48 protein-coding genes (1 of these 48 running past the window's edge) are annotated in these 57,671 nt (G+C 72.2%); 21 read left to right on the top strand and 27 right to left on the bottom strand.

The genetic code is table 11. The features are described 5' to 3' along the window. The 5 genes from B0I31_RS34595 to B0I31_RS34575 form a co-directional block, all read right to left on the bottom strand. Positions 1 to 366, bottom strand: the 5' portion of a protein-coding gene (locus B0I31_RS34595) for a response regulator (RefSeq protein ID WP_106619613.1). The gene continues 288 nt to the left of window position 1, outside the view; the window shows 366 of its 654 coding nt (coding positions 1-366); the start codon lies at positions 364 to 366; the stop codon falls past the left edge of the window. 20 nt (positions 367 to 386) lie between these two features. Then, the gene (locus B0I31_RS34590) at positions 387 to 1,895 is read right to left on the bottom strand and encodes a sensor histidine kinase (protein ID WP_146174058.1); all 1,509 of its coding nucleotides are present in this window, start codon (positions 1,893 to 1,895) and stop codon (positions 387 to 389) included. 11 nt (positions 1,896 to 1,906) lie between these two features. Then, positions 1,907 to 2,494 carry a phosphatase PAP2 family protein gene (locus tag B0I31_RS34585; RefSeq protein ID WP_245950649.1) on the bottom strand — a complete coding sequence of 196 codons (588 nt, stop codon included), beginning with the start codon at positions 2,492 to 2,494 and terminating at the stop codon, positions 1,907 to 1,909. 150 nt (positions 2,495 to 2,644) lie between these two features. Continuing rightward, on the bottom strand, positions 2,645 to 4,951 hold the full coding sequence (locus B0I31_RS34580) for an ATP-binding protein (RefSeq protein WP_106619610.1): 2,307 nt from the start codon (positions 4,949 to 4,951) through the stop codon (positions 2,645 to 2,647). 78 nt (positions 4,952 to 5,029) lie between these two features. Beyond that, positions 5,030 to 5,548 (bottom strand): FCD domain-containing protein, encoded by a 519-nt coding sequence (locus B0I31_RS34575; RefSeq protein WP_245950648.1) that lies wholly within the window; start codon positions 5,546 to 5,548, stop codon positions 5,030 to 5,032. 135 nt (positions 5,549 to 5,683) lie between these two features. Between B0I31_RS34575 and B0I31_RS34570 the strand changes: the two genes are divergently transcribed. From B0I31_RS34570 to B0I31_RS34560, 3 genes are all read left to right on the top strand, one after another. Then, entirely contained in the window at positions 5,684 to 6,133 is a 450-nt protein-coding gene (locus B0I31_RS34570; protein ID WP_106619608.1) for a Fur family transcriptional regulator, read from the top strand. After that, positions 6,134 to 8,410, top strand: coding sequence for a catalase/peroxidase HPI (gene katG / locus B0I31_RS34565; protein ID WP_106619607.1), 2,277 nt, complete (start codon positions 6,134 to 6,136; stop codon positions 8,408 to 8,410). 256 nt (positions 8,411 to 8,666) lie between these two features. After that, positions 8,667 to 11,849, top strand: coding sequence for a LamG-like jellyroll fold domain-containing protein (locus tag B0I31_RS34560; protein WP_106619606.1), 3,183 nt, complete (start codon positions 8,667 to 8,669; stop codon positions 11,847 to 11,849). Between the two features lie 54 nt (positions 11,850 to 11,903). Here B0I31_RS34560 and map read toward each other — a convergent pair whose 3' ends face one another. Next, positions 11,904 to 12,689 carry a type I methionyl aminopeptidase gene (gene map, locus B0I31_RS34555; RefSeq protein ID WP_106619605.1) on the bottom strand — a complete coding sequence of 262 codons (786 nt, stop codon included), beginning with the start codon at positions 12,687 to 12,689 and terminating at the stop codon, positions 11,904 to 11,906. 88 nt (positions 12,690 to 12,777) lie between these two features. Here map and B0I31_RS34550 point away from each other — a divergent pair, with 88 nt between their 5' ends. The 5 genes from B0I31_RS34550 (at position 12,778) to B0I31_RS34530 (ending at position 16,181) form a co-directional block, all read left to right on the top strand. Beyond that, positions 12,778 to 13,047 (top strand): helix-turn-helix domain-containing protein, encoded by a 270-nt coding sequence (locus B0I31_RS34550; protein ID WP_106619604.1) that lies wholly within the window; start codon positions 12,778 to 12,780, stop codon positions 13,045 to 13,047. Positions 13,048 to 13,264: 217 nt separating this feature from the next. After that, on the top strand, positions 13,265 to 13,972 hold the full coding sequence (locus tag B0I31_RS34545) for a TVP38/TMEM64 family protein (protein WP_106619603.1): 708 nt from the start codon (positions 13,265 to 13,267) through the stop codon (positions 13,970 to 13,972). Beyond that, positions 13,969 to 15,276, top strand: coding sequence for a GNAT family N-acetyltransferase (locus B0I31_RS34540; RefSeq protein ID WP_106619602.1), 1,308 nt, complete (start codon positions 13,969 to 13,971; stop codon positions 15,274 to 15,276). Before B0I31_RS34545 ends, B0I31_RS34540 begins: the two co-directional genes overlap by 4 nt. A 101-nt stretch (positions 15,277 to 15,377) precedes the next feature. Further along, positions 15,378 to 15,629, top strand: a complete 252-nt coding sequence (locus tag B0I31_RS34535) for a heavy-metal-associated domain-containing protein (RefSeq protein WP_106619601.1) — start codon at positions 15,378 to 15,380, stop codon at positions 15,627 to 15,629. Positions 15,630 to 15,659: 30 nt separating this feature from the next. Beyond that, positions 15,660 to 16,181 (top strand): DUF4396 domain-containing protein, encoded by a 522-nt coding sequence (locus B0I31_RS34530; RefSeq protein WP_425444454.1) that lies wholly within the window; start codon positions 15,660 to 15,662, stop codon positions 16,179 to 16,181. Between the two features lie 53 nt (positions 16,182 to 16,234). On the opposite strand, the gene B0I31_RS34525 is transcribed toward B0I31_RS34530, so the two are convergent. The 5 genes from B0I31_RS34525 to B0I31_RS34505 all read right to left on the bottom strand — a co-directional run bounded on the left by B0I31_RS34525 (position 16,235) and on the right by B0I31_RS34505 (position 27,112). Beyond that, entirely contained in the window at positions 16,235 to 17,176 is a 942-nt protein-coding gene (locus tag B0I31_RS34525; protein ID WP_106619599.1) for a S1 family peptidase, read from the bottom strand. Next, complete coding sequence (locus tag B0I31_RS34520) at positions 17,173 to 18,492, bottom strand: hypothetical protein (RefSeq protein ID WP_106619598.1); 1,320 nt, start codon at positions 18,490 to 18,492, stop codon at positions 17,173 to 17,175. The genes B0I31_RS34525 and B0I31_RS34520 overlap by 4 nt, the downstream gene beginning before the upstream one ends. Continuing rightward, positions 18,489 to 23,801, bottom strand: coding sequence for a peptidoglycan-binding protein (locus tag B0I31_RS42800; RefSeq protein ID WP_106619597.1), 5,313 nt, complete (start codon positions 23,799 to 23,801; stop codon positions 18,489 to 18,491). Before B0I31_RS42800 ends, B0I31_RS34520 begins: the two co-directional genes overlap by 4 nt. After that, a complete protein-coding gene (locus B0I31_RS34510) occupies positions 23,798 to 25,762 on the bottom strand; it encodes a CHAT domain-containing protein (RefSeq protein WP_106619596.1) in 1,965 nt (654 codons plus the stop codon). Before B0I31_RS34510 ends, B0I31_RS42800 begins: the two co-directional genes overlap by 4 nt. A 192-nt stretch (positions 25,763 to 25,954) precedes the next feature. After that, on the bottom strand, positions 25,955 to 27,112 hold the full coding sequence (locus tag B0I31_RS34505) for an oxygenase MpaB family protein (RefSeq protein ID WP_245950646.1): 1,158 nt from the start codon (positions 27,110 to 27,112) through the stop codon (positions 25,955 to 25,957). 229 nt (positions 27,113 to 27,341) lie between these two features. Between B0I31_RS34505 and B0I31_RS34500 the strand changes: the two genes are divergently transcribed. The 3 genes from B0I31_RS34500 (at position 27,342) to B0I31_RS34490 (ending at position 30,571) form a co-directional block, all read left to right on the top strand. Then, positions 27,342 to 28,283, top strand: coding sequence for a Leg1-related protein (locus B0I31_RS34500; protein WP_106619595.1), 942 nt, complete (start codon positions 27,342 to 27,344; stop codon positions 28,281 to 28,283). A 91-nt stretch (positions 28,284 to 28,374) separates the two neighbouring features. After that, a complete protein-coding gene (locus B0I31_RS34495; protein ID WP_245950645.1) occupies positions 28,375 to 28,890 on the top strand; it encodes a GNAT family N-acetyltransferase in 516 nt (171 codons plus the stop codon). Positions 28,891 to 29,128: 238 nt separating this feature from the next. Beyond that, positions 29,129 to 30,571, top strand: a complete 1,443-nt coding sequence (locus B0I31_RS34490) for a flavin monoamine oxidase family protein (RefSeq protein ID WP_106619594.1) — start codon at positions 29,129 to 29,131, stop codon at positions 30,569 to 30,571. 6 nt (positions 30,572 to 30,577) lie between these two features. Here the strand turns inward: B0I31_RS34490 and B0I31_RS34485 are convergent, their stop codons facing one another. Then, positions 30,578 to 31,201 (bottom strand): CG0192-related protein, encoded by a 624-nt coding sequence (locus tag B0I31_RS34485; protein WP_106619593.1) that lies wholly within the window; start codon positions 31,199 to 31,201, stop codon positions 30,578 to 30,580. Further along, on the bottom strand, positions 31,192 to 32,130 hold the full coding sequence (locus B0I31_RS34480) for a GbsR/MarR family transcriptional regulator (protein WP_245950644.1): 939 nt from the start codon (positions 32,128 to 32,130) through the stop codon (positions 31,192 to 31,194). Before B0I31_RS34480 ends, B0I31_RS34485 begins: the two co-directional genes overlap by 10 nt. Positions 32,131 to 32,309: 179 nt before the next feature. On the opposite strand from B0I31_RS34480, the gene B0I31_RS34475 reads away from it, so the two are divergent. Both B0I31_RS34475 and B0I31_RS34470 read left to right on the top strand, forming a co-directional pair. Further along, complete coding sequence (locus B0I31_RS34475; protein ID WP_106619591.1) at positions 32,310 to 33,206, top strand: ABC transporter ATP-binding protein; 897 nt, start codon at positions 32,310 to 32,312, stop codon at positions 33,204 to 33,206. Then, positions 33,203 to 34,054 (top strand): ABC transporter permease, encoded by an 852-nt coding sequence (locus B0I31_RS34470; RefSeq protein WP_106619590.1) that lies wholly within the window; start codon positions 33,203 to 33,205, stop codon positions 34,052 to 34,054. Before B0I31_RS34475 ends, B0I31_RS34470 begins: the two co-directional genes overlap by 4 nt. A 248-nt stretch (positions 34,055 to 34,302) precedes the next feature. On the opposite strand, the gene B0I31_RS34465 is transcribed toward B0I31_RS34470, so the two are convergent. The 5 genes from B0I31_RS34465 to B0I31_RS34440 form a co-directional block, all read right to left on the bottom strand. After that, the gene (locus B0I31_RS34465; RefSeq protein WP_245950643.1) at positions 34,303 to 35,055 is read right to left on the bottom strand and encodes a CPBP family intramembrane glutamic endopeptidase; all 753 of its coding nucleotides are present in this window, start codon (positions 35,053 to 35,055) and stop codon (positions 34,303 to 34,305) included. Positions 35,056 to 35,169: 114 nt separating this feature from the next. Further along, positions 35,170 to 35,742, bottom strand: a complete 573-nt coding sequence (locus tag B0I31_RS34460) for a GNAT family N-acetyltransferase (protein WP_219910944.1) — start codon at positions 35,740 to 35,742, stop codon at positions 35,170 to 35,172. A 729-nt stretch (positions 35,743 to 36,471) separates the two neighbouring features. Next, positions 36,472 to 37,320 (bottom strand): maleylpyruvate isomerase N-terminal domain-containing protein, encoded by an 849-nt coding sequence (locus B0I31_RS34450; protein ID WP_106619588.1) that lies wholly within the window; start codon positions 37,318 to 37,320, stop codon positions 36,472 to 36,474. A gap of 89 nt (positions 37,321 to 37,409) precedes the next feature. Then, on the bottom strand, positions 37,410 to 38,282 hold the full coding sequence (locus tag B0I31_RS34445; protein WP_106619587.1) for an AAA family ATPase: 873 nt from the start codon (positions 38,280 to 38,282) through the stop codon (positions 37,410 to 37,412). Between the two features lie 185 nt (positions 38,283 to 38,467). Then, a complete protein-coding gene (locus B0I31_RS34440; RefSeq protein ID WP_106619586.1) occupies positions 38,468 to 39,166 on the bottom strand; it encodes a GAF and ANTAR domain-containing protein in 699 nt (232 codons plus the stop codon). 257 nt (positions 39,167 to 39,423) lie between these two features. Between B0I31_RS34440 and B0I31_RS34435 the strand changes: the two genes are divergently transcribed. Together B0I31_RS34435 and B0I31_RS34430 are read left to right on the top strand one after the other, a co-directional pair. Then, entirely contained in the window at positions 39,424 to 40,428 is a 1,005-nt protein-coding gene (locus B0I31_RS34435; protein WP_245950642.1) for a sigma-70 family RNA polymerase sigma factor, read from the top strand. A gap of 189 nt (positions 40,429 to 40,617) precedes the next feature. Beyond that, a complete protein-coding gene (locus tag B0I31_RS34430) occupies positions 40,618 to 40,983 on the top strand; it encodes an STAS domain-containing protein (RefSeq protein WP_106619585.1) in 366 nt (121 codons plus the stop codon). Here the strand turns inward: B0I31_RS34430 and B0I31_RS34425 are convergent. The 4 genes from B0I31_RS34425 to B0I31_RS34410 form a co-directional block, all read right to left on the bottom strand. Beyond that, the gene (locus tag B0I31_RS34425) at positions 40,904 to 42,274 is read right to left on the bottom strand and encodes a DJ-1/PfpI family protein (protein WP_106619677.1); all 1,371 of its coding nucleotides are present in this window, start codon (positions 42,272 to 42,274) and stop codon (positions 40,904 to 40,906) included. The two genes, B0I31_RS34430 and B0I31_RS34425, sit on opposite strands and share 80 nt — an antisense overlap. Before the next feature lie 2 nt (positions 42,275 to 42,276). Then, the gene (locus B0I31_RS34420) at positions 42,277 to 42,678 is read right to left on the bottom strand and encodes a hypothetical protein (protein WP_106619584.1); all 402 of its coding nucleotides are present in this window, start codon (positions 42,676 to 42,678) and stop codon (positions 42,277 to 42,279) included. A gap of 99 nt (positions 42,679 to 42,777) precedes the next feature. Further along, the gene (locus tag B0I31_RS34415) at positions 42,778 to 43,437 is read right to left on the bottom strand and encodes a response regulator (RefSeq protein ID WP_106619583.1); all 660 of its coding nucleotides are present in this window, start codon (positions 43,435 to 43,437) and stop codon (positions 42,778 to 42,780) included. Further along, positions 43,434 to 44,561: a sensor histidine kinase gene (locus B0I31_RS34410; protein WP_106619582.1), complete on the bottom strand. Its 1,128-nt coding sequence runs from the start codon at positions 44,559 to 44,561 to the stop codon at positions 43,434 to 43,436. Before B0I31_RS34410 ends, B0I31_RS34415 begins: the two co-directional genes overlap by 4 nt. Before the next feature lie 118 nt (positions 44,562 to 44,679). On the opposite strand from B0I31_RS34410, the gene B0I31_RS34405 reads away from it, so the two are divergent. The 5 genes from B0I31_RS34405 to B0I31_RS34385 all read left to right on the top strand — a co-directional run bounded on the left by B0I31_RS34405 (position 44,680) and on the right by B0I31_RS34385 (position 50,142). Further along, a complete protein-coding gene (locus B0I31_RS34405) occupies positions 44,680 to 45,105 on the top strand; it encodes a DUF6292 family protein (RefSeq protein ID WP_106619581.1) in 426 nt (141 codons plus the stop codon). Between the two features lie 48 nt (positions 45,106 to 45,153). After that, positions 45,154 to 45,447 (top strand): hypothetical protein, encoded by a 294-nt coding sequence (locus B0I31_RS34400; protein WP_106619580.1) that lies wholly within the window; start codon positions 45,154 to 45,156, stop codon positions 45,445 to 45,447. 94 nt (positions 45,448 to 45,541) lie between these two features. Continuing rightward, positions 45,542 to 47,146, top strand: coding sequence for an SLC13 family permease (locus B0I31_RS34395; protein WP_106619676.1), 1,605 nt, complete (start codon positions 45,542 to 45,544; stop codon positions 47,144 to 47,146). Next, entirely contained in the window at positions 47,139 to 47,702 is a 564-nt protein-coding gene (locus B0I31_RS34390; protein WP_245950641.1) for a GNAT family N-acetyltransferase, read from the top strand. The genes B0I31_RS34395 and B0I31_RS34390 overlap by 8 nt, the downstream gene beginning before the upstream one ends. Positions 47,703 to 47,820: 118 nt before the next feature. After that, positions 47,821 to 50,142, top strand: coding sequence for an Orn/Lys/Arg family decarboxylase (locus B0I31_RS34385; protein ID WP_106619674.1), 2,322 nt, complete (start codon positions 47,821 to 47,823; stop codon positions 50,140 to 50,142). A gap of 59 nt (positions 50,143 to 50,201) precedes the next feature. On the opposite strand, the gene B0I31_RS34380 is transcribed toward B0I31_RS34385, so the two are convergent. The 5 genes from B0I31_RS34380 to B0I31_RS34360 all read right to left on the bottom strand — a co-directional run bounded on the left by B0I31_RS34380 (position 50,202) and on the right by B0I31_RS34360 (position 56,293). Next, entirely contained in the window at positions 50,202 to 51,164 is a 963-nt protein-coding gene (locus B0I31_RS34380) for a methanogen output domain 1-containing protein (protein ID WP_106619579.1), read from the bottom strand. A 33-nt stretch (positions 51,165 to 51,197) separates the two neighbouring features. Beyond that, positions 51,198 to 52,175, bottom strand: coding sequence for a sensor histidine kinase (locus B0I31_RS34375; RefSeq protein ID WP_106619578.1), 978 nt, complete (start codon positions 52,173 to 52,175; stop codon positions 51,198 to 51,200). After that, positions 52,172 to 53,020, bottom strand: a complete 849-nt coding sequence (locus B0I31_RS34370) for an MEDS domain-containing protein (RefSeq protein ID WP_106619577.1) — start codon at positions 53,018 to 53,020, stop codon at positions 52,172 to 52,174. Before B0I31_RS34370 ends, B0I31_RS34375 begins: the two co-directional genes overlap by 4 nt. A 371-nt stretch (positions 53,021 to 53,391) precedes the next feature. Continuing rightward, on the bottom strand, positions 53,392 to 54,651 hold the full coding sequence (locus tag B0I31_RS34365; RefSeq protein ID WP_106619673.1) for an NAD(P)/FAD-dependent oxidoreductase: 1,260 nt from the start codon (positions 54,649 to 54,651) through the stop codon (positions 53,392 to 53,394). A gap of 115 nt (positions 54,652 to 54,766) precedes the next feature. Further along, positions 54,767 to 56,293 carry a PucR family transcriptional regulator gene (locus B0I31_RS34360; RefSeq protein ID WP_106619672.1) on the bottom strand — a complete coding sequence of 509 codons (1,527 nt, stop codon included), beginning with the start codon at positions 56,291 to 56,293 and terminating at the stop codon, positions 54,767 to 54,769. Between the two features lie 672 nt (positions 56,294 to 56,965). On the opposite strand from B0I31_RS34360, the gene B0I31_RS34355 reads away from it, so the two are divergent. Next, positions 56,966 to 57,671, top strand: a 706-nt coding sequence (locus B0I31_RS34355; RefSeq protein WP_146174057.1) for an RICIN domain-containing protein, incomplete at its 3' end; no start/stop codon positions are given.

The following is a 57,671-nucleotide window of genomic DNA, read 5'->3' as shown; positions in this document are numbered from 1 at the left end:
GGCACCGGAGGCGGCGGCGCGCACCCCGGCGATGATCTCGTGCGGATCACCGGTCTTCAGCACGAAACCGCTCGTGCCCTCGCCGAGCGCGCGGGAGATGTAGGCGTCGTCGGCGAACGTGGTGAGGACCAGGACCGCGGTGCCCGTGCCCAGTCGCCGGATCTCCGCGGCGGCGTCCAGCCCGTCCAGCTCCGGCATGCGGATGTCCAGCACGGCCACGTCCGGGCGGTGCGCCAGCACCAGGTCGACCGCCGCACGCCCGGTGCCCGCCTCGGCCACGACCTCCACGTCGTCCGTCGCCGCCAACACCGCCCGCACCCCCACCCGCACGACCGCCTCGTCGTCCGCGAGCACCACCCTGATCACGTCGGCATCATCCCCTCCGGTCACGGATCGCGCTCGACCAGGGCCTTGTCCACCAGCCGCCCGTCCCGGAAGCACAGCCGGAACAGGTCCAGCCGCCGTTCGTCGAACGGGTTCGCGTGCGTGCTGTAGTACCGGCAGCTCGCACCCTCCGGCACGGGAGGGGCGGCGTCCGGCCGGTCCACCCGCGTCCGCGCCGGCAGCACGGCGGCCACCTCGGACTCCGGCCGGCCGAGCTGGAGGCGCTGGTAGTCGGCCGGGTCCAGCACGGAGGTCGCCGCGTCGAACACGAGGTAGCCGAGGACCGCGACCACGATGCCGCCGGCCACCGCGCACGCGAGCAGCACGGTGCGGCGGGCGCTGCGCCGGACCCGTTGTTCCGCGCGATGGCGGTGCGTGCCGGTCGCCGCGGACCCGGTGGCGGGCTTCCCGGGCAGGTGGGCGGTCACCTCGAACCCGCCGTCGTCCAGCGGGTGCGCGGCGAACCGCCCGCCGACGAGGGCGACGCGTTCGGCGAGCCCCAGCAGGCCCTGCCCGCTGCCGGGCGCGTCGGCCGGTGCGCGTCGAGCCGCACCGTTGACCACGCGGAGTTCGACGCCGTCCCCGGTGCCCGCGAGGTGGACCGTGACCGGTGCGCCAGGGGCGTGCTTGATCGCGTTGGTGATCGCCTCCGTGAGCACCCGGTGCACCGTGCGCGCGATCACCGGGTCCGCCGGCTCGGCGCCGTCGCCGGTCACGTCCACGGACAGGCCGGAACGCCGTGCGCGTGCCACGATCTCGTCCACCGACCGCACGGGCTCGCGCTCGCCGGAACGCAGCACGAGCACGACGTCGGCCAACCGTTCCGCGGCGGCGGTGACCGCGGTGCGCGCCGCACGTGCCGCCTCCCGGTGCTCCTCGGCGAGGGCGGGAGCGACTTCGAGCGCACCGACGAGCAGCGCCGCCCGCGCCAGCTCGTGCCCGACCATGTCGTGCATCTCCGCCGCGAGCCGCGCCCGTTCGCGCAGCCCGGCCTGCTCCACCGCGCGGTCGGCCTCCCGTTCCAGCTGTTCCGCGCGTTCCCACCCCGCCCGCACCATCCCGAGGTACTGCCGGCGGTAACGACCGACCGCCCACGGAACGGCCGCCAGCGCCGCGATGCCGGAGACCGCCGCCAACGCCGTGTCCACGCCGCCGAGGACGACGAGCGCCGACGTCACCGCTGCCGCACCGGCGCCGATCAGCGCCACCACACCCCGCTCGCCCGCGGTCGCGTGCCGACCGGCCAGGAAGCCCACCGTCACCAGGCCCGTCGAGAGCACGCCGACGCCCACCGTGCTGTCCGCCGGCACCTTGGAGAGGAAGGCGACCAGCCACGCCGCGCCGGTCACCAGCAGCGCGGTGACCGGTCGACGACGGACCAGCACCACCGCCACCCCGAGCACGACCAGGTACGTCGCGGCTTCCCAGGGCGCCAACCGGCCGGGCAGGGAGGTGATCGCGGCCCACACCACCGGCAGGGCCGCGACCACCCACAAGATCACCGTGCGCATGAGGGGCATCATCACCCACCCAGGAGCGCCGCGCCCGCGGCGTGTTCGCGCACCCGGGCGATGGCGGGCGTCAGCACACGTGCCGCGGGCGGCAGCACCGTCGCGATCACCGCGCCGAGCAGGAGGCCCGCCACCACGTCGTGCGGGTAGTGCACACCGACGAACACCCGTGAGGCGGCGGCGAGCAGCGCCAAGCCCGCGACGACGATCCCGGTCCGTCGACCCGACCAGGCGATGGCGACGGCCGCGGCACCGGCGATCGTGGCATGGTTGCTGGGGAACGACCAGTCACCGAACTCCGGGCACCCGGCGATCGTGGCGACCTCGCCGAGCACCCGGCACGGACGGTCCTGCTGCCACAGTCCTTTCACGACCTCGCTCACCGCGTACGCGAGCACGGTCACCACCGGCCCGAGCACCGCCCGTGCCATCGTCGCCGCCGGACCGCGGCGCGCACGCCACCACAGCACGCCGAACACGACCGCGAACACCCCGACCACGGCTTCGGTGGCGATCACGCCGAACACCCGCACTGCTTCCGGGCTCGACGCGCCCCAGCCCGCGATGTCGAGGTACCACTCGGCACTGACATCGGGCACGTCGTCAACCGAAACTTCGTCGTTCGCAAGGGAATCAGGCATGGACCCGACGCTACGGAGATCAACTTCTCCTGACCTCGGCCGGAAGCGACGACCCGTCCCTGTCTTTCGACAGGGCACCGGGCCTGCCTTCCGGTCGACGCGCGGTGATCAGCTGCCCAGGGCGTCGAGCAGCGCCCGTGCTCGGGCCGCGTCCTGGGGCCGCTGTTGCCCGTCGAGCAGCTCCACCGCGCGCAGCAGGCAGTCGCGAGCCCGTTCGCGCTCGTCCTGGGCGACGAGTGCGGCGCCGAGGTTGGACAGCGTCATCGCCTCGCCGTACCGGTCGCGCAACGCCCGGAACAGCTCCGCGGCCCTGTCGTAGTGCGCGACGGCCAGGTCCGGTCGGCCGTGGCTCTGGTAGGCGTTGCCGAGGCTGTTGCTCGTCTGCGCCTCGCCGTGGCGGTTGCCGACCTCGCGTGCCGCCTCGATCGACGCGGTGTAGGAGGTGATGGCCTGGTCGAGCCGACGCAGGTGGTAGTGGCAGTCGCCGATGTTGTTGAGCGCCACCCGCTCGCCCTCCCGCGAGCCGATCTGCCGACAACCCGCGAGCAACTCCTCGCTCGCGGCGCGCGCCTCGTCGAACCTGCCTTGGACGAAGAGCTTCATCGCGGTGTTGCTCGTGGTCTCCATGGCCGCGACGGCGGCCAGCACATCCGTTCCCGGGGAGGGCTCGGGCGCGTTCTCCGGCACGTCGGGTTCGTCGTCGGCCGGCTCGGTGAACGGGGTGAAGAAGTGCGCCGAGAGCCTGCTGCCCTCCAGTTCCCGGGAGGCCGCCAGGACCGCCGCCCGGTCACCGGTTCGACCGAGCACGTCGAGTGCCTGCCGCAGCACGGCGTCGGCGCGCTCGAAGTCGCGCGTGGTCCGGTAGGCGGTGCCGAGGCCGAGCAACGCCCTGCCCTCCGCCGCCGGGTCGACGACCTGCCGTGCCGCCTCGACCGCCAAGCGGTGGACGGTGAGCGCTTCGTCCCAGTCGCCCCACCTCTGCAACGAGTAGCCGAGGACGATGGCCGCGAGGCACACGCCGGCGTGGTGCCCGGACCGGAACGCCCGGTTGACCACCGCCACCAGGTTCGGCCGCTCCGCGTCGAACCACGCCAACGCGTCGGCGCGCGATTCGAAGGTCCCGGTCAACGCGAGCTGCTTCCCCTCGACCAGCCGGGTCGGCAACTCGTGGACCCACACCGCGGCCATCAGCCGGTGGAAGTGGGCGAGCAGCCGGCGGAGGGCCGCGTCGCGCGGCTCGTCCGGCTCTTCGCGGCGCAGGCGGTCCTCGGCGTAGAGCCTGATCAGGTCGTGGAACCGGAACCGCCCCCGCGGCCCGGCGGGTTCGATCAGGTGCGCCCGCCGCAGCAGGTCGAGCGAGCGGCGCGCGGAACGCTCGTCGAGATCGGCCAGCGCGGCGGCGGTGGCCGCGGTCGTCGTCGGTCCCGGGTTGGCCGCGAGCAGGCGGAACACCCGGGCGTCCGGCGGGTCCAGTCGTTCGTAGGACAGGTCGACCGCGGCCCGGAACGACCGCTCACGGGTCGCCAGCTCGGTCAACCGCTCGGTCCGATCGGCCAGCACGTCGACCAGTTCGGCGACCGGTTGATCGCGGTCGCCGACCAGCAACCCGCCGGCGATCGCCACCGCGTGCGGCAGGAAGCCGCACAGCTCGGCGAGTCGGAGGGCGGCATCACCGGCCCGGGCGATCCGGTCGTCGCCAGGGTGCGCGGAGGTCAGCAGCAGGGAGAGCAGTTCGACCGCCTCCTCGCCCGTGAGCACGCCCAGGGTGTGGTGCCGGGCGGAGCTCAGGTCGAGGGTGTTCCTGCTCGTGACCAGGACGCGGTGCCGCCGGTCGCCGGGCAGCAGCGGTGCCACCTGACCGGCCTGCTCGGCGTTGTCCAGCACCACCAACACCCGGTCCGCGCGCTCCGCCAGCAGTGACCGGTACAGGGCCGAGCGGCCGTCCAGGTCGGGCGGGATGTGCTCGCCGCCCACGCCGAGCTTGCGCAGCTGGGTGGCGAGGGCGGCTTCGGGTTCGACCCGGCCCTGCCGGGCGAAACCGCGCAAGTCCTGGTACAGCACGCCGCCGGGGAACCACCCGGCGTCCACCGCGTCGTGTGCCGCCTGCAGCGCCAAGGTCGTCTTGCCGATCCCGGGCGGACCGGCGATCGTCGCCACGGTCGGCTGGTCGTCGGCCCCCGGGCGCAGGACGTCGGCCAGCACCGCGAGGTCGGTCGAGCGGCCGGTGAACGCGGCCTCGGCCGGTGGCAGCCCGGCGAGCGCCTTCGGCTGCGGCCGGGTGATCCCGTAGTTGACCTCGACCTTGGCGTCACGTCCGGCCTGCACCACGGTCGACGCCCCGGACGCGATACCGACCTGGTCGACGGTCGCCGCACCACCGTGGTCCGCGGCCGGTGGCGGGTACTGATCACCCATGACCCCATCCTGCCCGCCGCCACGGACCCGTACGGCCCGGACCGCGGCCGTGACACCCGAATGGACCGCGGGCCAGGGTCAGGTCGCGGGGGAGTCGTCGGCCGACCGGGGTGCGCGGAGCAGGTCGCTGATCCCGCCGCGGGCGTCCGCCACGCCGATGGCCTCGGCGCCTTCCGCGTCGCCCGCGCGCAGGGCGCGGACCAGCGCCCGGTGGATGGAGTAGCGGTCGAGGGCGGAGGTGGGGTCGTGCGCGATCATCTCCAGCCGGCGGGCCCGGCGTTCGGCCCGGGAGAACACCCGCGCCTGCTCCAGCAGCCGGGACAGCACCGGGTCGCCCGCGCAGGCCTCCAGCGCGTCGTCGAACCGCTGCACGGTGTCCAGCAACCGGTCGAGGTGCCGTTGCGGGACCTGCCCGGCCCGCTTGCGCTGGACGACGAGGATCAACAGGTCGTCGGCCTCGTCCAGGATCGCGTCGAGGCCGTCGAGCTGCTCCGGCCAGCACCACGTTCCGCTCGCGTCCCTGCCGGTCGGCGCGGATCGCGGTGATCGCCGACTCCTCGTCGCCGAGCGTCCGGACCGGACAGTGGTTTTGATCACAGTCGCGGAGACTGGGGGCAGGCGCGGCGCAGTGCGTGGCCAGGCCTGTTAGGACGTCGTCCCTGGACACGAACGGGTGAGGGTGTGACGGAGCTAAATTTGATTGGCTCCAGATATGTCCTTTAAGGTCGACCCGTGACATCGGACTTCGAGGCGCAGTTGCGCGCGGTGTCGTTGCGGGTGACCCGCCCTCGCCTGGCGGTGCTCGCGGCGCTGCGCGACCACCGGCACGTCGACACCGAGACGGTCATCACTCTGGTGCGGGAGGAACTCCCTTCGGTGTCCCACCAAGCCGTGTACGACGTGCTGCGGGCGTTGACCGACGCCGGCCTGGTGCGGCGCATCCAGCCCGCCGGCGCGACCGCCCGCTACGAGTCCAGGGTGGGCGACAACCACCACCACGTCGTGTGCCGCTCGTGCGGCGCCATCGCCGACGTGGACTGCACAGTCGGTCACAGCCCCTGTCTCACCGCCTCGGACGACGCCGGTTTCCGGGTCGACGAGGCGGAGGTCGTCTTTTGGGGCACCTGTCCCGACTGCTCGGCCGAGAACTCCGCCAATGAACCGCCAGTTGGAAGGAAGTAGATGAGCGACCCCAAGGCAACGCCCCCGTCGAGCTCCCAGGGCGTGGACCAGAAGGCCGCAGTCGGCTGCCCGGTCGCGCACGATTCCGTGACCGCGCACGGCAGCGAGAGCGAGAACCCGGCGATCGACTCGCCGACCGCCAAGACCGGCGGCCGTCCCCGCAGCAACCGCGACTGGTGGCCCAACCAGCTCGACCTCTCGGTGCTGCACGCCCACTCGTCGAAGGGCAACCCGCTGGGTCCGGACTTCGACTACGCCAGGGAATTCGCCAAGCTCGACGTCGAGGCCCTCAAGCGCGACATCGTCGAGGTGCTGACCACCTCGCAGAGCTGGTGGCCCGCGGACTTCGGCCACTACGGCGGTCTGATGATCCGGCTGAGCTGGCACGCCGCCGGCACCTACCGCATCCACGACGGCCGCGGTGGCGCGGGCGACGGCGGTCAGCGGTTCGCGCCGCTCAACAGCTGGCCCGACAACGCCAACCTGGACAAGGCCCGCCGGCTGCTGTGGCCGGTCAAGCAGAAGTACGGCCAGAAGGTCTCCTGGGCCGACCTGCTCGTGCTCGCCGGCAACGTCGCCCTGGAGTCGATGGGCTTCAAGACCTTCGGCTTCGGCTTCGGCCGCGTGGACGTCTGGGAGCCGGAGGAGATCTTCTGGGGCCCCGAGGACGCCTGGCTGGGCGACGAGCGCTACGTCAACGAGTCGGAGATGGCGCCCGAGGTCGGCGCCACCGAGATGGGCCTGATCTACGTCAACCCCGAGGGGCCGCGCGGCAACGCGGACCCGTTGGCGGCGGCGCACTTCATCCGGGAGACCTTCGGCCGGATGGCGATGAACGACGAGGAGACCGTCGCCCTCATCGCGGGTGGTCACACGTTCGGCAAGACGCACGGCGCCGGTGTCGCGGACGCCCACGTGGGCCCGGAGCCCGAGGGCGCCCCGCTGGAGGCGCAGGGCCTCGGCTGGCTGAGCACCCACGGCAGCGGCAAGGGCGCGGACACGATCACCAGCGGTCTCGAGGTGACGTGGACCGACAAGCCGACGCAGTGGAGCAACCGCTTCTTCGAGATCCTTTTCGGCCACGAGTGGGAGCTGACCACCAGCCCCGGCGGCGCCAAGCAGTGGGTCGCCAAGGACGCCGAGGCGATCATCCCGGACGCGCACGACCCGGCCAAGAAGCACAAGCCGACGATGCTCACGACCGACCTGTCGCTGCGCGTCGACCCGGCGTACGAGAAGATCTCCCGCCGCTTCCTGGAGAACCCGGACGAGTTCGCCCTGGCGTTCGCGAAGGCCTGGTACAAGCTGCTGCACCGCGACATGGGCCCGGTCCGCCGGTTCCTGGGTCCGTGGGTGGCCGAGCCGCAGCTGTGGCAGGACCCGGTGCCCGCGGTCGACCACGACCTCGTGGGCGAGGCCGACATCGCCGCCCTCAAGGCGAAGGTGCTCGACTCCGGCCTCACGACCGCCGAGCTGGTCACCACCGCCTGGGCCTCGGCGGCGAGCTTCCGCTCCACCGACAAGCGCGGCGGCGCCAACGGCGCGCGGATCCGCCTGGAGCCGCAGCGCGACTGGGAGGTCAACCAGCCCGAGCAGCTGGCGAAGGTGCTGGAGATCCTGGAGGGCGTCCAGCGGGAGTTCAACGAGGCGGGCGGCGCGAAGATCTCGCTCGCCGACCTCATCGTGCTGGCCGGTTCGGCGGCCGTCGAGCAGGCGGCGCGCGAAGCGGGCGTCGAGGTGACCGTGCCGTTCCGGCCGGGTCGCACCGACGCCGCGCAGGAGCAGACCGACGTCGAGTCGTTCAAGGTCCTGGAGCCGCGCGCCGACGGGTTCCGCAACTACGTGCGCGCCGGTGAGAAGCTCCAGCCCGAGGTGCTGCTGGTCGACCGCGCGTACATGCTGGACCTGACCGCGCCCGAGATGACCGTCCTCGTCGGCGGCCTGCGTTCCCTGGGCGCCAACCACGGCGGCACCCGGCACGGTGTGCTGACCGACCGGCCGGGCGTGCTCACCAACGACTTCTTCGCCAACCTGCTCTCGCCGGGCACCCGGTGGAAGGCGTCGGAGTCCCAGGAGAACGTGTACGAGATCCGTGACGTCGACACGGACGAGCTGAAGTGGACGGCCACCGCGGTCGACCTCGTCTTCGGCTCGAACTCGCAGCTGCGCGCCCTCTCCGAGGTCTACGCGAGCGACGACGCCCGCGAGAAGTTCGTGGTGGACTTCGTCGCGGCCTGGACGAAGGTCATGGAACTCGACCGGTTCGACCTCGCCTGATCCCACCGCACCACACCGACGAGCCCGGCCGATCCGCCCGTGATCGGCCGGGCTCGCCCGTTCCCGCCTCCTGGGGTCTGCCGCCGCTGTGCCGTCACCCAGGGCTACCCGATGGTCCGAACCTTTGTGCGAGGTTGAGCGGTAGAGGCGTGAGAGCGCTCCCAGGTGTGAAGTTTGTTGTTGTGTTCTGCTGGACTCTGTGGGTAGATGAACGGCGTTTGTGATGGGTCTCATAGTCGAGCCCGAGGAGAGCTTCATGCGCCCTGCCGCCAGACGGCTGTCCACCCTGTTCCTGGCACTCCTGCTCACCCCCGTCCTCGCGGTGCCCGCGACCGCCGCCGCGCCACCCGCGCACGGCCTCAAGGGCGAGTACTTCCGGATGTCCGCACCCGGTGCCCGCGACTTCGCCCACCCGGGCGGCACCACCCTCGACCCGAACGTCGACTTCGCCGACCTGACCGGCACGTTCCAGCAGCTCACCGGCCGCACCGAGCACACGACGGCCCGCTGGACCGGCAGCCTCACCGCACCCGCCACCGGCGACTACACCTTCCACGCCGTCGGCGACAACGGCTTCCGCCTGTTCCTCGACAGCGTGCCGGTCATCGACCACTGGGTCGGCGACTGGGACGTCGAGCAGCACAGCGCGCCGGTCCACCTCGTCGCGGGCGAGCGGCACGACTTCCGGATGGAGGTGTTCCAGGACGTCGGCGGCGCGAACCTGCGACTGCGCTGGTCCACGCCGACGCTGGCCAAGCAGCCGGTGCCGGAGACGGCGTTCCTGCCGCCCGCCGACTTCCCGGTCTACCCGGTCGGCCTGACCGTGACGCCGGACGGCCGGACGCTGGCAGCCGCGTTCGACCAGCGGGTGGACGCGCTCGGTGACCTGAAGTCGCACCTCAAGGTCGAGGTCGACACCGTGCCGTTCCCGGTCGAGTCCGCCGCCGTCGACCCGCGCGACCCCACCGGGGTGGTCGTGAAGCTCGGCGCCACCATCCAGAAGCCCCAGCGCGTCCGGGTCACCTACGACGGCGACGGTGGACTGGTCGTCGGTGCCGAGACCGTGCCGCAGGTCATCCGCACCGCGACCAACACCTCCACGCAACGCCTCAAGACCGCGTGGGGCGACGAGCTCGACCGGGACAACCCGCTGCCGGAGTACCCGCGCCCGCAGCTGGTGCGCGACGAGTGGCTGAACCTCAACGGCCAGTGGGAGTTCGCCGCGGCCACCGAAGGGCAGCAGCCCGCGTTCGGCCGCGGCCTGCCCGAGCGGATCACCGTGCCGTTCCCGGTGGAGTCCCAGCTGTCCGGGCTGGAGCGCCACGAGGACCACATGTTCTACCGCCGCCAGTTCGACGTGCCACGCGACTGGCGAGTGGGTCGCGGCCAGCGGCTCAAGCTCAACTTCGGCGCGGTCGACCACCACGCCCGGGTGTGGGTGGACGGCACGCTCGTCGCCGAGCACGCCGGCGGCTACACCGCGTTCACCGCCGACATCACCGATGCCCTCCGCGGCGGCGGCAGGCACGAGCTGATCGTCGCGGTCACCGACACCACCGGCGACAACCAGCCGATCGGCAAGCAGTCCCGCAACCCCGGCGGCATCGTCTACACGCCGTCCTCGGGCATCTGGCAGACCGTGTGGCTGGAGCCGGTGCCGGACAGGGCGATCGACGACGTGAAGACCACACCGGACATCACGAAGGAAACGCTCACCGTCCGCGTGTCGTCCTCGACGGCTTCGGTGAACGCCAAGGTCACCGTCACCGCCCGCGACCAGCGCGGCAGGAAGGTCGGCACGGTCACCGGCGCACCGAACACCGACCTCACCCTGCCGGTGCCCGACCCGCACTTGTGGAGCCCCGACGACCCGTACCTGTACGACCTGGACGTGTCCCTCCAGGACGGTCGTGCCAAGGACGAGGTCGGGAGCTACTTCGGCATGCGCTCCATCGGCGTGCGGAACGTGGCCGGTTTCCCGAAGCTCGTCCTCAACGGCGAGCCGGTGTTCTCGCTGGCCATGCTGGACCAGGGCTTCTGGCCGGACGGCCTGCACACCGCGCCCAGCGACGAGGCGTTGGCGTGGGACATCAAGGCCCAGAAGGACCTCGGGTTCAACGCGCTGCGCAAGCACATCAAGGTCGAGCCCGCCCGCTGGTACTACCACGCGGACAAGCTCGGGATGCTGGTGTGGCAGGACTTCGTGAACGTCAACGTGACGAACGAGACCGGGCAGCAGGCGTTCCTCACCGAGGGCCGGCGCACGATGGAGCAGCTGCACGACTCGCCCGCGATCATCGGCTGGATCGTGTTCAACGAGGGCTGGGGCGAGTGGAACCGGGAGGAGACCGGCCGCATCACCGAGTCGGTCAAGGCCGCGGACCCGTCCCGGGTCGTCAACGCGCACAGCGGCGTCAACTGCTGCGCGTCGAAGGGCGATTCGGGCGAGGGTGACGTCATCGACCACCACGACTACAACAACACCGACCCCGCGTGGCCGGACGCCACCCGCGTCGCGATGGACGGCGAGCACGGCGGGTTCACCCTGCGCACGCCCGGACACCAGTGGCCGGGCGCACCGGCCGTGATCTACAGCGGCGTGGCCGACAAGGCGGCGCTGACCGCCAAGTACGTGTCGAACACCGAGACGTTCTACCTCGACGCGGCGGGCGCGGAGCTGTCCGGTTCGGTCTACACGCAGATCACCGACGTGGAGACCGAGCTGAACGGGCTGTGGACCTACGACCGGCGCGAGATCAAGGTCGACCCCGGTCCCGTGCGCGAGGTCAACGCCAGGGTCATCGCGGCCGGTGCCGCGGCGGCGGAGCGCACGTACGACGGCAAGGGCTCGTGGTCACTCGACGGCAACGGCGACGACGCGAGCGGCGCGGCGAACCCGGTGTCGCTCAACGGTGACGCGGCGTGGACGACCGGCGTGCGCGGGCAGGCGCTGGGGTTCGACGGCAACGGCGACTACGCCCAGACCACCGGACCGGTGCTCGACACGACCGGCTCGTACTCGGTGTCGGCGTGGGTGACGATGGACTCGCTGCCCGGCAACTACGCCACCGCCGTCAGCCAGGACGGTCGGCGCGTGGAGAACCCGTTCTACCTGCAGTACGGGCAGGGCAGGTGGGCGTTCAGCGTCCCCGGCGGCAGGCGGGCCACGCTGGCGGCCACCCCGGAGCTCGGCCGCTGGTACCACCTGGTCGGGGTGCGCGACGAGGTGGCGGGCGAGACGCGCCTGTACGTCGACGGTGTGCGTGCCGCGGCGATCCCGATCGGGCCGGACGAGGTGAGCACCGGGCCGTTGGCCATCGGTCGCGCCAAGTACGCCGGTGTGCGCGGCGACTTCTGGCACGGCGCGGTCGACGAGGTGCGTGCCGTGGACCGCGCGCTGACCGACGCGGAGGTCGCCCAGGTGCACGCCGACCGCTGACCGGGTGGACGTAGGGCCGCGAGGAAACCCCCGCGGCCCTTCGTCCGTGGTCGATCAGCTCGCGGGCTGTTCCGCGTCACGCCGGGTGAGCACCAAGGGTTCGTCCTCCGTGACGGCGATCGTGTGCTCGGAGTGGGCGGTGCGCGAGCCGTCTGCGGAGCGGATGGTCCAGCCGTCGTCGTCGTAGACGATCCGGTCGGTCGTGCGGGCGAACCAGGGTTCGAGCGCGAGGGTCAGTCCCGGCCGCAGCTTCAGGCCGCGGCCCGCCCGGCCCTTGTTGGACACGTGGAGGTCCTCGTGCATGGTGCGGCCGATGCCGTGGCCGCCGAACTCGGTGTTGACCGGGTAGCCGTAGTCGCGGGCCACCGCCCAGATCGCCGCCGAGATGTCACCCAGGCGGTTGCCCGGACGGGCCACCTCGATCGCCGCCTCCAGCGCTTCCTCGGTGGCGCGGATGATCCGCAGGTCCTCCTCGGCCGGTGTGCCGACGATGATCGTGCGCGCCGAGTCGGCCACCCAACCGTCGATGCCGACCGCGAGGTCCGCGCTGAGCACGTCACCGTCGCGCAACGTGTAGTCGTGGGGGAGCCCGTGCAGGACGGCGTCGTTGACCGACAGGCAGATCACGTTGCGGAACGGGCCCTCGCCGAACGACGGGGCGTAGTCCCAGTAGCACGACTCGGCACCGCGCCGCTCGATCATGCCGCGCACGTGGTGCTCCAGGTCCAGCAGGTTGACGCCCACGTCGGCGAGCCGGCCGACCTCGGTGAGCACCTCGGCGACGAAACGCCCGGTCACGTGCATGCGTTCGATCTCCGCAGGCGTCTTCAGCTCGATCACTACTACCTCGCGTCACCCGGTGTTGGTATAGTAATACCGAAACCCTAGCACTTGCCGGTATTCTAATACCAGTCGTATTCTGGGCCCCATGGTCCGCCAACCGCTCACGCCCGAGCAGATCGAAGCAGGCAGGCGTCTCGGCGCCCTGCTGCGCCGCGCGCGGGCGGGACGTGACCTGGCGGAAGTCGCGCGGGCGGCCGGTATCTCGCCGGAAACGCTGCGCAAGATCGAGACCGGGCGGCTGCCGTCGCCCGGCTTCGGCACGATCGTCTGCCTGGGCGAGGCCCTCGGCCTGCCGGTGCAGGAGCTGGCCGCCACCTGGCGCGGCGCCGACCTGCCGCTGGAAGCCGTTTCGTAGGCGCGGTCGCAACGCCCGCACCAGCCGAATCCGGCGGGCATCGGCCGACTCGCCTCTCCCGTCCGCTCCACGCCGAACGCGACGCCGCCCCACGGCGGGGCGCGGTCGTGATCGGACGGGCCGGGGTACCGGACGCGGCCTGGACCCGACTGGAGCGGGGCGACGGTAAGTTGGGAGCGGGCTTGGTGGTGCAGGACGAGGTGAGGCGGGACTGGGCGTGGCCGACCACGTGCGGGCGGGTGTGGTCCGGCTCGGGGTGCTGGTGCTGGTCGTGGTGGCGCTGGCGGTGGGTGTGCTCACCGGTGTGACGCCGGACGTCGCCGAGCTGCGTGCCTGGGTGGAGGGCACGGGTGCGGCGGCGCCGTTCGTGTTCGTGGTGGTGGCTGCCGCCGGATCGGTCGCCCTGGTGCCCAAGCCGTTGTTGAGCGTCGCGGGTGGGGTGGTGTTCGGGCCGGTGGTCGGCACCGTCGTGGTGGTGGCCGGTGTGACGATCGGGGCGGTGGCGAGCTTCGCCGTCGCACGTCGGCTGGGGCGCGAGGTCGTCCGACCGCGGTCCGCGCGGGGCCGGGTCGCGCGGGTCGACCGGATGCTCGAACGCCGGGGCCTGCCGGCGGTCATCGCGCTGCGGCTGCTGCCCGTCGTCCCGTTCGGGCTGGTCAACTACGTCGCCGGGCTCAGCGGTCTGCGCGTCGGCGCGTTCGTGCTCGGCACCGCCGTTGGCGTGGTCCCGGCGACGCTGGTCTACACGGTGACGGGTGCCTCGCTGACCACGATGACGGTCTGGCAGTGGCTGCTGGCCGGTGCGGCGGTCGGTGTTCCGGCTCTGGTCGGCTTCGTGCTGGCCCGGCGTGGCCGCTTCGCCGTCGACGCGCCGGAGCCGACCGCGGACCGGCGGCCGGGCATCCCCGCGGGAGACAGGGCATGACCACCGAGGACGACCGTTACGCGATCCGTCCGGGCCGGTCCTCCGACGCGAGCGAACTCGCCCGCCTGCACGCGTCGGTCCAGCTCCAGGAGGTGACCGGTGGGCGACCGCACCCCGGCATCGCCGCCTGGGTCGAAGACCTGCTGGACGGCCATCCCGCAGTCGTCCCCGACGACTTCCTGGTCGCCGAGGACTCGGCCACCGGACGACCGGTGGCCAGCCTGGTGGGGTTGCGGCAGGACTGGGGCCTGGGCGGGATCCGGCTGCCGGTGGCGCAGGTCGAACTGGTCGGCACGGCGCCGGAGCACCGCGGGAACCGGCTCACCGAGCGGCTGTTCGCCGCGCTGCACCGGCGGTACGCGGCGGACGACGTGCCGGTCCAGGTCATCGAGGGGATCCCGTACTTCTACCGGCGGCTCGGCTACGACTACGCCTTGTCGAACGACGGTGCCCCCACCGTGCCCGCCACGGCGCTGCCGAACAGCTCCGCCCCGACGATGCGCCCGGCCACCGTCGCCGACGCGGACGACCTCGCCGCCATCGACCGGCAACTCGTCCACGGGGACGCCCTGGTCTGCCCGAGGGACGCCGAGGTGTGGCGGTACGAGATGGCCGGGCGCCGTCCGGACGACCAGGCCGGGCGCACCGTCGTCGTGCCGGCGCTGGACGGGGCCGTCCGGGCATACCTGGTCTACGCACCGCGGATGTCCGCCGCCGGAGAGCTGACCGTGGTCGCGGCGGCGTGCGCTCGACCGGCCGACTGGCCCTGGGTCGCCGACGCCGTGCACGCACACCTCGGTCACGTCGGCAGGCAGCACGCGGCAGCGCTGGGGCAGCCGTTCACCGGGGTCCGCTTCCTCCTCGACCCCGACCACCCGCTGGTCCGCCTCGGTCCGCCCGGCGTGCCGAGGCGGCGCCGGGGCTGGTACGCCCGCACCGGCGACCCGGCCGGCCTGCTCGCCCGGCTGCTGCCGCTGCTGCGCGACCGCTGGCGGGCGGCCGACCTGCGCTGGCCCGAGCCGACGCTGACGATCGACACGTACGGCCGTGCTGCCCGGCTGGACTTCACGGACGGTGAACCCACGGCGGTGACGGCCGTTCGTGGCGCCGTCAGCCCGTCCACCGATCTCCGGACCCACGCCGCCATCCCGCCCGGCGTCCTGCTCCGGCTGGCGTTCGGCCACCGCACCCTGTCCGAGGTGCTCGACGACTGGCCGGACTGCCTCGTGCGCGACCGCGTCACCGAACGCTTCCTGACCGCGGCGTTCCCGCGCGTGCCGGTCCGGGTCTGGCCGCGCAACTGACCCGACGAGCCGGTGTCCGGGCTGGGATCGCGATACCCCCGGGGGTATGCTACGGTCCCCGTTATACCCCTACTGGGTATACGAACGGAGGGATGTCCCGTATGTGCAACACCTGTGAGACGCCTGCTGCCCAGACCGGTCCGGAGTCGACCGGCGGGCTGGACTTCCTGGTCCAGGGCATGACTTGTGGCGGCTGTGCGTCCAAGGTGGCCGGTGCCGTCCGGGGCGTGTCCGGCGTGGCCGAGGTCGAGGTCGACCTCGGCGCCGGCAGGCTCAGCGTCACGGGCTCGGCCGACGAGTCGGCGATCGCCGACGCCGTGCGGAACGCGGGCTACGCGGTCACCCGCGCCTGATCCGGAGGTGCCGCTCTGATGGGAGTCGACATGCGACACGAGCACGCTGACCACGGGGCCCACCAGGGCCACCAGGGCCATTCCGACCACGAGGGGCATCACGGCCACGCCGGAGGTGTCACCTGGGGGATGGCCTCGTCGGCGACCCTGCACTGCCTGACCGGCTGCGCCATCGGCGAGGTGCTGGGCATGGTGATCGGCACGGCCCTCGGCTGGGGCAACCTCGCCACCATCGCGCTGGCCGTCGCCCTGGCCTTCGTCTTCGGCTACGCGTTGACCATGCGCGGCGTGCTCAAGGCCGGTGTCGGCTTCCGGCAGGCGGTGAAGGTGGCGCTGGCGGCGGACACCGTGTCCATCATCGTCATGGAGGTCGTCGACAACGGCGTGATGCTGGTGGTGCCCGGCGCGATGGAAGCGGGCCTGGCGAGCTGGTTGTTCTGGGGCGCGCTGGCGTTCGCCTTCGCGGTGGCCTTCGTGGTGACGGTGCCGGTGAACAAGTGGCTCATCGGCCGCGGTCGCGGTCACGCGGTCGTGCACGCCTACCACCACTGAACGACGGACCCGGCGGGACCACAGGTTCCGCCGGGTCCGTCGTGCCGTGCCGGTCAACGACCCGCGACCGACCGGATCCACCGCTCGTGGGAGGTGACGCGGGTGTAGATGCCGCCGTCACCGCACTTGCGCCGCCTGCTCTTGGTGGCCCGCGACGTGGCCCCGGCCAGCAGCCACCGGTCGCCGATCCGCACGTAGGCGGGGCCACCGCTGTCACCTCGGCAGCTGTCGCGGTTGCGGGAGGGTGTGGCGGCGACGAACTCGGTGTCCAGGTCCGCCCCGTAGTCCACGTCCCGGCCGGCGAGCGGCACGTCCACCTGGCGTCGCCGGCCGTACCCGACCCGCCCGGCGAAGTCGGTGCGGCCGAAGCCGACCACCCGGACGAACGTCCGGTCCTCCAACGCGTCGGCCGGCGCGAGAGCACGCGGCGCGACGTCGGCCGACCGGGCGAGGCGGAGGACGGCGAGGTCGTCGGGCGATCCCGGACCCCGGTACCCGGGGTGGATGACGGCCTTGCGCACCTTGACGATCGTGTCGGTGTCGGCGTACCGGACGTCGTCCCCGATGTGGACCCGCTGCCCGCAGCCCTCGGGGTCGACGCAGTGCGCGGCCGTGAGGACGACGTCCGGTGCGATGAGCGTCCCCGAACAGCACCAGCCGTCCGCACTGCCGACAGCGACGCAGTCGGGGAAGTCCGAAGTGGGCGCGCCGCCGACGACGCGCCGGTGGTCCTCGGCCATCGCGCGGGCGTTGGCCAAGAACGTGCTGTCCGCGTACAGGCCATCCACCGGGGACGACGACGAGGCCGACCGGGTGTCCGAGTCACCGTTCAAGGCCTCGGTCGCCACCTCCACCAGGTCGTCCGCCTCGGCGAACCCGACCACCTGGTCCACCACGGCCTGGAACACCAGCGCGAAGCGGAGGTCGTCGTCGCCGGCCACGGCGCGGGCGAGCCGGGCGGCGGGCTCTCTGAACGGGTCGATCACTTCGGTCACCGTGCTGCTCCTCGTGCTTCATTGATCAGGTCGAACAACGCGGCGCCCGCCTCGCGGTCACCCGGTCCGCCGTCACGGCGGTCGGTCGCCGCACGGGTGCCGTCGTCGATGGCGTCGACGGCGCGCTGGAGCACCACGTCCTGGACTGCGGTGAACTCCCGCGGCGCGTGGTCGAACGCGAGCCGTGCCGCGGCGACGAGCGTGCGGACGTCGGACGGACGCGGGCGGCGCCGGTCGAGCACCGCCGTCATGGCGGCCACGGCGTCGTCCTGGTGCCGTGCGGAGAACGTGACGACCTCCTTCAGCGCACGGCCGCCGAGCCAGGGGTGCGGCTCGCCCAGCAGAGCGGCCGCGACGGACGGGGCGTCGAGCGCGTGCGGGCTGTCCTCCGAGGACGGACCGAGGTCGCGGCGCAACGCGTCGGCGTGCGTGGTGAGCCCGGCGACGTCGAGCGCCGCGAGGGTCAGGCTCAGCCGGACGTCCGGCGGCGGGTGCGCGGACGGGCCTTCGGCCGGCGGACCCGGCGCGGACAGGAAGTCCGCCAGCGCCGAGACGTAGGCGGGGCCGGCGGCGAGGGTGGCGAAGCAGTCCGCGAACGCCTCGCTGCCCCAGCGGTCCCAGTCGGCCCGCCGCGCGGCCGGGAGGTCCCGCACGGCGAGGTAGAGGTGGTCCTCGATGTCGTCGGCCAGTTCGAAGTCGTGGTCGACGCAGTGCCCCGCCTCGTGCGCCAGCAGCGGGAAGTCGGGCAGGTGGCGGACCTGGTGCCAGGGCATCCCGACCACCGGGACCGGGAGCGACAGCACCACGCGCTGGAACGCGTCGCTGTTGAGCGCGCCGGCGGGCTCCTCGACGGTGAACCGGTCGCCGCGCAGGTGCGCGTACGGGCTGAACGCGCCGCTGAGGTGCACCAGCGGCGGCTCCTTGCCGACCAGGTCCGGTCGCGCGGACCGCGCGGCGCGCAGCACCGGCCGGTAGCACGCCCACGCGTACTCGTCCGCCACGGCCAACGGTCGCCGGTACCCGTCCTGGTAGCGCAACGCGAACTTCGACCGGAAGAACTCCCAGACCCGGTACGCCTCCAGCAGGTTCTCCTGGGCCTCGTAAGCGGTGTCCACCGAGTCCGGTCCGATCAGCTCGACCTGCTCGGCAACCCGACCCAGCAGCCCGCGCAACGTCTCGACCACGCGCCCGAGCTGTGACCGGTGCTTGCGCAGCGGAAGGCCCCTGCCGGTGTCGCCGAACCACAGCGCGAGCTCGTGCTCGATCGCGGCCAGCTTCACGTCCAGCTCGACGCGCCTGCGGTCGACCCGGCTCACGCTCCGCGCTCCCGGCGGCGCGGCAGGCGCAACCACGGCAGGTTGGTGAACAGCGCGATGCCGACGAATGACAGCACCCGCTCCAGGCCGAGGTCTTCGCGCGGTCCGGGTGCGGAGCCGAGCTGGCGGACGTTCGTGATCACCTCGCTCAGCGTGCTGCCGTCTGCCAGCGAGCCGACCAGGTGCTCGTACAGCTCCGTGCCCTCGCGGCCGACGAGCCCGGTGCCCAGGACCGCGGCGCAGCGGCCGAGCGAGAACAGCTCACCGGCGAAGGCGTTGCGCTGCAACAGGTGCAGCGCGGTCTCGGCGGTACCGCGAGGGCGGTCGACGTCGAGCACGACGATCGGCGCCACCTGGTCGTTCGGGAACGTCGCCAGCAGGCCGTCCATGGAGCTGACCGGGATGTCGTCGGAGTACCCGCGGTACGACTCCTCCTCACCTGAACCGGAGAGGAACGAGAACGTCACCGCGCCGTTCGACTCGCGCAGACCACCGGACAGGTGCAGCAGCGAGGGGACGCGACCACCGGAGATCAGCGACCGCACCACCGCCGACAGTCCTTGGAGCGTCGGGTTCTCGACCACCTCGACCTCGAAGCCGTACCGCCGGTACAGGCGGGACAGGTCGACACCGGTGTTGGCGTGGCCCCGGTGCGACATGAGCTGACGCCCCGGGCTCTGCCGCACGAGGACGACCAGCGGTTTGTGCTCGGTGGTCAGGGCGGACTGGAGCCGGGTGCGCAGCCCGATGGTGAGCTGCCCGCTCGGTTCCAGCCCGTGGTCCTTCTGGTACGCGGCCAGCGCCCGCCTGGTCATCGGCCCGAGCTCGCCGTCCAGCAGGAGCTTCGCGTAGTTGAGCCGGTTGAGCGCCAACTGGACGAACGACACCTCGCCGCTGCGCACCGCCTTCGCCGACAGCGCCCGGTACAGCGGGCCGACGACCGAGTCCAGCGACAGCAGCCGGTCGGTGCCGGGGCGGTAGGCCAGCTCCCACGGCATCATGCTCCACCTGCGGTGCCGGACCTCGAGCCCGAGCCCGAGCGCCGGGTACGGGAGTGAAGCCGGACGGGCCTGGAGGATGAGCTGGCCGAGCGCCCGCGCGATCAACCGCCAGTTCTGGTCGAGCCGGTTGGCCAGCTCCTCGGAGGCGTCCTGGTCACCACGTCCGGTGGGGATCTCCTCCACGAGGCGGATCAGCATGTCCACGACGGACTGCGCGTCGGGCCCCCACGGTCGGACCTGCTGCCGCAACGCGTCGATGACCGCGCGTGCCAGCACGGTGTGCATGGCGGGTGCTTCCGGCTCCACGCCGGCGAAGCGCGACGACAGGGGCGACACGTGGATCGTGCTGTGCAGCCTGCCCACGATGGCGAGTGCCTGCGCCCTCGCGTTCGCGGCCTCGTTGATGCGGCCCACTTCGCCCTTCACGAATTCGAGCCGGATGTGCCAGAGGGTCTCCTGGTCGCCCGCCTGCCCCAAGGCGTCCACTGCCCGGTCCATCCACCGGGTGGCGGCCAGCTGGTCCTCCAGCTCCACCGCGGCCTCCGCGCGTTCCACCGCGAACGCGCCGCGCAACGGCGGGAGCTCGGCACACGCGTCGAGGTAGCGCGGCACGCCGGGTGACTCTTCGGTGACAGGTCGGCCGATGCGGTCCAGGGCCCGCGCCCATCGGCGCACGAAGTGCGGTGAAGCGAGGTGCTCGCCGTGGCGCGCGGCCGAGGCGAGCACCTCGCCGGCGTCCTCCGGGTGTCCCCGCAGGCGGTGGACCTCGGCCAGGGTCAGCTCCAGCAGGGCGAGGTCGGCCGCGGTGAACCGGTCGCGGTCGAGGTCCAGCAGGTCGTGCACCCGCTGGAACGCTTGGTGCGCGGCGACGCCCTGGCTCGTCGGCACGCGCTCCAGGTACCTCAACGCCGTGATCCGGGCCGAGGCGGGGGTGATGAGCGCCAGGTTGGACTCCAGGACGTCGAGCAGTTCGGTGACGTGTTGCGGGTCCCCGGTCGCGAGGCCCTCGACCGCCGCCCGCACCAGGGCCGTCGGGCTCGCGTGGTGCTGCTTCAGCACGTCGATGGCCAACCGCACGGCGTTCGCGCCGTCCGCGGCGCGTTCCTGGCGCACGAGCAGTTCCACCCGCGCCAGGACCAGCCGCAACCACTCCCGTCGTCCCGTGCCGGGGTGCAGGTCCGCAGCCTCCGCGAGGTGCTGTTCGGCGAGGGAGAGGTTGCCGACGTCACGGATCTGCAGGAGCGCGGCGTGCGTGTGGCAGCGCACCTCGCCTTCGAGGTCGCCTTCGTCGTGCCACAAGGCGCGCGCGGCCTCGAACGCGGTCATCGAGGCGCCGTAGTCGGCCAAAGACGCCGACGTCAAGCCGGTCAGCTCGTGCTCCCAGGCCTCGCGCGTGACCGGCCTCAGCGGGTCGATCCGCCGCGGACCCGGCGGGTGCAACAGGCGCCGTGCTCCTTCCGGGTCGTGCTGCGCCAACGCGACGAGCACGGCCTCCCGCACGCGGTCCTTCGCCGCCACCTCGGCGCCGAGGGCCTCGACCTGCGCCTTCGCGCGCTCCAGCCGACCGGTCGACCGGTCGTTCCGGATCGCCAGCAGGCGCAACGCGGTGGCGTGGTCGTGGTCCAGGTCCGCGGGCTCCCGGGCCGCGCTCACCTGCGCTTCGGCCTCGTCGTACCGGTTGGCCACCTGGTGCGCGTGGACCAGCCTGGTCCGGATGATCGGCTCCAGTCGTCGTCGACCCCGCACCAGGGACGGCAGCTCCGCCAACGCGGCCCGGTACGAGTCGAACGCCGCCGGTTTCCGCATCGCCAGCTGGACGTCGCCGAGCAGGACGGGCAACCGGACCTTGTCGTACGCCTCCTCGGTGTCCAGTGGTCGGTCCAGCGTCCGCGGGTGCTCCAACGCCTCGATCAGCACCTGCTCGGCGACGTCCAACCGGTTCGACTTGAGCGCCAGGGCGGCTTGGGCGTAGGCGAGCCGCCGGTGCGGCACGAAGTCCGGCCCGTCCGGGCCGCGCACCTGCCGCAGCCGTTCGACGCCCGCGACGATCTGGTCGACCTTGTTCCAGCGCCGGTCCTCCGGACCCATGCCGTCGAGCCGCACGATCTGCGCCAACGCGTTGGCGCGCACCGACATCGCTTCGGCCACCGTCTCCTCGGTGATCATCGGCACGTCGTCGTGCCACAGCCTCGGCCGTCCGACCTCGTCGACGTAGTCCGGGCCGAGCACCTCCGCGGCGAGTGCTTCCCGCACCTCCGGCTCGTCGAGGCCGACGTCGTCGAGGAGGCGTCGCCAGTAGGCGCCGGCGGCGTGGCCCTCCGACTGGAAGCGGTGGTAGATCGCCTCCCGGAGCCACACCTCCCGGCGCTGCGGGTTCACCGCCGCCTGCCGCTCGTAGTACTCCGCCGCCTCCCGCTGCAGCACGGCGTGCACCGGGTGGGGTCGGATCAGCTTGCGCATCGGCGTGACCACGTCCGGGTGGATGCGCAGGGCGTTCGGGTTGTCCGGTGCCGTGTTCACCCACGAGCTCGTGCCCGCGTACGCCTGCAACTCCCCCCAGATGCGCTCCACATCCAGCGGTTGCGCCGGATCACGTCGCACGCTCGTCGGGAACGCGAAGCCGTCGCCGCGCAGGTCGTTCGGGAGCACGTCCCGGGAGGGGTCGTCGAGCCCGGTGTCGCCGGACATCCCGCTGCGCAGGTGCGGTTCCATCACGCGGACGAACTCGAGGTCCAGGGTGCGGGGCACCACGCCGTAGCGGAGCAGCCAGCGGACGTCGGGGTTGGAGACCCGGTTGATCACCCGCAGCACCAGGTAGATCATGTCGTCCTCGTACCGGGCGACCTGCTCCGGGGTGAGCGACGGTTGCTGCTGCACCAGGTCGGCCAGCAGGGAGAGCCGGAACGGGCGGCCGCCGTCCGCCTTCGTGACGATCGCGTCGCGCAGCGCCGGATCGGCGACCCCGCGCCGGGTGAGGTACCGGTCGGCGTCGGCGGAGGTGAACTCGGGCAGCTCGCGGGACACGAACGGCGGGAGCCCGATCTCCACCGCGCGTTCGCTGACGGGGTAGCGCCCGGCCAGCACCAGCCGGACGCCGGGTGCGCCGTCGTGCACTTCGCGGAGCAGTCGCAGCAACCCGTCGAGGTCGCCGTCCGGCCGCAGGTGCACCTCTTCGAGCGTGTCGAACGCCATGACCACCGGCGTGCCGTCGTCGATGACGCTGTTGAGCGTGGCGAGGAACCGGTTGCGCACGCTGCGCGCCAGGCGGGACCGCTGGTTGCGGAGTCGTCGGCTGGCGGCGACCACGCGGGTGGGGTTGGTGACCTCGCGGAGCAGCAGCGGTGCCGCCCACCCGTAGGCCTCCAGGAACTCCTTGAACGGGTACCCGGGCAGCTGGTGGTTGAGCTGGGTCGCCACCTCCAGCAGCACCAGCCACGGGGTGCGCGTCACGTTGACCGGTTCGAGGAAGTCGAAGTCGACCAGCGTGCCCGGGATCCGGCCCCGTCCCAGCGGGGTGTGCTGGGGGATCAGGACCCTGGACAGCAGCCAGCGCAGCTCCATCGTCTTGCCGCTGCCGCCGGGCGCGTGCAGTTGCAGGACGCGTTCACCGTCGCCGAACAGCAGCCGGTGATAGGTGTCGAGGGTGCCTTCGGGCTCGTAGAACGTGCCCGCCCGGAGGAAGTCCAGCAGGAAGTGGCTGCGTGCCTGGAGGTAGGCGGCGCGCTCGTCGTGCAGTTCGAGCAGTGCCGGGTCGATCAGCTCGGCGCGGTCGGGGTCGTTGAGCGCGTTGAGCAGGTCCTGGCACAGCGGCAGGTCGGATCGGCCGTCTGCTTCGGCGAACCACGCCTCGAACAGCCGCCGGGCGGCGTCGGCGTCGACCAGCACCAGTTGGGCCAGTTCGTCGACCGGTTCCTTCTTCTCCCGGTAGAACGCGGTCAGCCGCCACACCAGCTCCGCCAGCACCGGCGGCAGCACGAGGTCCTGGCCTTCGGGCTGGTCGAACCACCAGGCCTGCCAGTAGGTCGTCCGCGCCTCGGCGCTGAGCCGGTAGCGGCCGATCGTCCTCGGCACGCGTTCGACCTCAGGCAGCTCCACGAGGTCGTCGAAGGGCAGGACGCCCGCCTGCCCGAACGCCAGGACGTCCTCGTAGGCCTCGCGGTCGAACGTGTCGACCACGGCACACCTCTTCAAGCTCTCCACGTCACGCGGCGGGCGGAGCGCGATGACCAACCGGTGCGGCGACTCACCGGCCACCAGGCGCGAGATGATGTCGTCGAAGCTGTCCGCGTGGCTCGGGTCGACGGTCACGAGGTCCTCCCGGCGTCGATCAACCGCAGGGCGTCCGTGGTGTGGATCAGCTGCTCGGGCAGCCACGGAACACGGCCGAGCCCGTCGATCCAGCCTGCCGCGATCCGCTCCACGTGCGGGGCGAACCGCAGTTCGAGCTTGTGCACGGCGTCTTCGACCAGGGAGACGAAATCTGCGGCGGCGAAGCGCCGGACGTCGACGGAATCCGCCCGGTCGACACCTCGCCTCAGCTGCGCGTACCCGGCGTGCCCCGTGTCCGTGACGAGCACCAGCCGGACGTCGGGCAGCGCGCCGTCGAGAGCCCGATCGATCAGCATCGGGCGCAGGATCCCGTGGAGCACCCCGCCCACCACGTTCTCCACGTGGTCGAGGATCAGCACGAGCGGCGCGTCCTCGGCGGATTGGCGCATGGCGTCGATCAGCGCGTCGAACAGCCCGCGCAGCGTCTCCGGGGAACCCGGGTGCCTGCCCTGCGACGACTCGTCGAAGCGGGACAACCGGTCGGTGAACCGGGCCAGCCCGGCGTCGGCGCCCGGTGCGATCGACTCGATGTCGTCGCTCTTCCCGGCGATGGCGTCGAGCGTGTCGACCAGGCCCAGCGTGCGCCTGCCCTTCAGGTCGACGTACTTGACCCGGCGGCCGCGCAAGGCGCACCACCGGCGGGTCCAGTCCACGAGCAGGCTCTTGCCCACGCGTGACTCGCCTTGGATCAGCAGGACTTTCGTCGGTTCGTCGGTCATGAACCCGACGATCCGGTCGGTCACCTGGAGCCGTTCTTCCTCCCGGTCCACGAACTGCGCGATGTTCGAGTGGAGCCGGCCCTCCAGTTCGGTGACCTCGTGCTTCGGCACGGGTAGCGGTGCGCTCAGGACCCGTTCGACGGCCCTGCGCACGGTCAGCTCGGGCAGGAACCAGTCGCGGCGGCCACTTCGCCCGTCCGCGTGCGTGTACACCTCGTCGCGTGCCCTGGTGACCGCGACGTCGAGCGGGACGTGTCGGGCCAGGTCGCGGTAGAGCGAGCGGGCGAACAGGGCGGCGGCCTTGCCCCTGATGTCGCCCTGCATCCCGATGACGGCGAGCGCTCCCGGACCGCGCAGGTTCGATTCGAGGAACGCCCCGGCCAGCGACCGGTGTTCCCGGGACGAGGCGGGTCGGCAGGCGTTGAGGATCGCGAGCCGCGGTGCGGGGCGCAGTTCCCGGATGTCGCGAGCCGTGATGCCGTCGTCCTTGGTGTCGGAGCCCGCCGGGTGCAGCAGCAGTTCCGGCTCGCCGTCGTGCGTGGTGGCGTGGCCGATGAAGTGCAGCACGTCGGGGCGCAACCGCTGGTACGCCAGCTTCACGTCCTGCCACCGCGGCGCGATGAGGAACTGCGCCTCCAACCGGCCGCGCGCCTTGGCCAGACCTTCCTTGATCGCCCGGACCTCGGTGACGGCGCCGATCCGCTCGTCGTCGTCCTCCTGGCCGACCACGACCAGGACGCGGAGGGGCAGCGGCAGGTCCTCGACCTCGGTCCAGTCGCCGTCCGGTAATCGGTCGACCCGCAGGATCGGCGCCCTCTCGACCCGTGCCAGGTGGATGTCATCGCCGTCGCACATCAGTTCCCACGGCAACGACCGCAATTCCGGCTGCTCGATCAGCAGATAGGTGCGCAAACCGCCTTCGGTGGCGATCACGTCCAGCCACTGCCTGCTGATTTTCTCCTTGAAGACGAGGTCGTGCAGGAAACGCCCGACCGCGCCGAATCCGGCCGATTCCGCCTTGCCGTCAACATGAGCAAAAATCATGTCCACCGCGCTGTCGCCGCCTGGATCGCCGAGGTCGGGGTAGTCGTCGAGATCGGACGGAAGGGTACTGGACTCCAACGCCAAGGTACGCCACTCGGCGCCCTCCTGGAGGGCGAACTCCACCTGGAAGGTGCGGTCACCTTCGGTGCCGTAAACCCTGATGAGCCCGTTCCGCATTCGCCGCTGCTCGCTTCCCGCCCCTGGTGGACCGCATTTGTGCGGCTCTCGCCGCTGGTTGCGCACCCTGTTCGACGGTTTGTTCGCGCGACGCTTTCGGTGAGTTACAAGATCTGCTGAAATTCACGTTGGCAAATTGTCTTGAGCATTGCTCACCCCCGATTTCGGCGGATTGGCGGGCCGCGTGATCGCTCACCGCGCTTCAGCCGGCGGCTTCCCCTCGGTGGGCAGGGGCGACCGACCGGTGGCTTCCCAGCGTTCACGCAGGTCGGCGGGGATCTCCAGGGTGGTCGACTGGCCGTTGGTCAGGGTGCGGACGCTGCCGCCGAACAGCAGTGCGCCGGCGCGGTCGAGGATGGTGGTGGCCAGGGCGCTGTTGTCCTCGGAACGTTCGAGCGCCCGCACCAGGCGGGTGCCGGCGTCGACCACGCGGTTCCAGGCGTGCGAGTTCGGGACCTGCATCCAGTCGGCGACCTCCGGGTCGACCACCTGGCGGACCATGGCGGCGACGATGCCGTCGAAGACCTTGCCGGGGAACAGCTTCTCGTACAGGTCGAGCAGGTGCCGGGTGAGCACCACCCCGTCCGGGGACGGGCCGTAGGCGGCCTGGACCACCGTGGCGCTCAGCTCGCGCGCGTCGTGGAGGGACTCCGGCATGGCGTCGACGGGGATGCCGAGCATGTCACCCGTGGCCCGCCAGACGTAGTAGTAGTCCTCCGCCTCCTGTTCGGTGACGGAGATGCCGATGCGGCGCATGCCCTCGATCACCTGGATGGAGAAGATGAGCAGGGTGCCGGCCATGTCCTGCCGGCACACCGGCACGCCGTCGGCGGCGACGTCCCAGCGACCCGACGCGGTGAGGAAGTGGCGCACGGCGGCGTGGATGAGGCGCGTCTTCTGGATCGTCGGCACGAACCTCCCGCCCGAGCCGAACGCGTCGCGGCCCATCATGTCCACCACGAACTGCGACGTCTCCGACAGCCGCCGGTGCGGTTGGTTCAGGCCGTGGGTCAGGGTGAGCACCCGGGACGCGCGGGGCTGGGCGTAGCAGTTCACCATCGAGCCGAAGGTGAGCACCGAGGCGACGTGCACGCCGTCGTCGACGAAGAACTCGTACGCCCGCGCCACCCGGTCGGGATCCACCCACGCCGGCGGGTTGTCGGTGGCGACCAGGAACTCGCGCACCGACTCCGGCAGCTGTTCGGGGATGGGCTGGTCGTTGGCGCGGAAGTGCTCCAGCACCTCGTTGACCAGGCCGACCCGTCCCGTGGCGACCAGATCGGCGATCACGGCGTCGGCGAGCGGGTCGCCCTCGAACTTCAGGGCCTCGAAAGCGGCTTTGTCGATCACCGGGACCACCCCCTTCCACTCTCGGCGGGTGACCACCACCTCACTCCTCGTGCACCCGGCGCGCCAGGACACGATCCGGTGATGAGCCGTGCTGGGCACCTACTCGCTGTGGTTGAACCGCCGAAAGCGGAACCCGAATGAGAGAACCCAACCCCGGAGGAGTGACAGTGCGGCGAATCGGCGCCCACTTGGTGGACATCCGGCTCAGGCCCTGCGGAGAATCCGGGTCATGGCCCACCCCGAGGAGCTGGCCGCCCTGGACCTCTACCCGGTCTGGACGACGGCCGCGGACCCGGCGGGGACGTTCGACCCGTTCCGCTTCGAGCAGCGGATGGCCGCCTACCGGCTGATGATCGGCAACACCAACCCGGCGGACCGGTTCGGCGCCGACAACCGGCACAACCCGTTGTGGGGGTTGATGTTCCAGCACCAGTGGCAGCTCCGCACCGGGCGGCTCGGCGCCGACGCCCGGTGCGACGGGCGGATCGACCCCGACGCGCCGTGGGGCTACGGCAACTACACGCTCTGCGCCATCCCGTGGCTGGCCGCCGCCGACGTCGGGGTGGTGCCGCCCCTGCCGGTCGCCGACCCGCCGGCCGCCTCCCGGTTCCGGTACGTGACGGGCGGCGTCGTGCCGGCGGAGCTCGTCGGCGCGGTGGCCGACTGGCGTGCCTACTTCACGCTGGTGAGCGGGAGCGAGGCGGCGGAGCCCGAGCTGGTGCGCCGCGCGCTGTGGAAGGCGCACAAGACGTGCCTGGACGTGGTGGTCGACGCGCTCGCCGACGTCGACACCGAACCCTGGCCCGACCTGGAGGTCACCTTCCTGCGCGGCTGGTGCCGGATGGTCGACTACCTGTGGGCCGCGGCCTGGCGGACCGACTTCGCCTCCATGACCGCCCACGGCCTCGACGTGCTGCCCGAGTCGTTGCTCGTCACGCCCGAGGACGTCCACGCCCTGCCGGCGAGGGCCCGCGGCAACGTCGTCAACGTCCTGCGGCTGGCGGACACCCCGAGGTGGCGCTACCACGTCAACCTGCTGCTGTGGAAGCGGATCATGCGCACCCGCGAAGCCCGCGACCGGGTGCTGCCGCTGCTCGACGCGGTCTTCGACCCGAGGCCCGCCAACGCCGCCGAGCGCCGCGCACTCCTCCGCTACCTGCTGCGCCCCTGAGCGACCTGCCCCGCGGTCACGTCGGCCGCATCCGCTCGACGACCTCGTGCCACCCGGGTCGAGGCTGACCGGTCCGGGCTACCGTGCACGGGTGCGGATCAGAGAAGGGGACCTGGACGACCTGCCCGCGATCATGGCGATGCTGGACGGCGCGGTGGCCTGGCTGGACGCCTCCGGTCGCACGGGCCAGTGGGGCAGCGAGCCGTTCTCCGACCAGCCCGGTCGGGTCGAGGGCATCGCCGAGAAGATCCGCGAGGGCACGGCCTGGATCGCCGAGGTCGACGGCACGCCCGCGGGTGCGATGACGCTCGCGCCCGCTCCGCCCCACTACGTCCAGCCGGCCGCCGAGCCGGAGCGGTACGTGACCCTGCTGGTGACGTCGCGGTCATACGCCGGGTTGGGCGTCGGCAGCGCGCTCCTGGCACACGCCCGCGAGGAAACGCGCCGCGCCGGAGTGGGGCTGCTGCGGGTCGACTGCTACGCCGGTTCCGAGGGCAGGCTGGTCGACTACTACCGCCGCAACGGGTTCGAGCCGACCGAGCCGTTCACGGTGGGGGAGTGGCCGGGGCAGGTGTTGGCCCAGCGGGTCCGCACTTCGTCGGAATAGCCACCCGAGAGGTGGACGGACCGCCCCGTTCGGCCGCCTGCCGGCGTCCGGTGGATCCGCACTTCTGCGTTTTCCCGGCCTGGCCCAGTGCATTCGGCGACAATTCGCCTCACCCCATCAGGGCGTTGGCCACCGGTTTGCGGCCGAGTACGGTCGAACTTCGAGGGTGGCCACCTCCGCTGTCGGCACAGTCCGCGGCACGGACCGCGGGTTTCGATCGGGTGTGAGGTGGGCACTGATGACTTTGGACGTTCTGGACCTGCTCAGGGACGGTTTGCCGGACAGTTCCGCGCCACGGCGCCGGATCGTGGTCGTCGGCGCCGGGATGGCGGGGCTCACCGCGGCCATGCTGCTCAAGGACGCGGGCCACGAGGTGACCATCCTCGAAGGCCAGAACCGGTTGGGTGGGCGCATCCTCACCCACCGCGGTTTCGCGGGCGACATGTACGGCGAGTTCGGCGCGATGCGATTCCCGCAACAGCACCCGCTGGTCTCCTGGTTGATCGAGGAGAAGTTCAAGCTCGCCACCAGGCCGTTCCCCATGTACGACGAGGACACGTTCGTGTACCTGCAGGGAAAGGGCGTGCGGCGCCGCGACTTCAGCGCCGACCAGTTCTCATTCGACCTGCGGCCCGGTGAGGCGGACAAGGCGCCGCACGAGCTGCTGCGGCACACCGTGCAGCCGTTGATCGACATCATGGAGCAGGAGGACGAGGCGAAGGCCTGGCACCGGCTGCTGACCGACTACGACCGGTACACGCTGCTCGGCTACCTCAAGGAACGCGGCCTCAGCGACGGCGCGCTGGCCATGCTCGGGCCGTTGTTCAACCTGGAGGGCCGTTACCACTTCTCGTTGGTCGAGTGGTTCTCGCACTTCTACGAGGACGTGTTCGGCCACCTCGTGTACATCGTGGACGGTGCGGACACGCTGCCGCGCGCGTTCGAGCCGATGCTGATGGACGACATCCGGCTCGGCGCCCTGGTGCACGGTGTCGACCAGACCGACAGCGAGGTGCGCGTGCACTACCGCGCCGGGCGTCGCACCCAGACGATCACGGCGGACGAGTGCATCGTCACGGTGCCGTTCGCCAGCCTGCGGCACATGGAGATCCAAGGGCTCGACCCGGACAAGTGGTACGCCATCCGCAACACTTACTACGGCCGGGCCCACAAGCTGTTCATGCAGTTCAGCGAGCGGTGGTGGGAGAGCGCGTACGGCATCACGCACGGCCTCACCGTGACCGACCTGGCGATCCGCAACATCGTCTACCCGCCGGCGGGCCAGGACACCCGGTTCCGCAAGGGCGTGATGATCGCGTCGTACTGCTGGGAGCAGGACTCCATGCCGTACACGCCGCTGGCCGGCGAGGAGAGCGTGATGCAGGCGCTCGAAGACCTGGTCAAGATCCACCCGGAGGCGCGGGACACCTTCGAGTTCGGCGTCTACAAGGATTGGGCGCTGGACTGGTTCGCGTGCGGCATCGGGCCGCTGTTCCGGGCGTTCGAGATGAGCGAGACGTTCTACGAGGACGTGATCCGGCCGGTGAACCGGGTGTGGTTCGCCAACGACGCGTGCGACCGGCGGCACCGGCGGTGGGTCGAAGGCGCGCTCAAAGCGGCGGTGAAGAACGCCTACGCGATCCACGAGGGACTGCGCGACGAGATGCCCTGGAAGGACTGACCGGCGTCAGCGGAGCGTCGCGGAGGCCAGCGGCACCGGTGTCCCCTGTCCGGGCCACGTCCCGGTCAGGAGGGCGCCGGTGAGCCCGCCCGCGGTGTCGAGGCGGCGGCGGACGGCCAGTTCGACGGTGTCCGTCACGATCGACGTCGGGTCGCCGTCGACCACGCGCCCGATCGTGCCCACGACGGGCACCTCCGCGCCGCCGGTCGCGGCGACGTCCATGCTGGGCTCGCGACGTTCGAGCCCGTCGTCGAGCTGCACGAACTCCTCGGCCTGGCCGGTGTTCGCGAGGATCGCGGTGGCGAGCGCCGCGGCGTACACCGGGTCGCCGGACGCGTCGTAGACCCAGCGCCTGCCCAGCACCGAGTGCTCGGTGGTGCCCAGCAGCCGGTCGTCGGCACCGTCCAGCGGCGCGTCGCGGTAGGTGAGGGGCACCTGGTGCACCGGTCCGTCGCCGACCCGCACGAGCAGCGTCTCGATCCCGACCGCGCCGGCCGGGTCGTCGAACCGGTAGCCCGCCACCCTCAGCACCTCGCCGGTCGGCCCGGTGTACCAGTCGCGGTCGGGCAGCCAGTCGGCCAGCAGTTCGAGCTTCGTCGGTCGCAGCGTGGCGCGGTGGATCAAGGCCATGCGGGCATGGTAGCCGCGTGATCGACCCGGCCGCCCGAGTCGGTAGCGCGGATCACCGGCACGGCGTCGCACAGCGTCCCGGCGTCGCGCAACGCCTCGGCGACGCGGTCCGGCGACCAGCCGAGGTCGGCCGCCAGCCGGTCCGCGGCTTCCGGGGTGACGGCGCGGACGAGCGCGGCCAGCACGGTCACCAGGTCACCGTCGACCATGCCCGGCCCGCCGGACATGTCGTCGCTGAGTTGGCCGAAGAACCGGCGCATGCGGTCCAGCCGGGCGCCGGCGGGGGTGGCGGGGTCGAAGACGTCGACGCCGCGCCGGACCGTGTCGGCGAGCACCGCGTTGGTCTGCGCGCTCGTCAGCCACGTCCGCAGCCACACGTCGTCGTCGATGAAGTACCTCTCGCGGCGTCGGGCGTCGCGTTCGCGGCGCAGCAGGTCCAGCCCTTCGAGGTAGCCGACGGCTTTGGAGACCGACGCGGGGCTCACCCGCAGCCTGCCGACCAGTTCCGCCGTCGTCAGCGCGCCGGCATCGGTCGTGACCAGGCTCGCCAGCACGCGGGCGGCCATGCGCGGTAGACCCATCCGCACCATCAGCTCGGCGAACTCCTCGGCGAAGGCCAGCACCGCCGCCGGGTCGCGGCCCTCCGCGCCGACGACGTCCGGGGGCGGCCCGGGCGTGGCGGTCTTGCGCCGGCGGGCACGTCGGCGCGTGGCCAGGTGGGCGCGGTCGGCCCGGTAGTCGCGGGCGCCGCCGTTGCGGCTGACCTCGCGGGTGATGGTGGACGTCGGCCTGCCCAGCCGGCGCGCGATCTCGGCGTACCCCAAGCCGTGGGTCAGGCCCGAGGCGATGTCACGGCGGTCTTCGTCGGTCAGCCTGCCGCCCGGCATGTGTCCACCCCTTTCGCCGGTCGCGGTCCAGTGTGCGTTCACGGGCAGGACATTGCAACGACGTCGGCTGAATCATTGCGTTCATCGACAGGGCTATTGCAATGATGGGATCACATCTACCAGCTAGAACCGCGTTGTGCTGGTTCATGCTCGTTGCTGGTCGATTAAACGCAACGTAGCTTTCGCCTCCCATGAAGATCGGCCAAGCGAGAGGGGGAGGAATGACGAGCGAGCGAGTCGCGCTCGACGTCGAAGGCCTGCGCATGCGGTACGGCACGACCGACGTCCTGCACGACGTCACGTTCCACGCCCGCCACGGCGAGGTGCTGGCCCTGCTCGGCCCGAACGGCGCGGGCAAGACCACCACCATCGAGATCCTGGAGGGCTTCCGGCTGCGGTCGGCGGGCCGGGTGTCGGTGCTCGGCGTCGACCCGGCCCACGCCGACGAACGGTGGCGTGCCCGCGTCGGCGTCGTCCTGCAGTCCTGGCGCGACCACGGCAAGTGGCGCGTCCGCGAGCTGTTGCACCACCTCGGCACCTACTACTCGTGCTACGCCACCGACGAGGTCGCACGACCGTGGGACCCGGACGACCTGGTGGCGGCGGTCGGCCTGACCGTGCAGGCGGACCAGAAGGTGCGGACGCTCTCCGGTGGTCAGCGGCGCAGGCTCGACGTCGCCGTGGGCATCGTCGGACGTCCCGAGCTGCTGTTCCTGGACGAGCCGACCACCGGCTTCGACCCCGTCGCCCGGCGCGAGTTCCACGAGCTGGTGCACCGGCTCGCGGCCCGGGACTCGACCACGATCCTGCTCACCACCCACGACCTGGACGAAGCCGAGAAGCTCGCGGACCGCATCATCGTCCTCGACGGCGGCCGGATCGTCGCGGACGGCACGGCCGAGGAGCTGGCGCAGCGCATCGCGGGTGAGGACGAGGTCCGGTGGACCCACGCCGGGCGGTCGCACGTGCGGCACGTCCGGGAGTCCACGCGGTTCGTGCACGACCTGTTCCGCCGACACGGCGACGCGATCACCGACCTGGAGGTCCGCCGGGCCTCGCTGGAGGACACCTACCTGTCGCTGGTGCGCCGGGTGGAGGCGGAAGGAGCGGCCAGGTGAACCCGACCGCGACGGCGTTGCGCGCGGGCGTGCGGCGCGGCGTGATCGAGCTGCGGCAGTCGTTGACCAACGGCGCGGACCTGTGGAACCACGCGTTCTGGCCGGTGCTGATGCTCGTGGTCACGTACTTCCTGCGTGACGTGTCGTTCGGGCGGACCGGGTTCACGGTCGGTGCGCTGGCGCTGCCCGGCATCCTCGGCATGAACGCCGCGATGGCGATGGTCACCATGAGCCAGTTGCTGACCGCCGACCGCGAGGACGGCACGCTCCTGCGCGCCAAGGCCACGCCGAACGGGATGCTGGGCTACCTCGTCGGCAAGATCGTGCACGTGTCCGGCGGCCTCGTCGTGGACCTGGCGATCTTCCTGGTCCCCGGCCTGTTCCTGGTACCGGGCCTGGTGACCGGCAGCCCGGACGCGTGGCTGACGCTGGCCTGGGTGCTGGCGCTGGGCATGGTCGCCGCCCTGCCCGTCGGCGCGGTGCTCGGCTCGGTGTTCTCCAGCGCACGCGCCCAGGGCCTGCTCATGCTGCCGATCCTGGGCATGATCGCCATCTCCGGCATCTTCTACCCGGTCACGGCGCTACCCGGCTGGGTGCAGTGGGTGGCCCAGGTCTTCCCGGTCTACTGGCTCGGCCTCGGCATGCGTTCGGCGCTGCTGCCCGACGCCGCCGCGGCCGTCGAGATCGGGGAGTCGTGGCGGCACCTGGAGACGGTCGGCGTGCTCACCGCGTGGGCGGTCCTCGGCCTGGTCCTGGCGCCGATCGTGCTGCGCCGGATGGCCCGTCGCGAGTCCGGGTCGAGCGTGGCCCGCCGCCGGGAGAAGTCGTTGCAGCGAGCCGGTATGTGATCGCCCTGGCGTCCGGGCGCAACGAACGGGGGCTCGCGCGCGCCCGAACAGCTAACAGCGACGTGCCCGGACCGGAGGGCGTGACCATGACCATCTTCGTCAGCTGCACCCGTGCCGACGAGAGCGTGGTGCGCGCCCTCCGCGCCGACCTCGGCCGGATGGGCCGCCGCCGGCGCCGGAACCGCCCGCCGGCAGCGCGCCGCCCGCGCAGGCGGTCGTGTCCGCGTGTCCCCTGATCGCAGGAACGGTCACGGCAGGTTGCCGGTGGTGGCCAGGAGCAGGGCTAGGGCGGGCAGGAAGTTGTTGACCTGGTGGGCGACCACGCTCGCGAGCAGGTTGCCGGTGAGCAACCGGGCCAGGCCGATCGGGATCGACAGCACCAGCAGCAGCGGTGTGCGCAGCAGTTCCAGGTGCGCGAACGAGAACACCAGGCTGGTCGACACGAACACGACCCACCGGTTCCAGCCCAGGTGTTCCAACGCGCGCCACAGCACGCCCCGGAACAGCACTTCCTCGGCCGCCGGCGCGACCAGCCACACCGCCAGGAACGCGATCACGGCCGCCGCGGGCGCCATCTCCCGGCCGGCGAACGCGTCACCGACCGCCGAGGACGCCTGGTCCTCGCCCACCCAGGCGGTCCACGCCGCCGCCGCGGGCAGCGTCAGCGCCAACCCTCCCAGCCCCAGCGCCAACCCGATGGCGATGTCCTTGAGGTTCCAGCGGACCGCGAGCTCACGCCACATCCGCCCGACCTTCGGACCGCCGCCCAACCGGCCGGTCGCGACCGCCGCCACGACCGCGCCCAACGACGTCGGCAGGACCAGCAACGCCAGCAGCCGACCGTCCTCCAGCAGTGCCGCGTCACCCGAGCCGTAGGACAGCAGCACGAGCACCGACACGGCCAGCATGGTGAGCTGCCCGGCCAGGAACACGACCACCAGCGCCAGCCCCGCCCGTCGTTCCCGGGTGGGCAGAACGCCCGGCGGCGGTGGCGCGGACACGCGATCGTCGTACGGCACCGGCCCTGTCTGGTCATCGCTCACAACCGTGGATAACCCGTCCGGCCGGCGAGGTCAACTCGACACCGCCGTCGTGCGGCGGATCGAGACCGACCGCTATCCCGGATTCCCGGGCGGCTTCCGGTGCACCGGCCGCACCCGCCACCGCTGTTCGCCGTCGTCGCGGAACTCGCCGGTGGCGCGCATGCCGATCCTCCGGGCCACCGCCTCACTGGACAGGTGCTCGGGGGCGATGTGGGCGTGCACGTCCCGCGCGCCGCGCGCGACCAGCCAGCCCACCACCGCCTCGGCGGCCTCGGTGGCGTAACCGTGCCCCTGGAACGGCACCCCGATCACCCACGCCACCTCGGCGACCAGCCCGTGCGCGCCGGCCGCGGTCGTCGCCTGAACGGTGCCCACGGCGGTGTCGTCCGCGTCCCTCAGCACGACCCAGTTCAGCCAGCCCTCGCGCCCGTCGTCCGACGACGGCCGCTCCCACCGCTCGTACCGTGCCGTGAGCTGGTCGGCCGTGGGCGGCGCACCGCCGGTGATCGCGTAGAGCGCGGGATCGCCGAGCACCACCGCCATCTCCTCGGCGTGCCCGACCCGCACGGGCTCCAACCGCAACCGCGCCGTCCGCACCACCGCGTCCCGCGGCCACCCGGCCGGCACCACCATCGGCTGCCCCACGCCTACCCCCGCCACGAGCGGGCGGAGCGGCGTGCCATGACGGATGCACCCACGTGTCGCCCCCCAACGTCACGTGCACAGTAGCCACTGAGCGGTTCCGGTCCACCGCGATTTCCGGTACCCGCGAAGGGGGACCGATCAAGTCGCCGCCGGGCGGCTGTCACATCGCGGTGCGGTGCGTCGTCCACCGGGTGAAGCCCCACTCGACAGGAGGTCGCGCGTTGGAAATCGCACTGCGGATCGGCCAGGTGCTGGTTCGCGGGCACGCGGGCGGAGGTGGGCGTGGGCGGCGGTTCGGCGGTGGTCGACGTCGAGGGCACGCCGGTGTTCGTGAAGGGGATCCCGTTGAGCGACCGGGAGCACGCCCGGCCGCACGACACGGCGAACCTGTTCGACCTGCCGCTGTTCTGCCAGTACGGCATCGCCGGTCCGTCGTTCGGCGCGTGGCGCGAGTTGGCCGCGAACGAGATCGTCACCGAGGCGGTGCTGGCGGGCGAGACGGCGGCGTTCCCGCTGCTGCACCACTGGCGGGTGCTGCCCGGCCGTGCGCCCGTCGCCGCCGAGCACGCCGACGTGGACGCCGTCGTGGCCGCGCAGGGCGCCAGCCCGGCCGTGCGCGCCCGGCTCGAAGCGCTCGCCGCCGCGTCGCACAGCCTCGTGCTGTTCTTCGAGCACCTCCCGTGGAGGGCTGGCTGGGCGAGGACCCGGGGGAGCGGTGAACCGAGGTGGTTACGGGGAACGCATACCCCGCAGGTAGGAGACGGCCGCCCAGGGACGGCGGCCGAAGGCGAAGACCGTCCCGGTCGCCACGGCGCGGGCGAGGCGGGTGCGGCGGAAGATCGTGAGCATCATCGTGGCCGGGTCGAACCTGACCCGCGCGTCGGTCTTCCGGCCGTCCGCCGGTGCGACGTGCAGTCGGCCGTTGTCACTGGTCAGGACGACCGGCGTGGTGTGCTTGGAGCGGAACTCGAGGGTCAGGCGGCCCGGGTTGCCGCCGCCCGCCAGCAGCCGGCCGGACCGCCCGCCGAGCATGGGCATGAGGAACAGGTCGAACGTCAGGGCGGCCTCGTGCGCGGAGATGTCCCACGGCACGTCCAGCGCCCGCGCGATGTCCAGGCCGTGGATCAGGGTCTCGTTGAGCTGGTGGGCCACGTGCGAGGCCGCGGGCAGCTGCGCGCCGCCGAGCCACGGCCGGAGCTCGCGCGGGTCGACGTCCTTCGCCCTGGTCAGCAACAGGTCGACCTCGTCGAGCAGGGTGTTCGACACGACGTCCAGCGCGCGTTCGGGGAAGTGCTCCAGGGTCAGCGCGTTGAGCCGCGCGAACCCGCCCAGGCTCGCCTCCTGCCAGCCGCGGTCCAGCTCCGGCGCGTCGAGCGGGGCCGGGTCACCGTCGATGAGCCCGGCGTCGAGCCGGGCGACGATCGCGACGTGCGCGGCGGTGTCGGCCACCGACCACTCACCGATCGTGCGGCGGTCCGGTGTCCGGCAGTCCAGGAGCATCCGGGTGAACCGCTCGGTGGCGGCGGTGAGGGCGTCACGCGCGTCCTGCCACCGCTGGTCGGTGATGTCCAGCTCCACGGGTCGCCTCCGGTGCGTCGCCTTCTCCTCACCGTAGGTAGTGGCCGCGTCGACGGCGACTTGTGGCGCGTGCGCACGCCCTTCTGTGACTACTGGCAGTGATCGAGCACGCGCCGCAACACCGCCTCGGGTGGTTCGGTCGCGGAGTCGACCACCAGGTGCGGCTCGTCCCAGCTCTCCCACTTCCGCTTCATCCGCAGCACGTGGTCCCACGACACGGTCGGTGGCCAACCCGGGATGCCGCGCGCCCGCCCTTCGACCCGCCGGCGTTGCACCTCCTCGTCCGAGCACACGCACTCCACGCCCACGAACACGCCGCCCAAGCGCTCGGTGACCGACCGCCACCGCCGCCGTGCCTCGCGGCGGTGCCCGGTCGCGTCGATGATCACGTCGAGGCCCAGGTGCAGCTGCCGCGCCACCGACGCGGTCAGGTTCAGCTCCCCCAGGTGCGTCGCGTTGTCCGATCGCAGCGCGCTGAACGGCAGCAGGGCGCCGAGCTGCCAGTCCATCGAGAACACCGGTGCGGTCAGCCGCCAGGCCAAGGCTTCGGCCAGCGTGCTCTTGCCCGTGCCCGGCACGCCCGCCAGCAGCACGGTCCGCGGTCGTCGCACCGCGTCGGGGCGCGGGATCGGCCGCACCGCTTCGTACTCGGCGTGCGCCCGGTCGGCCATCAACTCCTGCAGTTGCTCGCGTGCGACGTCCAGCGCACCACCACGTCCCCGGACCGCCCGCACCCAGCCCAGCACCACGTGCTCCGGTCGCACCACCACGTCACCGAGCCGTTCGGCCTCCGCGGAGGCGGCGGTGACGAGGACCGCCCGTTGCGCGGTGAGGCCCGTGAGGTCCGTGAGACCGGCGCGGGCCGCCAGTTCCGCCGCGATGCCGTGCTCCGGCCGTGCCGGCGCGGCGAGACCGGAGGCCAGCAACTCCTCGGCTGACGGGTGCAGTGGCAGGTCGTCCACGGGACTCCGATCGGTAGCGGGACCACCATGATCGGTCACAGCCTGCCGCGCCCGGCCGCCGGCCGACCTGCCCGGAACCGGCTGCGCGCCCTGAGCCTGCCCATCACACCCGCCACCACCCGCCGGGCACTTCCGCGAGACGGGTGAGCGCCCGGTGGCCTGAGGTCGTCGCCGGGGCCGGGGTCTCAGCCGCGCGGAAGTTCGCCCGTTCGGGTGAGCTTTTCGGCGAGGTCGCGCAACTTCAGGTTGGCCTGCTGGCTGGCCCGCACGAGCACGGCGAACGCCTGGTCGGCGGTGAGCTTGTGGCGTTCCATCAGGATGCCCTTGGCCTGCCCGATCAGGTCCCGCGTCCGCACGGCCTCGGTCAGGTGCTCGCGTTCCTGGGCGGTGGACAGGGCCACGGCGGCGTGCCCGGCGAACAGCAGGCCCACGTGCTCGGACTCCTCGTCGAACGCCCTGACGTCCGGCGAGTACAGGTTGAGCGCCCCGAGGTCGTCGCCGTGCACGTACAGCCGGAACGACAACATGCTGGACACGTCCAGCGCCAGCGCCCGCTGGGCGAACACCGGCCACCGGGCCTCCTCGGCGAGGTCCGGCGCCCGGACGATCGTCTGCTGGTAGAGCGCGGTCAGGCAGGGGCCCTGGCCGGTGTCGTACTGGACCTGGTCCACGTCGCGCGGCACGTCGCCGGTGCTCGCCACGGTCCGGACGTCGCGCTTGCCCACGATCGTCATGATCCCGGCGTGCCACGTGCCGGGGATGGTGTCCACCGCCGCGCGCACGATCTCGTCCAGCGTGTCCTGGGAGCCGTTCCGCCCGTGCAGCGCGCGGGCGACCTCGTTCAGCTGCGCGGCGAGGTCGTCGCCCATCGTGTCCTCGGCCACTCCGGCCACCTCCGCCTGACATCATCGGGCACCGCGTCCACCGCACGCTCCCCGTGTGCCCCGTCACGTCCAGGCGCACACCACCAACCCGGGTGGAATACGAGCCGAAAGCGTTCCGTTGGACTCGGTGTCGGCCCTGCCCGAGGTGTGCGGGGCGCAAGTCGTCCGAAGCCGTTGCCACCGGCGGGCGACTCCCGAAATCCCAGGTAGTCCCGCACGTTACCCGTGTGTGGCTGCCGTTCGGCAAGGAGACGCCCATGACGTTGACGTTCGAGATGCCCCGCCAGACCCGCCCCGATCGAGCGACCCGTCCTGCCACGTCCGTGCGTGAAGGTGCCCGCGAGGCCGACCTGGTCGGCCGGTACCTGCGCGAGCTGACGTCGACGCCCCTGCTCACCGCCGACGAGGAAGTCGTGCTGGCCAAGCGCATCGAGACGGGTGTCTACGCGGCGGAGCTGCTGCGGAGGGCGGACGAGGGCGAAGGTCCGTCGTTGGACGCGGAGCGTTACCGCGCGCTGCGGATCGTGGCCGCCGAGGGCGTGCGTGCGAAGGACCACATGATCCGGGCGAACCTGCGCCTGGTGGTGTCGGTGGCCAAGAAGCACTCGTTCCGCGGCCTGCCCCTGCTGGACGTCGTGCAGGAGGGCAACCTGGGCCTGATCCGCGCGGTGGAGAAGTGGGACTACGCCAAGGGCTTCAAGTTCTCCACCTACGCGATCTGGTGGATCCGCCAGGCCATCGAACGGGGCCTCGCCGAGCAGACCCGGACCATCCGGCTGCCGATGCACGTCCACGAGGAGGTCGGCAAGCTGCGCAAGGTCGAGCAGCGGCTGCGTCTGGAGACCGACCGCGAGCCGACCCCCGAGGAGATCGCGGCGGCGGCGACGATGCCGGTGGCCAGGGTCGTCCAGCTGCTGGCCGCGAGCCGCACCGCGCTCAGCCTGGAGACGCCGATCGGTGACGACGGCGGTGCCTCGGTGGCCGACCTGATCGAGGACGCCGAAGCCGTGGACGCCCACGAGGTGGTCGAGCAGCAGGAGCTCGCCGCGCAGCTGCGCGCCCTGGTGGGCACGCTGCCGGAGCGGCAGGCGCGGATCCTCACCGAGCGTTACGGCCTGTCTGACGGGCGGGCCCGCAGCCTGCAGGAACTGTCGGAGGAACTGGGCCTGACCCGGGAGCGGATCCGGCAGCTGGAGAAGGAGTCCATCCGCATGTTGCGGGACCCCGAGCGCAACCGGGCCGTGCTCGCCCTGGCCGGCTGAGCACGCCCCACCGGTGGTCGCTGGACTCCGCCACTGACTGGGCGCGCTCCCAGACTCCCCTGACCGCGTCCCCCGCGGGCTCGTGGCCGGCTGAACCCCCCCCGACGGGTTCAGCCGGCCACGCCTTGTTTTGCGGGTCGCGGCCAGGGGTAGGAGTCTCGTGGTCTCCGACCGCTAGGAGCGCCCGCCATGACCGAGTCCGCCCACCGCCTCACCACCACCGAACTGGACCGCGGCATCCTGCTGGTGGGCGTGTCCGGCGCCCTCGACGCGGCCACGCACCGGCCGGTCGTGAACGAACTCGACGCCGTGTTCGAGGCACGCCCGCCCGGCGTCGTGCTCGATCTGAGCGAGGTCGAGTTCATGGGCTCGGTCGGCATCGCCATGCTGGTCAACTGCCACCACCGGGCCGACCGGCTGCGCATCCCGCTCGCCGTCGTCGCGAACAGCCGGGCGGTGCTGCGGCCGTTGCAGATCAGCCAGGTGGATGCGGCCCTGCCGCTGCACCCGTCCGTGGACGAGGCGGTGGCGGCGGTGCGGCTGGTGTCGACCTGACCGCACGCCGGGACCGCGCCAACCGGATCAGCCCGAGCGCCACGAGCACGCCCAGGAAGGCCAGCCCGAACGGCCGCAGCGTGCGGGTCCACGGCCAAGCCTGCCCGCTGAGCGCGAGGTGGTCGGTCGGGTACTCCAGCACCCGAGCCGTCCACGTCGCGGTGGCCACGTCGGTGGTGCGCGCCAGGTCGCGCAGCACGCCGTCGAACGGGAACCCGCCGTCCCCGTGCGGGTAGACCGCGGCCGAGCCCGCCCGCCGTTGTTGCGCGGCCTGCGCACCCGGAACCACCAAGCGGTCCACGTCACCGCCCGGCTCCGCCCTCGGCACGAACGCCAACCCGTGCCGCGACCGGACCTGCCCGGCACCCACGGCCACCGTGCGCACGGCCAACGACTGGCCGTAGGTGTCGAACACCGACGCCAGCTCGATCTCACCGACGCCATCGGTGAGCAGGACCCCGGTCGTGTCGCGGTCCCAGCCGAACGCGGTGTTGAACGCCACCACGGCGTCGGCCGGCCGCACCCGCGCCTGCGCCATCGACGCCGCGGTGCCCGGGTGGTAGTGCCGCCAGCCGGTCGCCTGCGCCGCACGGGCCGCGGCGTCCGGGCCGACCAGCCGCTCGACCACGCGCAGCGTGCCGTCGACCCCCGACAGGATCCCGGCCGTGGTGATCACGTCACCGTCGTCCACGTACCGCGTGCCGCGAGCCCAGGCGACGTCCGGGTAGTCGTCCTCGAACGCGTCGAGGCGCAACCAGTGCGCGGTGGCGTCACGGCCGTCGAGCAGCCCGGCCGAGGCGAGCACCCCGGAGCCGTTGCACACGCCGAGCAGGAGCGCCCCACCGGCCGCCTGCCGCGCCAGCCAGTCCGTGACCGGCTTCGACGTGGGTTCACCGAGATCGGGCATGGCGGGCACGACCACCACGTCGGCGGCCTCGCCGAGCAGGTCGTCCAGCCCGGCGAAGGTCAGGTCCGGCACCAGGTCGAGGCCGCCGGTCAGCGGCGCCGGGCGGGCGGACGGCGCGACCGCGTAGACGTTGAGCGCGCCGGTCGTGGCCAGGATCTCGTAGGGGGCGAGGGTGTCGGACACGACGGCGCCGCGCTCACCCACCACGACCACCGCGGTCGGCTTGGCGGGGTCGTGCGCGACCCGTGCGAGCGGGGGAGCGGCACCGTCCGCCCGTGCCGCGTTCAGGTGGTCGAACGCGGCACGGACGGTCGGCGCGCCGAGAGCGGTGGGCAGGGCGAGTGCGGCGAGCAGGAAGACGGCGATCCGCGCGACGGTGCGCATGGTCAGCACCCGTACTCGTGGCGGCGGCGCCACATGGCGACCAGCATCGCCGGGACCATCAGCACGTGCCCGGCGGTCATCAGCGCCATCCCGGACAGCGCGCCGGCCCAGTGGAACGGCAGCAGCACGACGAACGGCGCGTACATCGCGACGGACATCTCCGCGATACCCGCCCAGCCGTGCCGCCGGATCCTCATCCACAGCCCCATGCCCAGCGACATGTTCGTCGCCATCACCAGCACGTGCGCGGTCGCGTTGTCGGCCAGGCCCGGCCAGGCGAACGACCAGACCGGCTCCAGCGCCACCATGCCCACCACCATGGACACGGCCATCTCCACCGCGTGCCGGGCGAAGCGCAGCCACCGCTTCCGGTCCGTCCCGGTGATCGTCTGCTCCGGACTCATGACAGCTCCTCCGTTGCGATCCGTTGTGTGCAAGGGAGATCCTGGGCTGCTGGAGCGGCGAGGTCAGGTGCCGAAGGTCATGCGTGAGGTCACATGACCTCAGCAGAGCCCGAGCTCACGGGCGCGCAGCGCGGCCTGCGTGCGGTCGCGCACCTGGAGCTTGGCCAGCACGCTGGTGACGAGGTTCTTCACGGTGCCCTCGGCCAGGTACAGGCTGCCGGCGATCTCGCGGTTGCTGCGACCCCCGGCGAGCAGCCGCACGACCTCCAGTTCCCGTTCCGACAGCGGCACGGGCAGCTGCCGAGGCCGCGGGGCGCCTTCCTGCGGCAACTGCGCGACGCGCGCCACGAGCTTCGCCGCCACGGACGGCTGCAGCACCGACTCGCCGCGCCGTGCCGCGACCAGCGCCTCGACCAGCCGGGCCGACGAGACGTCCTTGAGCAGGTAGCCCAACGCACCGGCGCGCACCGCCGCGAACACGTCCGCGTCGTCGTCGAACGTGGTCAGCGCCAGCACCCGCACCCCGGGCTGCTCGACCCGCAGCCGGTCGGTGGCCGCGATGCCGTCCAGCACGGGCATCCGCAGGTCCATCAGCACGACGTCCGGCCGCAGCTCGGCGCACAGCCGCACGGCCTGCTCGCCGTCACCGGCCTCGCCGACCACCTCGATCTCGGGCTGGACCTCCAGCAGTGTCGCCAGCGCCTCCCGGAACAGGGCCTGGTCGTCCACGATCAGCACGCGCACGGGGGAGTCGGTCATGCCGGCACCTCCACGGTCAGCGTCACGCCGCGCCCCGCGGCCGAGTCGACCGACACCCGGCCGCCCAGCCCGGTGACGCGTTCCTCGAGCCCGACCAGGCCGAACCCGCCACCGGGGTCGTCGCCCAGCCCGCGGCCGTCGTCGCGCACCTCCAACCGGACCAGGTCGACGCGCCCGTAGTCGAGCACGACGGTCGCGGCGGTCGCGTCGGCGTGCTTGCGCACGTTGGTCAGTCCCTCCTGGGCGGCCCGGAACAACGACTCCTCGACCTCGGCGCGGGTGGCGCGGGCCGAGCCGCGCACCTCGACGTCGGTCGGCACACCGGCCTCGCTGACCTCGGACGCCAACGCGCGCAACGCGTCCACCAGCGGCTCGGGCCGGGGTTCGCGCAGCGCGGCGACCGACCGGCGCACTTCGGCCAACGCCTGCTTCGACTGGTCCTGCGCCTTGGCCAGCATCGCGTCGAGCCGGTCGGGCTCGGCGGTGCCGATCACCGCGCGTGCGGCCTGCAGGAGCATCTGGACGACGGTCAGGTGGTGGCCCAGCCCGTCGTGGATGTCGCGGGCGACCCGGTTGCGCTCCTGCGTGATCGCGAGCTGCTCGGCCTGCGCGGCGTACCCGCGCAGCCGCTCGTTGGCCACCGCGAGTTCGGCGCGGGCTCGTTGCTCCCGCACCAGCAGCTCCGTGATGACGACCGTGAACGCGGTGACGGCCAACGTGCCCAGCCCTTCGCGCAGCCCGTCGGGCCACTCCATCTCCACGTGGATCAAGGGGATCACCGCGGCCACCGCGGCGGCGGCCGGCAGCGGCAGCAGCAGCACGGCCTGCGCGACCAGCACCACCAGCAGCAGCACCGCGCCCACCGCCGCGCCGGACAGCGCGAACAGCACGAACCCCAACGGCAGCTGGACGAGGACGTACGCCGCGGCGAACGCCCTGCCCCGCCGTTGCGCGAACGGGAAGCCGAAGACGGCGAGCGCGCCGTAGGCCAGCCCGACGAGCAGGGTCGGCACGAGCAGCTGCTCGAAGCTCTCCGACCCGAGCGGCAGCGTCACGTACGCCACCACCGTCAGGATGCTCAACGCCCGCTGCACGCCACCACTGTGCTTGAGCGCGAACACCATGGTCAAACCCGGCTGGATCGAAACAGTGGTTTCCCGTCTCACCCGGTCGGGGTATTCGGCCAAAGCGTCAAACAGCCGGCGCATCGACGTCCCGGAGGACCGGGGAAGGTGGCGGTGCGTGGTGGAGCTGGATTTCGACGACGCGTTGATGTGGGGCCTGCGCGGCTACGTGCGCCGGGTCACCGAAGAACTGGGGCTCAGCGGGGAGTGCTCGTACGTGCAGGCCGAACGGCCCGCCACGGCGTACCTGGCGCTGGAGGGCAGGCTGCCGGGGTTCCCCGACCGGGACGTGGCGCTGCTGTGGGACGAGGAGCGCGGCTGGTCGGCCGCGGTGGAGACGCACAGCGGCGAGGACGTGCTCGTCCAGGCGCACTTCGGCCCGGACGTCGTGCCGCCGCCGGGTGCCGTCGCCCGCTGGGTGCGCGGCTTGTTCCGCGGTGAGCACGTGCCCGGCCCGCGGTCGGGAGCACCGCGCGGCGAGGTGACGCACCTCTTGGCGCCGTACGCGGCCGCCGCGCTCGTGCCGGCGCAGCGCGGCGCGTGATCCACAAAGGACGGTGTCGGGCGCGCCGCGGGCGGGTACACCGCCGGCATGGGTGCCCCGCCGTGCGTCGCCGCGTCGAGCCAGTGGGTGGACGAGGACGGCGTGCGGCAGCCGTCCGGCGACGTGCACGCGTGGACGCCCGGCACCAACCAGACGCTGTGCGGCCAAGCCCTCAGCCGCAGCCGCCTCGGCCGGTTCCGGCACGTGCCGTGGCCGGACGCGCGGTGGCTCTCGGAGACCTCCGGGCAGAACTTGTGGCTGTGCCCGCGCTGCGTCGCCGCCACCACCCCGCGAGCCGAGCGCGGTGGGCGCAAGTGGACCCGTCACCGCCCGCGCCCGTGACCGATCGCCCGAGCCCGCGAGGACAACGCGGCCGGCGGATAGCCGATCCGGGCCGTGCGGTGCCAGGGTGGAGGTGGACGACGGGAGGCTGATCATGGCTGACGGGAAGCCCACGAACCGGACCGACGTCGACCAAGCCCTGCTCGGCCACTCGACCTACCGGGGCTTGGGCGAGCAGCGGCTGTCCCCGGCCGAGGAGAAGTTCGAGCGCGGACGCCGGACGGTCGGGTTGTGGCTCGCGCCGCTCGTCGCGATCGTGTTCCTGGCCCTGCCTCTGGACATCCCGGGCCACCAGCAGACGCTGGGCGGGATCCTGCTCGGCGTGATCGTGCTGTGGATCACCGAGGCGGTGCCGATCCCGATCGGCGGCCTGATCGGCGTGGCGTTCATCGTCATCCTGAACGTCGTGCCGCCCGACGCGGCGCTGCGCCCGTTCGGCTCGTCGACCATCTTCACGTTCATCGGCGCGTTCATCCTGGCCCAGGCGATGCTCAAGCACGGCCTGGCCCGGCGGTTCGCGTTCCGGATCCTCGCCCTGCCCCGGGTCGGCTCCTCGACCACCGGCGTGATCGTCGCGTTCGGCGGCATCACCTGCGTGCTGTCCGCGTTCGTGTCCAACACGGCCACGGTGGCGATGCTGTTGCCGACCGCGCTGGGCATCCTCGGCGTCATCGCGAAGCTGTTGCAGGACCGGGGCCTGGTGGCGGCCGACTTCGACCCGCTGCGGCTGCGGGTCGGCGCGGCGATCATGCTGATGCTGGCCTACGGCGCGAGCGTGGGCGGCCTGCTGACCCCGGTCGGCACGCCGCCGAACCTGATCGGGCGCGGACTGATCGAGGAGGCCACCGGCGAGCGGATCTCGTTCGCCCAGTGGACGGCCACCGCGCTGCCGATCTGCGCGCTCATGTTCGTGGCACTGGCGGTCGTCCTGCTGCTGCTCAACCGGCCGGAGATCCGGCGCATCGAGGGCGTGGCCGACTACGTCGCGGGTGAGCGGGCGGCCATGGGACCGCTGTCCCGCGCGGAGAAGAACACCCTGATCGCGTTCGGCGTCACGGTGACGCTGTGGATCGTGCCCGGCATCGTCGCACTGGTGGCGGGCAACGACTCGGACGTCTACGCGGTGATCAGCGACCGGCTGGACGAGGGCATCGTCGCCGTGCTCGGCGCGTCCCTGCTGTACCTGCTGCCGACGGACTGGCGCCGGCGCGAGTTCACGCTGCGATGGCGGGACGCGGCGGAGATCGACTGGGGCACCATCCTGCTGTTCGGCACCGGCATCATCTTCGGCTCGCTGCTGGCGAGCACCGGCCTGGCCAAGACCCTGGGTGAGACCGCGTCCGACGCGCTCGGGCTGAGCAGCGTCGTGCCGATCACGATCTTCGCCGTCGTGCTGGCGATCGTGGTGTCGGAGACGACCAGCAACACCGCGTCGGCGGCCGTGGTGGTGCCGATCGTCATCCCGATCGCGGTCGCCGCAGGCGTCGACCCGTTCGTCCCCGCGCTGGCCGCGACGTTCGCCGCGTCGTTCGGGTTCATGCTGCCGGTGTCGACGCCGCAGAACGCCGTCGTCTACGGGTCGGGCGTGGTGCCGATCACCAAGATGATCAGGTCCGGCATCTCGTTCGACGTGCTCGGCGCGGTGCTGATCCTGCTCGGCCTGCCGGTGATGGTGGCATTGGTCGGCATCGGTGGCTGACGGTGGGTCCGGCGTGGACCCGGTGCCCGTGCACCGCGAAGCGGTCCGGTCGGACGTGCCGCGGATCGCCGCGCTCATGCGCCGGTCGGTGCTGGAGCTGTTCCCGCGCTTCCACGACGAGCGCGAGACAGCGAGCGCGGCGCGCTACCTCACCGAGCCGGACGTGGTGCTGATCGACGACGGCACCTACTTCGTCCACGAGGTGGGCGGGGACGTCGTGGCGTGCGGCGGGTGGAGCAAGCGCGACAAGCTCTACACCGGATCGGGTGACCGGCCCACTGACGGCCGCCTGCTCGACCCGGCCGCGGAGCCCGCGAGGGTGCGGGCGATGTTCGTCCGCGGTGACTGGACGCGCCGAGGGCTGGGCCGCGCCACCCTGGACGCGTGCGCCCGGGACGCCAAGGCGGCCGGCTTCCGGTCCCTGGTGCTGATGGCCACGCTGCCCGGCGTGCCGCTGTACCGGTCGTTCGGATTCCGCGAGGTGAACCGGACTCGGGTTCAGCTCCCCGATGGGGTGACGTTGGCCGGGGTGGAGATGGCCTACTCGCTCGACTGAGCGAAGCGCTTCCACCACGGCCGGGTGAGCCTGTACACGTTGTGGTGACGTGGCCGGCGTTCGTCCACACCGCTTCTACGCTCGGTGGGTACCCCGGCGTAGGAAGCAGATGATCCTGATGACCCGGTCCACCATCCTGATCGCCACCGAGAAGCCGGCCGAGGACAACACCGTGCCGGCGGCCAAGGTCCAGCAGGTCTGCGCGCACCTGGGCGAGTGCGGGCACGAGGTGATGATCGTCCACTCGGCCACCGACGCCGCCTCGGCGATCACCGCGCAGCCCGACCTCGCCGCCGCCGTCGTGAGCTGGGAACTGGCCGGCGGCGCCGTCCGGCCCGCCGACACCGGCCCGGCCGTGGAGGGCGGGGTGCTGCGGATGCTGCTGGACCGGTTCTCCTCGCGGCTGCCGGTGTTCCTGCTGACCACCGGCGACTACAGCGACGAGACGCCGCTGTGGGTCTCCGAGGTGATCAACGGCTGGATCTGGCTGCTGGAGGACACCCCGGACTTCATCGCGGGCCGGATCGACTTCGCCGCGCGCCACTACCTCGACCACATCCTGCCGCCGTTCTTCCGCGAGCTGCGCCGGTTCGACGACACGCACCCGTACTCGTGGCACACCCCGGCGCACGCCGGCGGCATCGCGTTCCTCAAGTCGCCGGTCGGGCGCGCGTTCTTCGACTACTTCGGCGAGCGGCTGTTCCGCACCGACATCTCGGTGTCGGTCGGCGAACTCGGCTCGCTGTTCGAGCACACCGGTCCGGTCGGCGAGGCCGAGCGCAACGCCGCCCGCATCTTCGGCGCCGACGAGACCTACTTCGTGCTGCACGGCACGTCGACGTCCAACCGGATGATCATCCACAGCGCGGTGGCCAACGACGAGATCACGCTGCTGGACCGCAACTGCCACAAGGCGATCAACCACGGTGTCACGCTCGCCGGCGCGCGCCCCGTCTACCTGGTGCCCACCCGCAACGGCTACGGGATCACCGGGCCCATCCCGCCGGAACGGCTGACCGCGGCGGCGGTGCGCGCGCAGGTCGAACGCACACCGATCGCGGCGGGCGCGGTGAGCCAGGAAGCGGCGTACGCGGTCGTCACGAACTCCACCTACGACGGGCTCTGCTACGACACCGTCCGGGTGACCGAACTGCTCGGCGCGTCGACCAGGGCGCTGCACTTCGACGAGGCGTGGTTCGCCTACGGCCGGTTCAACCCGCTCTACGCGCGCCGGTACGGGATGGCGGCCGACGTCGAGGCGCTGCCGGCGGACCAGCGGCCCACGGTGTTCGCGACGCACAGCTCGCACAAGCTGCTGGCCGCGCTGTCCCAGTCCGCGATGGTGCACGTGAAGTCCGGTGGCAAGGCGCCGTTCGACCGGTCCCGGTTCAACGAGACGTACATGATGCACGGCACCACGTCGCCGCTGTACCCGATGATCGCCTCGTGCGACGTCGCGGCGGGCATGATGGACGGCCCGGCCGGGAAGTGGCTGACCACCGAGGCGATCACCGAGGCGGTCCGGTTCCGGCAGGCGATGATCCGGCTCGGCAGGCGGCTGGCCGACGCGGGCGACCGGCCGCCGTGGTTCTTCGGCGTCTGGCAGCCGACCGAGGTCACCGACCCGGCCACCGGTGAGCGGGTGCCGTTCCACCAGGCACCGCTGGACCTGCTGCGCACCGAACCGGGCTGCTGGACGTTGGAGCCCGACGCCGAGTGGCACGGCTTCCCCGACCTGGAGCCGGGTTTCTGCCTGCTCGACCCGGTGAAGGTGACGATCACCTGCCCCGGCGTGGACGCGCTGGGCGACGTGTCGGCGTTCGGCATACCGGCCCGGGTGGTCACCGCGTACCTGGAGACCCGCCGGATCGTGGTGGAGAAGACCGACGTCTACACGTTCCTGGTGCTGTTCTCCATGGGCATCACGAAGGGCAAGTGGGGCACGCTGCTCGACGCGCTCACCGACTTCAAGCAGCTCCACGACCAGGACGCGCCGCTGGGCGAGGTGCTGCCCGACCTGGTGAAGGCGCATCCCGAGCGGTACGGGCGGCTCACGTTGCCGCAGCTGTGCGACGAGATGCACCACAGCCTCGCCGACAGCAAGGTGGTGCAGCTGCTCAACGAGGCGTTCACCAGCCCGACGCCGCCCACTGCCGTGATGACGCCTGCTGAGGCCTACCAGCGGTTCATCCGCGGCCGGACCGAGCTGGTCGGGCTGGACGACCTGGCCGACCGCGTGGTGGCCACTCAGGTCACCACCACGCCGCCCGGCATCCCGGTGCTGGTGCCCGGCGAGCGCGTCGGGTCGCCCGACAGCCCGCTGCTGCGTTACCTGCGCGTGCTGGAGGCGTTCGACCAGCGGTTCCCCGGGTTCGCCGCGGAGACGCACGGCGTGCACCACGAGGGCGGCAAGTACTGGATCTCGTGCGTGGTCGAGTGACGGAGTGACGTGGTCGGGTCGTGCGGTGCGTGGTCGGCTGATCGGTCTGGTCGTGCTGCTCAACGCCCGGCGGTGGACGGAGGCGCGGCCGTGTAGTGGTGGGCGCGGGTCGCCTCGGCCGCCGAGTCGCCGAGGTGGATCACGACCCGGCAGCCGGGGTCGCCGATCGCGATGCGCTCCTCGAGCGTGACGGCGGCACGGCCGGTGTTGCGCGCGGCGATCCCGCCGAACACGGCGGTGGTCATCCGGCACAGCGACGGCGACTGCCGCACCTCCAGGCCGAACGGGCACTGGCTGTTGACCAGCACGATCCGCTCGTCGGCCACCTCGACCACGCGGAAGCCACCGCCGATCGCGGCCTTGAGCCGGATCGCGCAGTCGGCGATCTGCTGGGGCGTCAGCGCGGTGCCGGTGATGCCGGTGGCCTGCCGGAACTCCAGTTCCGCCTGACCGCCGACGTCGACGGCGACCTGCGCGATGGCGCGTTGCGCGGCGTCGGGCCCTTGCTGCGCTTCGACGGCGTTGGCGAGTTGCACGACCAGCGCGCGCAGGAAGCTCTCCCGGCCGAAACCGCCGCGCGGAGCGGCCTCGGACAGGTGCGGCAGCGGGTTGACGGTGTGCCGGGGCGGGTCGAGTGGCTCGACCGGGCGGGTGAGGGGCAGCACCGATTCGACGGCCTTGCCGACCCGGCGGGCGGCGACCGTGAACTCCGGGGCGAGCTGCGAGATCAGCCAGAGCCCGCGACCGCGCGGCTGGGCGGTGTCCGGCACGTGCTCGGGGAGGGTGAACGTGGCGCCCATGTCCCGGACGGTGAGCACCGGGTTGGCCTCCGACCACTCCAGCGACACCCAGATCGGGCCGTCGCTGTGGTCGATGGCGTTGGCCAGCATCTCCTGGGCGATCAGCTCGGCGTCGGCCAGGTGCTCGGGGTCGATGTCGGAGTGACGGGCGAGGTAGTCCCTGATGTCACGGCGCAGCGCGGTCGGGACTCGCCGGTCGTTTCTGTCCAGGAACCAATCCACAACGGCACGTCTTCCGGATCGTCGGCTGGGGCACTAGCGGAGGCGGAGCAGCGCGCGGACGGTGGTGCCGTCCGCGCCGGTGTGGACGCGCACCAGGTCGGCGAGGTCGTTGACGAGCAGCAGGCCGAGCCCGGACGTCCCGCCGGGCTCCGGTGGCCGACGCCCGGCCAGCGGGTCGGTCAGCGTGCCGCCGTCGCGGACCTCGCACACCAGGTGGCCGTCCTCGGCCCACACGCCGAGCCGGCACGGGCCGGAGGTGTGCCGGAGGCTGTTGGTGACCAGTTCGCCCGCGATGAGCTCGAGGTCGGCCAGACGTGGTTCGGCCAGGCCGAACCGGCTGGCGCGGTCCGCGGCGAACCGGCGTGCCGGGGAGACGTCGGCGGGTCGGTTGACGGGGAACGAGTGGTCGGTGGTGTCGGTCTCGGCGGAGTCGGGCAGCGGCGCGTTGTAGCGGGCCACGACGCGGTCCGGGGCGTACTGGTCGCTGGTGTACCGGCGGTCGGCCTCCCAGACCACCGGGTGGGTCTGCCTGGCGTCGGCGATCGCCGTGTCGTCGAGCGCGGAGGTGTCGTAGGGGCACAGGATCGTGACGTCACGGCCGGTGAACGCGGCGTTGATCAGCGCTTCGTGCTGCGCGCACGCGGGGTACTCGACGCCGGAGCGGCTCGCCCAGATCGGCTCGCCGATGATGCGCACGTGGGTCCCGGTGCGGGCGTCGGCGAACCGGCGCAGCACCCGGGCGATGATCCGACCCGGGTTGCGGCCCTCCTCGGCCATGTCGAGCATCGTCACGTGCCGTGCGGCGTCACCCATGACGTCGTCCAGGGCGTCGCGCAGCAGGGTGAGCCGCTCGCCCGGGACGGCCACCGCGACCGGTTGACCGAGGTCTACGCCATCGGTGACGAACGGGACGAGGGCCGCCAGGTACTCCGCGTCGGAGCGGTAGAACAGGGCCGGGTGGATGAACAGGGGGTCCGGTTCGGTGCTGGTGGTGTCGTTGAGGGAGTTCACGCGACCGGCTCCACGCGGACACCGGGCAGGTCGAGCAGGCTCGCGATCCGGGCCGCGCCCGGGAAAGCGGTGCGCAGGACCAGCGTGGTGGCTCGACTCCGGGCGTACTCGTCCAGGCTCATCAGGCCGCGGTGGTCGATGAACGTCAGACCGGCGCCGTCGAGCACGACCCGGCCGCCGTGCGAGCGCGGCCGGACCCGGTCGAGGACCTGCACGAGCACGTCCCGGTTGAACATGTCGATCTCCCCGCTGAGTTCGGCGCTGTGGCCGGGTCTGGCCGAGGCGTGCAGCCGGAAACCGACACCCGGCAGGTTGGTGCTCGGGTGCACGCTGGCCAGCTGCTCCAGCGCCTGCTCGCTGAGCCGGGTCCGGTCGTAGGCGCACAGCGCGGAGAACGGGTGGTCGGCCATGAACCGGTCGACCAGGTGCTCGTAGTGCAGGAACGCTGTCAGCTGCGCGGGGCTGCGCACCAGGGGCGTGGCCTCGGCGGCGACCCGCAGCCCGCGGTACCCGGCCGCTACCGCCTGCTCGGTGGCTTCCGCGTAGGCCTCGACCTGGCGTTCCGGGTCGATGACGGCGCCGTTGGCGTACTGCGGCTCCAGTGGGGCGACCTGCGCCGCGCCGCTGGCCAACGCCGCCTCGAACCCGTCGAGACCGCGGACCGCCTCGACCAGTGCCGATGCGTCCCCGGAACCCACGTAGAGGACGCGTTGGCCCCGGGAGAGGCCGTCGAGGAGGAACTCGGCGACGCGCAGGCCGACGTCCGCCCGGTCGTCGTACGACCAGCACACGTGGTCGTGACGACCCAGGTCCCGAGTGTGCAGCACGATTCCCGACCTGCGCATACGGGATAACTTAGCGGGGTGGTTGGAGTGCGGCACCTGCCGGTGCGGGAGAGGTGGAGGTGGGTGCGGCTCTGTGGTTGAGTCCGGCTCTGGTGGGGTCGGGCCCTTGGTTGGGTCAGGCTCGGTGGTTGGGTCAGGCTCGATTTGACATGGGGCCTTTTGCGGTCGGGTGGCGGGTCCGATGTGGCGGGTGGAGGCGGGGTCGGAGCCTCGGAGGGTGGGGGTGGCTTTTCGGGTCGTGAGGTGCCGTCAGGGCGGCCGGCGGGAGGAGGGGCCGCCCTGACGGCCGGGTGTCCGTGGTGCCGGGTGGTGCAGCGGCGCCGGCTCCTCGGACGGGGTGGTTGGCTTGGGGTCGGTCAGGTCGTCCGTGGTCAGCGCAGTGGGTCGAACGCGCGCAACGCGTCGGGTTGCTTGCCGGTGGTGATCTGCTCGGCCAGCAGCCTGCCGGTGATCGGGCCGTGGGCCAGACCCCACATGCCGTGTCCGCCCGCGACGTACACGCCTCGGGCGCGGACCTCGCCGATCAGCGGACGCCCGTCTGGTGTCACCGGGCGGGGGCCGACCCACACGTCGCGGCGTTCCTCCCACCGCACGCCGTCGAGCAGCGGGCGGGCCGAGGTGATGATCGCGTCCAGCCTGGCCATCACGGCGGGTGCGTCGGGATCGCGGAACTCCATCGTGCCCGCGACGCGGAGCGCGCCCTGGTACGGGGTGCACGCCACCCGTGCGGCGGGCAGGTAGACCGGGCCGGTCACCGGGCGGTCGACGGGGACGGTGAACGAGTAGCCGCGGCCCGCGCGGACCGGGACGCGGACGCCCCACTTGGTCGCCAGGCGGGACAGCCACGCGCCGGTGGCCACGACCGCCACGTCGGCGGGCACGGTCTCGCCTTGACGCGTGTGCACGGTGACGCCCTGGTGGTGCGTGTGGATGTCGACCGTCTCCAGCACGCGGATCGTCGCGCCGCGGGCCTCGACGGAACGGGCCAGCGCCCGTACGAAACCGCCGGGGTCGAGGTGCCGCTGGCCGTCGATCCGCACGCCTGCGGTCAGGGCCGGTGACGCGAAGGGCACGAGTCTGAGCAACTCGTCGCGGTCGAGCGCGGTGTGCTCGACCGGCTGACCGGCGTCGGCCATGCGGTGCAGCTCGTGCAGCAGACCTCGGGCTTGCTCGGCGTTCTCGAACCCGGCGGTGACCGGCGCGTCGACCGTGGGCGCCTCGACGCCGTTGGCGGTCAGCACGTCGAACGCCTCGACGCACTCGGCGTTGAGCGACCGGTTGGCGCGCACGGCCCGCGTCCAGGACGACCACCGGCAGTTCGCCGTGAACCGGGCCAGGAACGACCACAGCCCCGGGTCCACCGACAGCGGGATGTGCAGCGGCGCGGTCGGGTTCAGCAGTGAACGCAGGCCGTAGCGCAGCACGGACGGCTCGTTGAGCGGGATCGTCAAGCCCGGCGCGATCCACCCGGCGTTGCCCCACGACGCGCCGGCGGCCACGCCCGTGCGGTCGAGCACGGTCACCTCGACGCCTCGTTCCTGCAGGAACCACGCGGTCGACAGGCCCACGATGCCCGCGCCGACCACGACCGCCGACCGCGGCCCGCCGTCGCTGCGCCCGACGTCGACCATGACCACCTCCACACCTGGACCGAACTGCTGTCGAAGCCAGCATCGCCCGGGTACCCCACCAGGCTGTTGTCCGTCGCCGACAATCCCGGTGGGAGGTCTTGTCGGGAACCGACAATCAGTCGTCGGTGGCGGCCAGGTCGATGATCATGGCGAGCCGCTTGTGCGGGTCGTCCAGGTCGAGCGTGGTCACCTCGGCCATCTTGCGCAGCCGGTAGCGGATCGTGTTGGGGTGCACGCCGAGCCGTTCGCCCGCTCGGGCGAGGTCGCCCTGGGCCTCCAGCCAGGCGCGCAGGGTCGGCACGTAGTGGGTGGCGTGGTCGCCGTCGTACCGCCGCAGCTCGGCGACCGGGCCACGGGCCGGTGTGCGGCCCGCCCGCGCGGCGGCACGCAGGCGTTGCAGCAGGATGTCGTCCCACGACTCGTCGTAGGCGGGTGGTACCGCGCCCGGTGTGCGCGCCTCGTGCAACGCCAGGCACTCGTCGGCCTCCTGCCGGCTCGCGGGCAGGTCGGCCGCCGCGGCGGTGCCGCCGATCCCGGCGGTCACGGTGACCTGCGTCGGCAGCGCGGCCCGCAGCAGGGCCACCCACTCGCGGGCGGCGGTGACCTGCTCACCCGGCAGCACGGTGTAGAGCGTGTTGCCGGACAGGGTGCTGCGACCAGGCCGTGACCAGCCGAAACCGGTGGTGGCGCGGTCGAACGCCAGCAGCAGCGCGGCGTGCCGTTCGGCGGCGATGTGCGCCCGGACCGCGATCACCCGCGACGGCCCCTGCGGCAACCCGAGCCTGCTGACCACCGTCGCGGCGTCCGCGGTGCCCTCCAGGAGCCGGATCACCAGGTCGGACTCCACCTGCCGCTCCAGGTCGGCGCTGGCCCGCGAGCGCAGCAGGTGCAGCGCCACGGTGCGGGCGCCGTCCGCCAACGCCGTGCACCTGGCGCCGGTCAGCGGCACGCCGCACGTCACCCACACCGAGCCCAGCAGCTCCCGGCCCGCGCGCACGGCGACGACCATGCGCCCGGTCAGCCCGTGCTCCGGGTCCTCCTCCACGAACAGCGGCTCGTCGCAGGACGCCAGGTAGGCGAACACACCGCGTTCCTCGAACAGCTCCAGCAGCCGCCGCGGCGCCTGGCGGCCGAGGATCGTCTCCAGCCGGGCCGGGTCGGCGCCCTGCTGCGAGCTGGAGTAGGCCAGCACGCGCGACAGCCGGTCCTCGATGGTCACCGAACCGCCGACCGCACCCGCGAGGCTGTCGGCCAACGCGAACAGGTCCGTTGGACCGCGGCCCGACTCGGTCTCCCGGCCCTCCAGCACCAGCCCGTAGACCACGCCGGCGAGCTGGCTCCACGACACGGCCGGGTCGACCAGCATCACCGCGACGCCTTCGGCCTCACCGATCGTCGCGGTCTCCCGATCGGGTTCGCCGTGCAGCAGGACCACGGCCGCCTTCGCCGCCACCGCCCACCCCACGGCCTGGACCACCGACTCGGCGCAGACGGCGAGGAACACGTCACCGCCGACCGCCCGCGCGTCGTCGGCCTCGCGCATCACCACGCTGCGCAACTCCGTCGACCGCGGCACGGGACAGCACGCCAACCGCACGCCGTAGCCACCCAGCACGTTCACCAGGCGGTCCAACCTGATCATGGGCAGACCTCTGTTCGGAGCCGACAGCACACGGTAACCGCCGGCCCGTCTGCGCTCCTCGACCTGCTCCCGCCGCCGGGCGGTGCCCAGTCCGCTCGGGTCCTCGCGGCGCAGGCGGCTGATGGTCGGCAAAGCGGTATTCTCGAATCCGGTTCAGGGTCGGTGCCGGACTGGGGGCGACGATGGGATCGGACGGGGACGGCAGCCCGGTCTCGGCCGGAGACCCGGTGTGCTGGTTGTCGCGCGTGTGCCCGGAGTGCGGATCGCTGGCCGAAGGGCCGCCGCGAGCGGTGTGCTCCCGCTGCGGCGCGGAGATGCCGGAATCCGAAGACCCGCCGGCGAGTCGGTAAAAGTTCATTGCCTGACCGTTTGTTCACGAGTGTGATCCGGATCGGGCTTCGCGGTTCACGAATATGACCGGACGTATTTGCCGGACACTGGTCGATGATCACTTCGAACGCCGATCACCTCGACATTCGACGGTATTCGACACCTGGTCGGCCGAAGCGGTCGAAAACCGTCGTTGACCTGTTGCTTCCACAGCCTCTAACATCCCGCTGGAAAGCGGTTTCCGGGCATTTTCACACTGGTGAATACGGCGTCCGGAAACGCGCTGCCGGAATCGGTGAACGCCGACCTCGGCGTCCCGGGAAGTGAGAAGTGGAGTTGTTGATGAGCACAGCGGATCACCGTCGATCCACGCGGCACGCGCGTGGCACCCGATGGCGGTTGAGCCTGGTCGCGGCGGCGGGTGCCACCGCGCTGGCCGCCGGACTCCTCGCCTGGCCGGGCGCGACACCGGCGGGCGCGGCGGTCGGCGCCGGGACGTACACGATCAAGAACGCGGGCAGCGGACTGTGCCTCGACGTCCCCGGCGCGAGCGCGGCGAGCGGCGTCCAGCTCCAGCAGGCGTCGTGCGGCACCTCCGGCAGCCAGGTCTGGGCGGTGAGCGCGGTCAGCGGCGGTTTCACGATCAAGTCGGCGGCCGGCCTGTGCCTCGGCGTCCGGGACGCCTCCACCTCCGCCGGCAAGGCGATCGAGCAGCAGTCGTGCAGCGGCGCCGCCACCCAGACCTGGTCGTTCACCGCGAGCGGCAGCAACTACCGCGTGGTCAACACCAACGGCGGCAAGTGCATGAACACCCAGGACAACTCCACCTCCGCCGGCGCGCTGGTGCAGCAGAACTCCTGCGACAGCGCGGCCACCAAGCAGTGGACGTTCACGCCGGGCAACGGCGGCCCGACGTCGACTTCCACGTCGACGTCCACCTCGACCACGACCAGGACGACGACGACCACTACGACGTCGTCGAACCCTGGTGGTGGCGGTGATGGCAGTGGTCCGTGGCCGACTGACGCGGGCAGTGTGCACCAGACGA

The organism is Saccharothrix carnea, assembly GCF_003014735.1.
GTDB classification, from domain to species: domain Bacteria; phylum Actinomycetota; class Actinomycetes; order Mycobacteriales; family Pseudonocardiaceae; genus Actinosynnema; species Actinosynnema carneum.
This window is presented reverse-complemented; position numbering and strand designations above follow the sequence as displayed.

Coding starts and splice junctions, on each gene's coding strand:
- B0I31_RS34590 (WP_146174058.1), bottom strand. CDS start 1,895: ATGCGCACGGTGATCTTGTGGGTGGTCGCGGCCCTGCCGGTGGTGTGG.
- B0I31_RS34580 (WP_106619610.1), bottom strand. CDS start 4,951: ATGGGTGATCAGTACCCGCCACCGGCCGCGGACCACGGTGGTGCGGCG.
- katG (WP_106619607.1), top strand. CDS start 6,134: ATGAGCGACCCCAAGGCAACGCCCCCGTCGAGCTCCCAGGGCGTGGAC.
- B0I31_RS34560 (WP_106619606.1), top strand. CDS start 8,667: ATGCGCCCTGCCGCCAGACGGCTGTCCACCCTGTTCCTGGCACTCCTG.
- B0I31_RS34550 (WP_106619604.1), top strand. CDS start 12,778: ATGGTCCGCCAACCGCTCACGCCCGAGCAGATCGAAGCAGGCAGGCGT.
- B0I31_RS34540 (WP_106619602.1), top strand. CDS start 13,969: ATGACCACCGAGGACGACCGTTACGCGATCCGTCCGGGCCGGTCCTCC.
- B0I31_RS34535 (WP_106619601.1), top strand. CDS start 15,378: ATGTGCAACACCTGTGAGACGCCTGCTGCCCAGACCGGTCCGGAGTCG.
- B0I31_RS34530 (WP_425444454.1), top strand. CDS start 15,660: ATGCGACACGAGCACGCTGACCACGGGGCCCACCAGGGCCACCAGGGC.
- B0I31_RS34510 (WP_106619596.1), bottom strand. CDS start 25,762: ATGCGGAACGGGCTCATCAGGGTTTACGGCACCGAAGGTGACCGCACC.
- B0I31_RS34500 (WP_106619595.1), top strand. CDS start 27,342: ATGGCCCACCCCGAGGAGCTGGCCGCCCTGGACCTCTACCCGGTCTGG.
- B0I31_RS34490 (WP_106619594.1), top strand. CDS start 29,129: ATGACTTTGGACGTTCTGGACCTGCTCAGGGACGGTTTGCCGGACAGT.
- B0I31_RS34485 (WP_106619593.1), bottom strand. CDS start 31,201: ATGGCCTTGATCCACCGCGCCACGCTGCGACCGACGAAGCTCGAACTG.
- B0I31_RS34475 (WP_106619591.1), top strand. CDS start 32,310: ATGACGAGCGAGCGAGTCGCGCTCGACGTCGAAGGCCTGCGCATGCGG.
- B0I31_RS34435 (WP_245950642.1), top strand. CDS start 39,424: ATGACGTTGACGTTCGAGATGCCCCGCCAGACCCGCCCCGATCGAGCG.
- B0I31_RS34430 (WP_106619585.1), top strand. CDS start 40,618: ATGACCGAGTCCGCCCACCGCCTCACCACCACCGAACTGGACCGCGGC.
- B0I31_RS34425 (WP_106619677.1), bottom strand. CDS start 42,274: ATGCGCACCGTCGCGCGGATCGCCGTCTTCCTGCTCGCCGCACTCGCC.
- B0I31_RS34420 (WP_106619584.1), bottom strand. CDS start 42,678: ATGAGTCCGGAGCAGACGATCACCGGGACGGACCGGAAGCGGTGGCTG.
- B0I31_RS34415 (WP_106619583.1), bottom strand. CDS start 43,437: ATGACCGACTCCCCCGTGCGCGTGCTGATCGTGGACGACCAGGCCCTG.
- B0I31_RS34410 (WP_106619582.1), bottom strand. CDS start 44,561: ATGGTGTTCGCGCTCAAGCACAGTGGTGGCGTGCAGCGGGCGTTGAGC.
- B0I31_RS34400 (WP_106619580.1), top strand. CDS start 45,154: ATGGGTGCCCCGCCGTGCGTCGCCGCGTCGAGCCAGTGGGTGGACGAG.
- B0I31_RS34395 (WP_106619676.1), top strand. CDS start 45,542: ATGGCTGACGGGAAGCCCACGAACCGGACCGACGTCGACCAAGCCCTG.
- B0I31_RS34385 (WP_106619674.1), top strand. CDS start 47,821: ATGACCCGGTCCACCATCCTGATCGCCACCGAGAAGCCGGCCGAGGAC.
- B0I31_RS34370 (WP_106619577.1), bottom strand. CDS start 53,020: ATGCGCAGGTCGGGAATCGTGCTGCACACTCGGGACCTGGGTCGTCAC.
- B0I31_RS34365 (WP_106619673.1), bottom strand. CDS start 54,651: ATGGTCGACGTCGGGCGCAGCGACGGCGGGCCGCGGTCGGCGGTCGTG.
- B0I31_RS34360 (WP_106619672.1), bottom strand. CDS start 56,293: ATGATCAGGTTGGACCGCCTGGTGAACGTGCTGGGTGGCTACGGCGTG.